Raw genomic sequence first — 57,671 nt, 5'->3', positions numbered from 1 at the left:
CATGTATCAGAAAGGTGACTATGACCTGGCTGGTTTTGCCGTCGGTGTTGTGGAAAAAGATGAAATCATCACCAATGAGCAGGTAGCCGTTGGTGACTGCCTGATCGGTATCGCTTCATCTGGCCCGCACTCCAATGGCTACTCATTGATTCGCAAAGTCCTGGAAGTCAGCGGCGCAAAACTGGATGACCCGTTTGCCGACAGCACCCTGGGCGAAGTCCTGCTGACCCCCACGGAAATCTATGTTAAAGCCATGCAGGCGCTGCAGCAGAAAGTGTCCGTACATGGCATGGCACACATCACTGGCGGTGGCATCCTGGAAAATCTGCCACGCGTCATGCCTGACTACACCGAAGCGCATATCGACACTGATAGCTGGCAGCGTCCGGCCATCTTTGACTGGCTGCAGAAGGAAGGCAATATCGCGTCTCGCGAAATGTTGCGCACCTTCAACTGCGGTATTGGCATGATTGTCTGCGTGCCAGCGGAGCAGGCGGATACCGCTGTAGAGCTGCTGAACACAATGACGCGCGGTGCAACCATCATCGGCAAAATCACAAAGGCCGAGGCAGAAAAACCCGCAGTTATCGCCAGCGGCCAATATGCATGAGCCAGCAGCACAACTCTGAACAGGTCTGCCGCGTCGTTGTCCTGATATCAGGCAATGGCAGCAATCTGCAGGCCTTGATCGATCAGCAATTAGAACACGGTTACCGGATTGCTGGCGTCATCAGCAATCGGGCCGATGCTTACGGCCTGCAGCGCGCAGCCGATGCCGGCCTCGCATCGCATGTTATTGATCACAAACAGTTTGACAGCCGCGAAGCCTTTGACCAGGAGATGATCAGGGTCATCGACGCGATGGACATCAATCTTGTTGTTCTTGCCGGTTTCATGCGAATTCTCAGTTCAGCCTTTGTTCAGCATTATCAAGGCAGACTACTGAATATTCACCCGTCGCTACTGCCAGCCTATAAAGGCACGCAGACGCATCAGCGTGTATTGGAGGCAGGCGATCGGGAACATGGCGTCAGTGTCCATTTTGTAACCGAGGAACTGGATGGCGGACCTGTCGTGCGACAGGCAGTCATCGCGGTCGACGCTCAGGATACCGTCGAGACGCTGAAGCAGCGCATCGCCGAGCAGGAGCACCGTATTTATCCTGAGGTTGTTGGCTGGTATGCAAGTGGACGCCTGACAATGACAGATTCCTGCGCCACACTGGATGGCAACACGCTGCCGCCACAGGGAGTTCGTCAGTAATTCGACCCAATTAGTCTGAGGGAGCTAGATCTATGCGATTCGACGGCCCGGAACAACATCTGTCCCCAGCACATCTCAAGGCTGGCGGCGTCAAATGGTGCTTGCGTTTATCGGCCATCCTGTCAGGCCTGTTGCTGACATCTTCGCTGGCCCTGGCCCAGGCGCCGTTGCCCGCGCCGACACCCTACACCGCCGAATACCGGGCCCGCTCCATGGGTCTTAGCACGGATGCCTACCGGGAGCTCAGACAGCTTGAGAACGGCAATTACAACCTGCGCCACGGGCTGGATCTGTCTGTGCTTGGTGCAACTCTGATCAGCGTTGAAGAAAGCACATTGTTCGAATGGTCAGATCAGGGCGCCGTGCCGCTGGCTTATGGTTACCAGCAGGGCGGCATCCGCGACCGCGACGAAAGCATCAGCTTCGATTGGGCGGCAGGATCTGCCGAACTGCGCCGCGATGAAAATCGCCAGCAGCTGAGTCTGCCGCCCGGCATTCAGGATAATCTTAGCGTGACCGCACAAATGAGTGCCGAGCTGCAGCGCCTGGCTGAAAACGATGGCATCGAATCCGCGCTGGGCACATCATTGCATTTCACCATGATCGACAGCCGTGAGATCGACCAGCACGAATATGCCCTGTTATCTCTGGAAACCATGACAACACCGGTGGGAGATCTGCAGACCCTGAAACTGGAACGGGTGCGTGAACCCGACAGTGATCGAAGCACTGTTCTTTGGCTGGCTGTTGATTATGAGTTTGCCCTGGCCAGGCTGGAGCAGGTTGAGGATGGTACGCGAACTGAGCTGGCCCTGACATCAATTACCATGGATCCCTGAACCCTTGTGGCTGCCCGAAAGGGCGGCCTCAGTCAGGCAGAGTTACCGGGTGTCAGCGTTGCAGGTCATATTTGCGCATTTTTTCGACCAGGGTCGTGCGCCGGATATTCAGTCTGTCTGCTGCACGTGCAACCACCCCGCCACTATCATCAAGTGCCTGCTCTATCAGGCTGCGCTCAAGATTGTTCAGGTACTCTTTCAGGTCCATGCCGTTAAGCGGCAACAGATGCGTATCGGCGCCGTTGATGCTGGGGATCGCCGCAATTTCTTCTGACACCGCCTCCGCAACTGAGATTTTGTGCTCGTCGGACAGCGCCGCTTCCTCAGCCAGCACCTCATCCATCAGTTGACTGTCACGGAACTGGTGAGGCAGATCATGAACGCCAACTACACCATGCGGGTGCAATATCGCCATGCGCTCTACCAGGTTGGCAAGTTCACGCACATTGCCCGGCCAGGCATAGGAAGACAGCACCTTGATGGCAGCCGAATTAAAACGGACCGAGCCTCGCTTGCTGTTCTCCAGGCGCGAGATAAGTTCATTTAACAGATAGGGGATGTCGGCGGAACGTTCGCGCAGCGAGGGCATTTCGATCGGGAATACATTCAGACGATAAAACAGATCCTGGCGGAACGTCCCCTCACTGATCATCGTTTCAAGATTACGATGGGTGGCCGCCAGAATGCGCACGTCAGTCTGCATGGTCTTGGTGCCACCGACACGCTCGAAACACTGCTCCTGGATAACGCGCAACAGCTTGACCTGCATCGGCAAGGGCATATCGCCAATTTCATCAAGGAACAGGGTGCCGCCCTGAGCCAGTTCAAACCGGCCAACCCGTGTCGAAATTGCGCCGGTAAATGCCCCTTTTTCATGACCAAACAATTCACTTTCCAGGAGATCAGGCGGGATGGCACCACAGTTGATCGGCACAAAAGGCTTGCTGGAACGCCGGGAATTGGCATGCAGATTCCTGGCAACAACCTCTTTACCAGTACCCGATTCGCCGGTGATCAGGACCGTGACCTCTGTGTTGGCCACCTGCGACATGATCTGCCGAATTCGTTGCACAGCCGGACTGCTGCCTACCAGGCTGCGGAACATGTTGTAGTCGCGTACGTTGCCTATCTCGCGCAGTCGATTGTAGTGGTCGCCGTAAACCTGAGCCTTGTGGAGGGCGTCCAGCATGGGCTGGTAACTGAGGGGCATGGGTATGGTGGCGACGACCCGGTTTGACACCGATTCGGTCAGATCAGGCATGGTCTGGTCACCCAGCAGCACAATTGGCAAACCTTCATGCCAATCAATCAGCTCCTGAAGCAGTACCTCCATCAGGGTCGGCTTGTAATGCCCGACCAGCACCAGCTTCAGCGCTTCTGGTCTGACCTGCAACTGTTCTACCTGTTGGGTCCAGCCAGCCCGCTGCACGTGAACGGGCTGCTCACCCAGAAACTCCAGCACGATGCCCAGATCGTGGCCGAGTTTCTTGCTATCTTCTATTAACAATATTTGAGTCATGCGTGCACCGGCCCGGCTGCCGCAACCAAGAGCAAAAAGATCAGTACTCTTTGTACTTTGGCAAGGGCCTTGTAGATCATCTCATGTGTGGATTGCTCTCCCAGAGCAATTAGACACTGAGCGATTACTCGACGTCAAACATCATAACGGGTCGATTGGGGGATCAATATGCAGTTTTGCGAACTGGATCAATCTCTTCCCATGTTGTTTTGACATTTCGCATCAGGTCACTGACCTCATCGATGATGGAGATGTCGTTCTTGATGTTGGCTTCCAGCAGACGGCGCTGCATGTAGTCATAGAGTCTATCCATGTTTTCTGCAAACTCCGGCGCCTGGTTGCGGTCCAGACTGCCCTGCAAGCCGCCGATGATATTGATTGCCTTGCCCAGCTGGCCTCCCTTAAGGGCTGCATCATGCCGCTCAATCGCGCCACGGGCCTTGCCAAGCCGTTCCAGTGCACCGTTCATCAACATCAGAATCAGCTGATGGGGGCTGGCCCCCTCAACGGAGCCAACATTGTTGACGCGCTGGTACTGGGCGATTGCGCTATTGGGTGAATACATTATTCCATCCTCGTCGGGTCAGATCAGGTTATTTTTTGCGGTTTGGGGTCACCAAAGCTTCCAGCATTGGCAGCTGAGACTCCAGAAAACTGGCGGTGCTGTTGAAATTCGAGATAATGATTTCGTTGGCCAGGAACGAGGATTGCAGTCGTCGTTCGGTCAGTGCCAGTCGCTCCGCAAGATCAACGCGTTTTTCGGCGATGCGCTCAAGCTCGGCATTCAGCGAATCACTTCGACCTGTCAGCACACCATCACTACCCAACATGGAATCGATCAGTGCTGTCAGTCGACTGGCGACGCCTCTGAAGTAGTCAACCGTGCCGCGGTTGCCAACATCACCATCGGTTATGCGGATACGCAGCCCGGAGGCAGGATCGGCGTCACCGCTGGCTGCTGAGCCACTTTGACCGGCAGCCCCGGCCCCGGCTGCGAAGCCGAATACTGCCGCAGCATTTCCCTCCAGCGACGAGATCGTCACCGAGGAACTGGCACCGCGGCTGCCCGATGTCATTTTGAAGCCGCCGCTATCTGCGTCATAGGCGACGGTGACCGACTTGCCGGCAGCAATCAGCGCGGGATCGTTGTTAATGGCTGTCTGCAGGGTATTGGCCACCGCTGTGCTGCTGGTGTTGGCCAGAACGCCCAGGGTAATCTGCCCGGAGAGTACACCATCGACTCGCAGACGGAATTTGTCGGCAGCGGTGCTGGTGGACAGATCTCCATGGGCAGCATTGAGATAGTAGCCTGCGGTTTCAGGGTTCTCGCCCGTCGATGCGACCAGCACCTGACCCGTGCCGCGAGCCTCGACACCATTGATCAGACCAGCGACGTCGGTGCCGCGGATCGATGTAACCGGTTCACCTCGGCCCTCAAAAAGCCCCAGGCGCGTGGCGCTGGCAAGATTGATATCGCTGAAACTGATTTCATCGCCAGCATTGGCCGTCGAAAATACCAGTCGGGCCGTGTCGTCATCACTGTTGTAAACGTAGTCGACATTGACCGTGATACCATCCCCGGCAAGCGCCGCGTCTATCTGTGACTTAAGTGCAGCGGTCAATTCGTCAGGGGTGTTATAGGTAACGGGTGTGCCAGCGTCACCGGGCAGCGTCAGCACACCAGTGGTGGCACCATTGATTGTCAGGCTGTACTGGGTATCACTGTCTACCAGCAGAGGTGTATTAAAAAGCGAGCTGCTTTGCCCATCCGAGGTGGCCAGAGAGCCAAGCTCCAGCCCCTGGTAAGGCCCCTGCCCCTCTTTGACGAGCCCCAAGGTCGCAGCCGTGGCTGAATCAACCTCGATAATGCGAATAGCCGATTCACTGCCGAAACGGTTTGAGGTCATTTCAAAGCGCGACTGATCACTGTTGTATGTCACGGTTACCGAGTTTGCAGTCTCGATCAGTTCGCTGCTGCTGTTTACCTGCCGTTGAATTTCCTCAGCCAACAGTTCTGCCGTGGCATAAGTACCCTCGGTCAGATCGATACTGACTTCTCGGCTGTTCACAAAAATATTGAAGCTGTTATTGGCATCAGTAATGTCGATATTGCCTGCCGCCAGAGCCGATACGCCTATGCCCTGATAGCGTCCGGCCTCTGCCATGCGCGTAATTTCCAGGCTGTAACTACCCGGCTGGGTCGCACTGCTGGCAGAGACATAGGAGACGTTTTCATCACTCGGAATGCCAGTGGTGGCAAACAGGGCAGTAATCGCCTTCGGATCTGCCTGAAACGCCTCCTGGAAGGCGGAGCGGTCAAACTCCATCATGTAGTCATTGAACTGGTTGGTCGTCACACCGACTTCTGCCAGCGAGCCATAGGTGGAGCCCAGCGAAAAAGAGCGCAGCGCAGAGTTAACCTGGTTCATGATCGTGCGAATACCACGATCACCGGTAAGCACGCTGCCCTGGCCGTTTTCTCCGGCATCCGGGTTAAAGGCGGTCAGCACATCAGTCATGGTTTTCAGCGCGTTGTAGCTATCAACAACGCCCTGCACCTTATCCATCAGGTCTGACGGATCTTTGCTGATGGTCAGGCTTGCGGGACCTGCAGACACGCCTTTCAGATTCAGTGTCACACCGGGGATGACGCCACCCACCAGATTGCTGTTTCGGGTGATGGCCAGACCGTTTACTGTAAATTCGGCATCCTGGGCCAGCTGGGTCTGCTGCATATCCTGGCTGCCCAGATTGTAGTTGAAGGCACCCAGCGATGCAGACCCGGTGGCAGTGATCTCCATACTGTTGTTGGCGCCACCGTCGGTTGAGGTAAACAGCAGGCGAAACCCGGTGCCATCATCAACAATTGTGGCCTGCACACCAATCTTGGCCTTGTTGACGGCATCGCGGATGCCAGCGAGCGTGTTGTTGCTGCTGTTAATCGTGATCGAGCGTGACTGCTTGTCTGGGTTGACCGTAAAGCCCTGATAGGCACTGGCCCCTTCAAACTCGGTTGTACCAAAACGGAATGTCAGACTGCCGACGCCAATGGCCTCGGTGGTAGACTCATAGCTCTGGGTTGCCAGGGTATGTTGCTGAGCCAGCTTTTGAACATTGATACTGTAGTTGCCATCAACGGCAACGCTACTGGCTGTTGCGGTGAGCACTGAGTCATTGCTGCTATTGGCCTGGCTCGCATTAAACGCAGACACACTGTTGAGCTGTTTGACCGAGGTATTGAAGGTCGCCAGCATGCTTCTGACTTCACCAAATGCCGACAGACGGGCTTCCGCAATATCCTGGTCACGATCCAGTCGTGCCGTGGCAGGCGCGCGCTCTGCCTCGACCAGCTGCTCAAGCAGATCGCTGGTAAGCAGTCCAGAACCAATACCCAGAGACTGAATTGTTGCCATATGTATGAAGCCGTTTTGATTGCGGTGCGTTTGTTGATCCTGAGCTCTGCAAAGCAAATTTCACGCCAGCAGCCTCAGGCCCGCCAATACAGGCGATTCAGTACTTATGTCGACCTGCTGCGGAGAATCTTGACCTTTGTAGCGGCAAAACCTTGCCGCCAACTGACAGGTCAATGTGCTGGTCAGGCAGGACAGTCAGGGATTGTGACTGAATCCACATAGGGCTAGAATCTCAGGCTCGACCTAGGAGAAGAAGCTATGTTCAATAGACCCTACACCCTCGCCTGCACTGCGGTTTTGTGTGCTGCACTGCTGCCCTTCGGCGCCCTGGCGCAGGAAGATGATTATGTGGTACCGCGCACCTGGGATGGCGCACCTGATTTGCAGGGTGTCTGGCGAAACGCCACTGTCACACCGCTGACCCGTCCCCGCGAACTGGGCGAACGACGTGCCTATACCCGCGAGGAGGCCTTCCAGCTGGAGCGCGCCGCGCAACTGGAAGTCGAGCAGGACAATGAGCCGCTGGACCCAAATCGCCCGCCACCTCCAGCTGAGGACCTCCCTCCAGTCGGCAACTACGACCTGTTCTGGACGGATCGTGGTATGTTCATGCCGACTATCGACGGCGAATACCGCACCTCCATCATCATTGATCCACCCAATGGTCAATTGCCCGGTTATACCGAGGAATTTCTGGCTGCGCGTGCGGAGGAACGGGCAACTGGTCCCGATCCCTTTGACGGCCCTGAGGGACGCGGTGTCGGCGAGCGCTGCCTGCTGGCATTCGGCTCCAACTCCGGGCCACCCATGCTGCCAGTTATGTACAACAGCCACTACCAGATCGTGCAGTCCCCGGGCTACGTGGTGATTGTTGTGGAGATGGTTCACGATGCGCGCATCATTCCCATACAGGATGAACATGACCCGCATGCTGACGTATTGAACAAGTGGATGGGCGATTCAATCGGTCGCTGGGAAGGTGACACGCTGGTTGTGGAAACCCGTCACTTCAACCCCTGGCAGAGCTTCAGAGGGGCGTCAGAAAACCTGACAGTCACTGAACGCTTCAGACGCGTCGCAGACGGCAAGATCATCTACTCGTTCACTGTGGATGATCCGACCGTGTTCGAGTCCAGCTTCACCGGTGAACTGGCGCTGACTGCGTATGATGACCCGCTGTACGAGTACGCCTGCCACGAAGGCAATTATGCCCTGGCCGGTACACTGGCAGGCGCCCGCCTGGCAGAACAGGAAGAACGCGAGGCTGCGCAGGAGGACTGAGGTCCCCTGCCGCCGCCCCGGCGCACTAATCAGTATCCCGACCGGGATCAAATGAAAATCAAACCTGGGTTTTAAACAGCGAGATGGACTCTTCGGAGTCCAGCTTGCGCGCCAGCTCCAGGGCTTCCTGCGAATCAAACTGACGCAGCACCTGGCGTGACTCACGATCAACCACCGTCACCGAGGGCTCCAGACTTTCTGCATCGATATCAAATATCAAATCGCGCTTTACCGTCTGCACGTACTCATTAAGGCGCGTGACAGCGCGTTCCAATGCCTCATCGTCGGCAAGTGGCTCATCAGCTGCGGATGGGTCTGTCGACCTCGCTGGACGGCTCTGGGAGCGATTTTCGCTGTCTCTTGAAGTATTGTGTTGCTGGCCGGACGGATTCTCCTGTTGACGCTTGTGCTGACCAGAAGATTCTTCGTCGTATTTGTCCTGCAACGGGTTGTGGGAAGGGTTGGCATCAAGGTCGTTGTCCACCGATTCCACGGACTTGACCTTATCCCTGGCCACCAAAGCGGGCTGGAATCGGGTAATACTGATCTCACTCACAGCACATCTCCCAAACTCGCTCCACGTCCTTTACGTTACCCGGGCACAAAAAAGTCCGCCCGGCTTCTACCGTATTATCGGTAGTCACCGGGCGGACTTTAGGGTCTCAGCTTACTTTTTGAGAATTAACCCAGAAGCTGCAGAACCTGCTGGCTGGAAGCGTTAGCCTGGGCCAGCATGGACACACCAGCCTGCTGCAGCGCCTGGTTACGGGCCAGGTTGGCTGCTTCAGCCGCGAAGTCCGCGTCCTGGATACGAGAGTTGGCAGCTGAGAACTTCTCGGAAGTTGCTGACAGGTTCTCGATGGTAGCAGAGAAACGGTTCTGTACCGCACCCAGCTCAGAACGTGCTTTGGTGATTGAACCCAGCGCGTTGTCGATTGTAGCCAGCGCGTCAGTTGCACCCTTCTGAGTAGACAGGTCTACCTCAGTCAGACGCTGACCAGTTTCGGCACCACCGTAAGTGCCAGCTTCAAAGCCAGCAGCTTCCAGAGCAGAATTACCATTCTCGCCAGCGCTGACTGTGAACTGACCGCCAGACTTCAGGGTCACTGTTGAGTAGGTAGTAACGGCTACTGTGTCGGCATCAGTTGTAGCTGTTGCATAGTCAGCAGCACCAACAGCAGAGGCGTTCAAACCAAACATCGCTGCGCTCGGACCTGCACCGGTGTTAGCAGCTGCATCGTTATCAAGAGCCATCACGATGTTGCGGCCATCTTCTGCGGTCAAAGTGAGACCTTGACCGTTGTCCTCAGCGACAACACCAGTTTGTCCGCTGACAGAGTTAATCTGCGACACAGCGTAGGCACGGTTCTCTTCCGCAGTGCCCTGCACTGTCATGGAGATATCGACGCCATTGATGGTCAGAGTACCGGTATCACCGATTGAGCCAGCAGGTGTAGCAGTGGTAGTACCTTCAACTACGTTAGCATTGGCAGTCGCGGTAACACCTGTTGCATCAGAAACTCGGTTGATAGCCTCTGCTTTGGAGATTGCAGAGCCTGTTTTTGCGCTCGAGTCTGCACCATTGTAAGAAGCGGTGTCATAGCTGGCGTAAGCAGCCCCTACGCTGATGCCATTGATTACCAGGTCACCAGAAGCAAGTGACGCGCTGGCTGAGCCAAGTGCGTTTGTCGCGCTAACCTGTTCAGTTGATGTCGCTGACTCACCTGCGGAGTAGTTACCAGCGGTGAAACCAGCGTTAGCAACGTTACTACCACCGATTTCGATGCTGTTAACACCAGACTGTGCGACCAGCGTCACGCCACCCGTGTAAGTACCGGCTGCTGCCAGACCAGTGGTTGCCTCGTCAAGCGTTGTAAAGCTCAATTCGATATTGCGACCATCGGCTGCTGCCAGAGTAACACCCAGGTTGTCGTCGCCAGAGTCGATCGCAGTAACACCTGTCAGGTCTGATTGCGCATTAATTGCTGCAACAACAGATGCACGGCTGGAGGCTGCGTCGTCGCTGGTATCAATAGCAATTGAAGTACCGTTGATGGTAACTGAACCAGAAGTAGCTGACGCCGTCATTGCGGAGCCGGCTGCGATGTTGGTATCAACAACTGCTGTTACACCAGACTCATCAGATACACGGTTGATGGCTGCCGCTTTTGCGATAGCACTGGTATTAGCAGCATCTGTAGACGCTGAGTCGTCAGAGGCACGGGTAGCGCCGACAGAAACACCATTGATAGTCAGTTCACCATTCTGCAGGGCTGAACTGGTCGCTGATGAAGTCACGCCGTTCTGGGCTGCAACACCCAATGAGTCAGCGCTCAGTTTGCCGATAGTAACATTGATGGTTTCACCAGCGTTGGCGCCAACCTGGAAAGAAGAGTTGTAAGAACCGTCCAGCAGTTTTACGCCGTTGAAGTTTGCAGTGTCAGCCACGCGGCCTACTTCTGCGATCAGAGCCTGGGCTTCTGAGTTCAGCAGCTCACGGTCAGCATCAGAGTACGAACCGTTAGCTGACTGTACCGCCAGTTCACGCAGACGCTGCAGAGAGTCGTTCATGGAACCCATGCTCGCTTCTGCTGTTTCTGCCAGAGAGATACCGTCGTTAGCGTTACGGACCGCAACGTTCAGACCGTTGATCTGGGAAGTGAAGCGCGTGGAGATCGCCAGACCAGCGGCGTCGTCTTTTGCGCTGTTGATACGCAGACCTGAAGAAAGACGCTCGAGAGCCTGGTTGGTACCAGCCTGTGAGCTATTCAGGTTTCGCTGCGCGTTAAGTGAAGCAATGTTGGTATTGATGACTTGAGCCATGCTTGTTTACTCCTGAGTTTACACATTAAAACCGGACCGCATATCACCGCGTTCAAACCGCTCACTGCTATGCGTTACCCGGTTTAACGACACGGAAAAACAAAGCTTTAGGCACTTTTCAACAATTTTTTGGGGTTCGTCAGAAATTTTTTTTCTTTAGAATTTTTTTCTGCTATTGTGAACGATATAAATGACATCACAATTCTCCCTCTCCGCACCCGGCTATTCCACCTACTCAAAGTGCAGCATGAACCATGGTCAGCCAGTATCAAATAGATCTTGAAAAACAAAAACTTGCATGGAGAGACATACTTGATATGTCTGGCCGTCTGCTGTCGCTTGCCGAACAGAATAACTGGCAACAACTTGATACATTACACGCACTGAGAGACAAAAAACTCGAACAGTTTTTTAACCAGGCGATTGCTGTCGAACTGGTAGAAATCATTCAACAGGACATCAAAAAAATTCAGGAACAGGATCGCCACATCGTGCAGCTACTGGCATCACAACGTGACGCGCTGGGTAACGAAGCGCGAAATCTCAAACAGATGAAACGGCGCCTGAACGAATATTTATCGGCAGATGACAGAAAACTTTAGCACCCGATCCATTCAGTCAACGAACAGTCGGGTACCAAAGTGAATGAAGTGAAAATACAGCGCGTATGTACGCGGCTTTATAACATGTTGAACAGCGAAAGCCGCGTGATCTTGGTAAAGGTTGCCTGAGCTGCCTCTAGCACAAAGGTCTGTTGTGTCAGCTGACTGATAGCCTCCGCGTAGTCCAGATCGGACAGCTCCGACAACGTTGTACGCACCACCAGTTCAAAATCTGCATTACTGGCTTTTGCCGCGTCAACCTGATTCAGTCGCGAGCCAACTGCAGCACGCGTATTCAGCAGCTTTTCCTGTGCGTTACCAAGATTGCCAATCGTGTTTTCGATTGAGCTGGCCAACTTGGTGCGATCCGCAGCGCTGTCTGAGAATCGTCCCAGGTCAGCCACAAAATCCTCCAGACCTTCCAGCAGACCTTTGCGCGCGGTGGATTCCAGCGTGAAGGTATCACCGACAGCCGGACGCCCTTCAATGTTAACCTGCGCACCTTTAATATTGATACCGCGCCCCGGCACAAACGGCACGTTCTCGCTCAATACCCGTCCGTCCGATATCTGTTTGACGGTGTAATTCATGCCAGGTGGCGCTACTTCATTATTCGGGCGAAATTCGATCGTGACACTTTCCGGATAGAAATTGCTGAACTGTTCCTGATCAGTAATGAACGGTTTGCTGATAGTTGCCGGGGGCTGTGCCTGATTGCCTGCACCTGCACGCGCGACAGCAGATGGCGTTGCGCCAGGCACATCCATAAACACCTTATACCCCGAATCATTGGCAGCGATAGACGTCACCGGGCCCGCCTGAATGAATCTCTGCCCCTGATCGCCGTTGTATTGATAACGGCCATCAGGCCCTTTGACGAATGGCTGGGTCTTGCCCTGGTAACCGGCAAACAGGAACTCGCCATTAGCGTCACGGGCGTTCATTTCCTGCGCCATGGCATCGATGACAGACTGCAATTCCGTAGCAATATAACCACGCTCGTTGGCACTGATGGCGCCATTACCGGCGGTCGCCACCAGTTCCTGAGCTCTCTGTATCAGGTTACTGACGCTGCCCAAGGCAACTTCTTCGCGCTCCAGCCGGCTTTTAAGCGTTGACAGGCTGTTGTTGTATTTATCAAGACCCGCCAGTTCCTGATTGAGCTGGAGTATTCGGGTCGAAGCAATAGGGTCGTCGGCTGGCGTCAAAACACGTTTTTGCGTCGCTATCTGTTCCTGCGTTTTACTCACCGCCTTCTGCACATCCAGCATCGGGTTGAGCGCTCGCGTAAACAACTGACCGGTTGATAATCGATAGCTCATGATTACATTCCTAACAAGGTATCAAAAAGATCACGCGCCAGTGTGATCAGTCGTGCCGAAGCGTTGTAATGTTGCTCCAGCTGAATCAGTCGGGCGGCCTCCTCTTCAAGGTTGACGCCGGATACCGACTGCGAGGCATCCATGGACTGGCGCAGCATGGATTCACTGGCATCCACATTGACGCGAGCCTGACTGGTCAAAATACCCACGCGTTCAGCCAGCTGGCCATAAACGTCCTGATAGTTCTGCGTGCCATTGCCCAGCAAACTGCTGTCCTGAAGCGCCAGCATCTGCGAGCCGTTGCGATTATCTGCGGTACCATCAGTGTTGTAGGCAATCATGAAACGATCGCCAGCCCTGGGTTGCCCGCCCGGACCATTACCACTTGTCATCACCAGTTGAATGCCGGTGTAGTTGGACTTGGCTTCCGGTGCCTGACCAAAGACACCATTGGCCTGGTTCGATGTAATGTCTGTATTGGCAGCAAGCCGGACTTCGACGGTACCGCCAATGGTAACTGACACCGGTGTTCCGGCCGGAGCTACCAGATCAGCAGCCTCGCCCATGCGTACTGAACCACCAGCATCAAGGTTGAAGTCAAAATCTTCACCACTGGTGCCATAGATGCGCAAATTGATGCCATCGCTTTTTGCATAGATGCCCTGAGCCTGCAGGGCTGGATCATTGTTGATGCGATCACGCAGAAAATCTGGCGTGAGCGGATCAGGAATTGCTGAGGGCTGAGCTTGACCCGGTGCTGTCCAGTTCACATCGGTCAGATTGGCACCATTGAAGCTGATCTGCAGTGGATTACCAGGCGCACCTGGTTGGAAATCCGTCAGCTCGATGAAAGTGTGTGCCGAAGCATCCACACCATTTAGACTTGAGAGACGGGCCGCCATGCTGGCTGCGGACTCATTAAGCGCCAGCGCCAGTTGTTGCTCTTTAATAAAACCGGTATCCGGATCAGTGGTCTGGATGCGCAGTGTTTCGCCGGGATATCCATTGTTGGTACTGCCGATCTGCAGTTGTGCCACCGCAGCGCCTTGGGAAACAACCGTGGTACCACCTGGTGTCGACGGCAGCATTACATTATTGGCACCCGGCGTAAACGTCAGGTTGGTTAATGGCGGATCCAGCGGTACCGGGTTGGCGGGATCCGAGTAATCCAGAACATCATAGGTCGTTGCAGACGTGAACCTGACAATCATCGGTGGACTCAGCGCACCACCATCACTGAAGGCAGGTGTGTCGATGGTATCGACCCGTGTTGTGACTACTTCAGCCCCGCCCTGGTTTGCCATCGATGCGCTCGTTTTTACGGGCGATGCAAAAGCGAACTCCTCTGCTCGGGCAATCTGCACGTTAAAAGAGGTAACGGCGCTGCTGACAGGTCGGATCAGGAAGCTGTCGCGCTGCTGGAAGGTTCCACCATCAACTTTGATGCTGAACCCGTCATCCACTTTAAGAACCTGCGGAAACGTCGTACTAAGCATGCCTGACATCATCACCTTGTCATCAGACAGACGTTTCAGCACATACTGCCGACCGGAACCGGGGAAACTCAGCTCGTAATTACTGCTGTTGAGTTTGCTGACGTCATCTATGGTGACGCTGAGTTCACGATCCGCGGGTGGGCGATTATCAGGAGACGCCACAACACGTCCAGCTGCAACAGTCGGGTGATTAATATCGGTAAAAATATTGCCACCGAGACTTCCCTCCAGATCCATACCAAGCTGGTTCTGCTCATTCAGTTTCGCCGCCAGACCGGTCGCCAGCAAGCCTACTGAACCCAGCGCTGGCTGCAGCGCGTCCTCACGAAAACGCAATAACCCACCAACACTGCCTCCGCTCAACAGATAGGTAATGTTCTGGGAATCGACTTTATTAGATATAGCCAGGTCGAACTGAGTCGGATCAGGTTCACCAGGTATTGTTCGCAGCTGAAAACTGTTGGTTCCGGCCACCAGTGGCTGCCCCTGACCTATGTAAATATCGAGACCGCCTCCCTGTCTGGCCGAGGTTGTCACATTGACATAGGAGCCCAGCTCGCGCACCAGCAGGTCCAACTTGTCCAATAGATCATTGGGTGCACCGGATTCAAAAGTGGCATCACCAATTGACTGGTTCAGGGCCGCGATCTGACGTCCAAGGGCGGTAATGTTTTCGGCGGCGCCCTGCAGCTGTTTGTTCACGGCAATCTTCTGCTCTTGAAGTCGCGCGTCAACTGACTTGAAGCCCGCTGACAACTGTTGCGCCTGCGTCAACAATAGCTCACGTCCGAGCATGGAACCGGGCTCATTGACTGACTCATTCAAGGCATCAAAGAATTGATTCACGTAGCTGGACAGATTGGTCTGTTCGGAAGCCAGCAGATTGTTGATCTGGGTCACATTGGTCAGATAGGTTTCTGAGTCGCTCAGGCTGCCAACATCACGCAGCACCTGATCCACCAGATACTTTTGCGAATTACGCACGATCTCATCGACTGAGACACCTGTGCCAATAAAACCGGCAGCCGTACGAATGGCCTGATTCGTCGACTGATTGACCGACTGTCGGCTGTAGCCTTCCGTATTGGCATTAACAATATTTTGACCGGTGACCGACATGGCGGTCTGGTTCAGGCGAATACCGGTAATGGCCGTATTCAGCAGCGTACTCATCGGACATTCACCTCAACTAACGACGAACCACGGTTTGAAGCCACATTGAGCACCGGACTTTGCATGACGCGATTAATTTTGTCAGCGTACAGAGGATCTGTAGCATACCCGGCTTCCTGCAGGTGATGCACAAAGCGTTCTGGCTGGGCAGCATGTTCAACCGCCTGACGATAGCGTGGCTGGTCCTGAAGCAACTGTACGTAGTCGTCAAAACTATCCTGATACGAGTTGTAGGCGCGGAATCCGGCATTCTCCCGCTGCATGACACCGTCTCGGAACTCCAGAGTGCTGACCGACACTGAGTCACCAGACCAGCTGCCACCTGATTTGATACCAAACAGGTTAAAGCTGGGCTTGCCATCAGCGCCAGTTATCATCTTCTGGCCCCAGCCTGTTTCCAGAGCCGCCTGGGCGATCAGCGCACGCGGGTCGGCACCCAGCTGGGCAGCTGCTTTGCGCGCCATCGGCATCAGTGTCTCAACGAAGTGGGCCGGGCTGTCAAATCGGGCCGGCACACTTGGAACCTTGACGGTAGCGGCGCTCACCGCTGGTTTGAGTTCTCGAACAGACATAGCTGTTGGCGCCTGGAACTCACGATTAGTGGCAGCCGCCGCTGGGGGCTCAACAGTGGCGCGGCGGCGCCAGTCGTCATTCATCGGCTGCTCAGTGGTCCTGGCTGCGTCAGGAATATATCGTTCCATCATTTGACGGTGCAGTGCGTCAGCCAGACCAACACCACCGCTGGTTGCCATATGCAGTGCCACCTGCTGGTCCATGTTTTCGCGGTGAAACTTCATTTCGTTACTGTTCATGAAGTTGTCAGAGAACAACGCGTCCTCTCCTGCCCGCATGCCCTTGAGCATCATGCCAAGGAACATGGCCTCAAACTGCTGCGCGACCGCACGCAGGGCCTCGGGAGAATCCTCCCTGCCCACGCGATTGATGGCATTCAGCCCGTTGAGGTTGGTGAAAACCGATGCATCTGACAGGTTCATGGCGGTCATGTCAGGTCCTCAGATCACGACCAGTTCGGCGCGCAGCGAGCCGGATTGTTTCAGGGCTTCCAGAATGGCCGCCAGATCTCCTGGCGCCGCACCCACGGCGTTGATGGCCTGCACGATGTCTGACAGCGTAGTGCCGGCATCAAACAGGAACATGCGGTTGTTTTCCTGCTCAACGGTAATGTCCGACTGGGGTAAAACAACTGTTTCGCCATCACCAAAGGGAGCGGGCTGACTGACGGCAAAACCTTCAGAAATAGTGACGCTCAGGCTACCGTGTGTGATAGCGGCAGGTGACACACGTACATGCTCACCAATCACGATAGTACCTGTACGCGAATTGACAATCACACGCGCCGGCGCGTCGCCCTGATCCACCTGAATATTCTCCAGCTCTGACATGTAGGCCACACGAGACTGACTGTCGGCAGGTGCACGTACCTGAATCGATACAGCGTCGATTGCAGAGGCTGTGCCCTCGCCCATGAAGTCGTTGATCGCCCTGGATACACGTCGCGCCGTGGTGAAATCAGCACGCTTGAGATTAAAGGTGATGTGATCGCCACTGTTGAATGCGGTCTGCACTTCTTTGACCGTCATGGCGCCACCAGGAATTCGTCCAACACTGGGGATATTGATGGAGATGCGTGAACCATCAGCACCCTCGACACCAAGACCACCAACGATCAGATTGCCCTGAGCAGTGGCATACACTTCACCATCCATACCCATCAGGAAGGTGCGCTCCAGCGTGCCACCACGGAGACTGTCGGCATTGGCCAGGGACGAAACAGTGACATCAATCTGCTGACCTGGCTTGGCGAACGGTGGCAGCTCTGCCTGAACGGAAACGACCGCAACATTGCCCAGCTGAAAGTTCTGACCCTGGGGAATCGGAATACCGAACTGATCAAGGTAGGCGCGAAACGATTCGGCAGTGAACGGTGCCTGTGTAGTCTGGTCGCCCGTACCATCAAGGCCAGTCACCAGACCGACACCTACCAGCTGGTTGGACTGCACGCCCTGCAGGTCGGCAATATCCTTGAGCCTGTCGGCCTGCGCCGGCGCTACCAGAACTGTCTGCAGCACAATCACCAGGCTCAGCGCAACATGGCTGACACGAGCCAGAGTATTTTTAGTACGTTTTGTCTGCACAGCTTCCTTCCTGTCTGTAAAAATCTGTGTGAGCAACATGGTCTGTTAAGTCCTGTAGAGTCTGTTTCAGGCGCCGCTTACAGCGGCCACCACTTGCTGACAAAAAACTTGCTCAGAATGCCCGGTTCATTCGCATCGGCCAGTGTGCCTGTGCCACTGTAGGCAATGCGCACATCGGCGATACGGGTTGAGGGCACGCTGTTGTCTGAAGCGATATCTTCTTTGCGAACCAGGCCGCTGATGCGGATGTATTCAGCGCCGCGGTTCAGTTGCAGCCACTTTTCACCACGCACTTCCAGCAAACCATTTGGCAGCACATCAGTCACTGTGACTGTGATATTGCCGAACAGCTGGTTGCTCTGATCGCTGTTTGAAGATCCATCAAACTCAGCACTGCCACCAAGCGATGAGTTAGTGTCTATATTGGTGCCAAACAGGGTCATGTCTGCCACTGTATTGCTGCTGTCACGGCTGAAGGACGTGCCGGCAGATTTACTGGCAGTGGTTGATTCGTTCAGGTTGATAGTCAGTACATCACCCAGTCGGTAGGCGCGGCGCTGATACAGGTTAGTCGCGGTGGCAGCCTGATAAATTGACCCGTTGACAGGTGCCTGCTCACGATGCTCGCCTACCCAGACAGGCGCGTAGCGTGGATCGTCCGGTGCCGGTGGTTGTGGCATTTGAACCACGCAGGCGTTCAGTGCCATCAAAGCGAACAGTGCAACTATCAGACGATGTGTTTTCATAGCGTTTCTCTCAAGCTCTGAACATTAACGGTTTACAGATTCTGCGTGACGAACTGCAGCATCTGATCAGCAGTAGAAATAACCTTTGAGTTCATTTCGTAAGCTCGCTGCGTCGTGATCATGTCGACCAGCTCTTCAACCACTTCCACATTGGAGCTTTCCAGTGAGCCCTGCTCAAGCGTACCCATGCCGTTCTGGCCTGGTGCTGCCTGCTGCGGGTTTCCGCTGGATACAGTCTCTGCATACAGGTTGCCGCCCAGCGCCTGCAGGCCAGCCGGATTAACAAAGTCCACCAGATTCATGTTGCCGATATTTGAAGTGGTAGCCTGCCCCGGCAGTCGCACACTGATCACGCCATCGTCACCAATGGTCAGGCTTTGCGCATCCTGCGGAATGGTGATTCCCGGCGCTACCAGGAAGCCCTGTGACGTCACCAGTTCACCGTTACCATTCATATGAAACTGGCCATCACGGGTGTAGGACGAGCTGCCGTCAGGCATGATCACTTCGAAAAATCCACGCCCATTGATGCCCACGTCCAACGACTCACCAGTAGTCTGCAGGGAACCCTGGCTGAACAGCTTCTGCGTGCCGGCAACCTTGACACCCGTACCGATCTGCAGGCCAGATGGCAGTTCGGTGTTCTGCGTAGAGTTGGCGCCTGGCTGACGCTGGATCTGATACAGCAGGTCTTCAAAAACCACACGATCCTTTTTGAAACCATTGGTCGCAACGTTGGCCAGGTTGTTCGATACAGTGGCCAGGCGGGTGTCTTGGGCACTGAGGCCGGTCTTGGAAACATAAAGTGCTGCGTGCATGTTGTTTACTCCTGAGCTGTCGCCCCTGTGGGCCCGTTGTGCTCGTATCTGTCGCTGACGTTACTGCCGTTTCTTGCCGTGTTTAGATCTTTGTTACTACTCTCGATTACTGCTCTCTATTACTGTATCTGCAAAAGCCGTGCCGAACTTTCAGAGTTCTGCTGAACTGTCTGCATGAACTTCACATTCATCTCGTAGTTGCGGGCCAGGCTGATCATCTCAACCATGGAATCAACCACATTGACGTTGCTGCCTTCCAGGTAGCCTGATGCCAGCTCAACCTGCGCATCTGCAGGTGTTTCGCCGCCATCGACGCGGCGCATCAGGCCGTCAGTGCCCTTGACCAACTCCTGCGGCTGAGGATTTACCAGCTTGATGCGATCGATTGCGGCAAGTACCTGTGCACCCTGTCCCAGCTCACGAACCGAGACCGTACCATCGGCACCAAACTCAACATTCTCGTGCGGCGGCAACACCACGGGACCATTGTTGCCCAGCACCGGCAAACCGCTGCCGGTCAGCAGCTCGCCAAACACACCCAGCTGCAGGTCGCCAGCACGTGTGTAGGCTTCACTGCCGTCTGGCGCCAGCACGGCAATGTAGCCTTCTCCTTTCACTGCCATGTCCAGCGAATTGCCAGTCTGCTGCAGTGGCCCGCGGGTAAAGTCAGTGCCAGGATTTTCAGTCATGCTGTAAACCCGTGACGGCATGCCAGGCCCGTAGACTGCCATGGAGCGCGCCTGCGCCAGATCTGCCTGAAAACCGGTGGTGCTGGCGTTAGCCAGGTTGTTGGCATGAATGGTCTGCGCCTGCATTGCCTGCGAGGCGCCAGTCATACTCAGATAAAGTGCTCTGTCCATGTCAATCTCCGGTTTTCAGGCTTTACTGCCAGTAATTACAGGTTGATGATGGTCTGGGTTGCGTCATCAGTGGCAGAGATGATCTGCGCGGCCGCCTGGTAGTTGCGCTGAGAGATAATCAGCTGTACCAGTTCGGTCGGCAGGTCCACGTTGGAGTCTTCCAACGCGCCTGACTGAATCGCACCCAGACCTGCTGTGCCGGCACCCGATACTGAAGCGGCGCCAGACTCACTGGTTTCAGCAAACTTCGTGCCACCCAGGTTTGCCAGGCCGCTGGCGTTTGCAAAGTTGGCCAGTGCCACTTCACCCAGTACCTGTGACTGACCATTGGAGAATCGCGCAGAGACCAGACCACGTGTGTTGACTTCCAGGCCCGTCAACTGACCTTTGGAGAAACCATCCTGGTTGTTGGACTGAACCGAGAAGTCACCACCGAAAGCTGTCATGGAAGACAGATCGATTCGGAAGTTGGAGTTGGTGGTCTGGTCAGACACGTTGGCGTTTCCTGGGACAGGGCCAGCACCAATACGTCGACCGGAGCTGTCGACCGGATACCAGTTGGTAATCTCGATAAACTGCTGGTTGGGGTCGAAACGACCAGTGTCATCAAAGCGCAGATCAAATCGCGCCAGTACCGGGTCACCAGTCGATGAGTTGGGATCGTAACCGATGTTACGGCCATCAATCTGGAAGTAGACGCTCCACAGGTTGGTGTCACCGGTATCGTCCGGACGTTCTTTGACAAAGTACATGGCCAGCGAGTGCCGGGTACCTACTGAGTCGTAAATCGAAATTGCCGTGGAACGATAGTAGGTTTCCGGGTTGCGCGGATCAAACTGGTTGGATTCGAAGGCGGTGCCGGTCAGCGCGTCTTCGGCAGAAATATCGCCAAAGATGGTGAATGCGTCTGATGGATCAACCGGGTTTCCTTCCAGGTCCTCGTCGGTGGTCCGCAGGGACACGTTCTCGTCCAAGGTGAACTCAACAAAACCACCCATGGTCATGATGTCGCCAGCTGACACGTTAACCACGGTAGGAACACCCACCGGAGAATAAACGCCCGTAGTTGCATCCCGGGTTGAGCCCTCGAAGCTCAACGCACCACTGGGGTTGCCACCCGCGTTGATGCGAATATCCGCACCAGTAGAGTGGGTTACCCTGACACGTGTGCCATCGACCGTTGCATTTAGATTGTTGAGCAGTGCGTTAATTTTGTTGGCCAGATCCTGCAATGGGTTCGTGGCAGTCAGATCAACAACAATGTCCCGGCCATTGATGGCGAAACGCATCTGGTTATCCGCATCCGCGCCGTCCTGCAGGTTGCTGATGTAACCCACGGTGGTACCCACCGCCGCCACGCCTTCAACGCCGGCGAACTGTTGCGCTACCGCGTTGGCCGATGCACCCGCTGCGATGTCGAGCTGCTGGGTTTCACCGCTTGGCGTGCGAACTACCAGGCTGGTGGCAGTGTACGGGTTGAGCTCCGAATTGGGGTCACTGTCCGGTGAAATCATGGCGCCGTTCAAACGCGGCTGGCTGCTGTTGCCACCATTGGAGATATAGGTAGATCCGATCACTGCGGATGGCATGGCCGCCGCATCCAGGTTGATTTCACTTTCAACCAGCGTGGTGGCGCGCGGCTGCAATTCGCCTGTTGTTACGCGCAGGTCAGTCAACGGACCACCACCAGTTGCCTGACCGGATTCTGAAGGTGCAAAACCCTGCAGGCGTTCGCCTGTGTTGGTCACAACGTAACCAAAACGGTCAGTACCGAATGCGCCGGCACGTGTGTAAGCAGTACCTGACTCGCCTGAGAGAATAAAAAAGCCTTCGCCGTTGATGGCCAGGTCAAGGGTGTTTTCGGTGAAGCTGATGTTGCCCTGGTTAAAACTCTGCTGAATACCCTGCAAGGTAACACCACTACCCTGCTGAGTGCCGCCGCCACCCAGTACTGATGCCGCGTATACGTCACCAAAAACCGCCTTGGAACTCTTGAAGCCGTTGGTTCCGGCGTTGGCGATGTTGTTACCGGTGACGTTGATTTCCTGTTGTGCCGCGTTAAGCGCACTCAAACCGATAATAAAGCTCATCTGACACCTCGCTGATTAATTACTTTTCGTTTAGTTGATTTGCAAAATTTCAGACATCGACACAGGGCCGACACCGGCCAGGTTCAATGTCAGTGAACCGGATTTTTCTATCGTGACACTGTTGACGTTGGCACTCAGATAGGTGGGCACCTGCTCTGTTATGCCGTTTCGGCTGACACTTAGTTCAAAGCTGTATTTGCCAGGCGGATAACGCTCGTCATTCGCATCTGTGCCCGTCCAGAAAAACTCCTGACGGCCATCGGTCTGCTCGCCCAGACCGAACTGATCAACAACTTTGCCGCTGGCATCGTAGACACGTAATGTCGCCGACTGAGCGCCGCCATCGAAGTCAGCCAACACACTGATCGCCCCGCTTTCACCCAACTGCGTCGTGTTTGTTTTGACATGCACAGGACGACCCACCAGCGACGTTGCCTGCAGGTGCTGGGCGGACTGGAAAGCAGACGAGAACTGCTCGAAACTCTGTGTCATCTTCTGGGCTTCTTCCAGAGAGGAAAATTGCGCCAGCTGGGAAATAAATTCGCCATTATCCTGGGGGTTGGTAGGATCCTGATTCTCCAGCTGCGCTATCAGCAGTCGCAGAAACTCGTCGCGGCCCATTTCGTTTTTGGTTTTCTTTTCTTCCTGATTACCATAGTCCGACAGGATTTTACTGAGTGCATTGCCGCCTGCGCCGTTGATTTCCATCATCGTCTCCTTATGCCTGACCCAGTGTCATCACTCGCTGCATCATCGTGCGCGCGGCTGACATCACTTCAACGTTAAGCTGGAAGGAGCGCGAGGAGGAGATCATGTTGGTCATCTCCTCAACGATGTCTACATTGGGGTAGTAGACATAGCCGTCTTCGTTGGCCATCGGGTGACCGGGCTCGTGGCGGGCCTGCAGCGGACGGGCGTCTTCGACCACACCCGCGACACGAACACCGACAGCTGCCTGCTGACTGTTCATCGGACCAAACGGGTCCTGCATGGCGGCAGTCATCATCGGTGCAAAAACGGCATGGCGCGCCCGATAGGTCTGGTCGGCACTGCTGGCGGCGCTGTTGGCATTGGCCATGTTGCTGGCCGTTGTGTTCAGTCGCAGCGACTGCGCGCTCATGCCTGAGCCGGCGATATCAAACACCTGCGTCAGATTCATGCTTATTCTCCTTTCAGGGCTTTCTGCAGCCCGGTGAATTTACTGTTCAAAAACTGGAATGAAGCCTGGTGCTCCAGAGCGTTGCGGGCGAATGCCGCATTTTCGACCTGCTCATCAACGGTGTTGCCGTCCAGTGAAGGCTGTGATGGAACGCGGTACATCTGCTCAGCAGAAGCCATGGCGGGCAGCCCACTGATGTGGCGGCTGTGAGTGCGGGTAATGTCTACACTGCGTCCGGCGCCACTGGCTTCGGCCAGAAGTGCGGAAAAATCCATGTCACGCGCTTTGTATCCGGGCGTGTTGGCATTGGCTATGTTATTGGCAAGCAGCGCCGTACGCTGGCTGCGCAAGGTAAGCGCCTGTTCGTGCATGCCGAGGGCATTTGAAAAATTGATGGCCATGGGTCGCTCCACTGATTGCATTTGGCTTTTCTGGAGCTAGTGTGAGCAAATCCCGTGCCAGAGATTATTTTTTAATTATTACAGACACTTAAATCATTATTGCCGAAGTAACGGCAAAACATTGCCCAACAGCTTTGCCGGTTGGCGGCAAGATGTCGGCCAGGAAGAGGAAATCGAGGAGTTGGTGAATTAAATCACTGAGTGACGATCAACTACGGTAAACGCTGGTATTGGTGCTGACACGTTCCATCGTGTAGAGACCGTTCAGAGCACCTGGCAGCGATTCGGAAGCACCGAGCATAAGATAGGAGTTGGGATTCAGCGACCCATGCATACGCCGCAGGATGTCGGCCTTGAAGTCAGCCGCGAAATAGATAAGCACGTTGCGACAGAAAATGATGTCAAAGCGCCCCAGGCCCGCATAGTTATCCTGCAGATTGAGTTGTTTGAAGGAGACGCGCTGTCGAATCGAATCCTTCAATTTGTACCGCCCGCCCGCCAGCTCATCAAAGAACTGCCGCCGACGCGCCTCGCTCAATCCACGACTGACACTCAAACCGTCGTATTCGGCCAGGCGGGCACTGTTCAGCACGGTCATGGAGATATCAGTAGCGATAATTTCGGGCTCGCGCATCAGTGCACCCGGATTCCTTGCCTTGAATTCATCAATGATCATGCTGATTGAATACGGCTCCTGCCCGGACGAGCACGCGGCCGACCAGATGCGCAGACTGGGACGCTTCTCTTCAAGCAGCAGCCGCGGCAGAATGACATCCCGAAGTGTGTCAAATGGGGCGATGTCGCGAAACCAGAAGGTTTCGTTGGTGGTCATCGCATCGATAACCGCCTCTTTGAGATGCGGCACAGTACCCTGATGGATGCGTGACACCAGCGAAGTCAGATTGGCGAAACCATGCTGCTCCATGATGCGGCGCATGCGGTTGGCTACCAGGTACTGTTTGTTTTCGCCCAGCACGATGCCGCAGGCCTGACTGAGAAAGGTCCTGAAAGCCTGGTAGTCGGCATCACTGAACTGTGGTGACTCGTGCGTCATCGTGTGTCAGGCGGCTGGCTGGCGCAGCTCCAGTTGCTTCAGAACTCGCTTGGCAAGCTCATCCGGGTGGAATTTAGCCAGAAAATCGTCGGCGCCTACCTTTTCCACCATGGCCTGGTTAAACACACCACTGAGTGATGTATGCAACATGACATGCAGTTTGCCCATGTCCGGATGGTTCTTGATTGAGGCCGTCAGCGTGTAGCCATCCATCTCCGGCATCTCGATATCGGAAATAACCAGGATGTACTTATCAATGGGATTGATCCCCTCGTTGATCAGACCACGCAGATGATTAAGCGCCTGCTTGCCATCATTGAGTACTACCGTCTGCAGACCCAGCGCTTCGCAGCATTTGCGGATCTGCGCGCGGGCAACGCTGGAATCATCAACAATAAGCACCGTATTCAGTTCGGTTCCGCGTTTGCCACTGTCAATCAGGGCATCGCTAAGACCCACGGTGGCAGGCGATACTTCGGCCAGGATGCGCTCTACGTCTAGAATCTCGACCAGCTTGCCTTCCACCTCGGTAACCGCTGTCAGGTAGTGCGCTCGACCGGAACCCTTGGGGGGTGAACAGATGGCCTCCCAGTTAAGGTTGACGATACGGTCGACTCCCTGCACCAGAAATCCCTGCACGGAATTGTTGTATTCAGTGATGATAATGAAGCACTTGTCCACATCCTGCAGCGGACGTCCACCGGTAGCCGCATTAAGATCCATGATGGAAATGGTGCGGCCACGCACGTAAGCAACGCCGCGCACCACATGACTGCTGTGCGGCAGCACGCTCAGCGGTGGGCAAGGCAGCACCTCTTTGACTTTGAATACGTTGATGCCGTAGACCTGTCTGCCGTTGAGTCGGAACATCAACAGCTCCAGACGGTTCTGGCCAACCAGCTGGGTTCGTTGGTTAACACTGTCCAATACGCCTGCCATCTCAGTCTCCTGCGGTGTAGATTCGCTAATGTAGCGGGCCTGAGCCCTGTCTTTTCTTTATATCGACAGGATGTCGAGTTTCATAAGTGCAAAAATTGATACACGCCATGAAGCTGCTGACAATGCCTGTGGCCTGGTTAAACCACACACAGGCTGGTTGCCCTGCTCTTCCCGGCAATGCTTAGCGGCATGTTTTTTGCTTTCTTTACTCCAGAAAGCAATATCAGACCAATTACGGCCCTTTTCAGGCCGTCGATGACAAAAAGCGTCAGGGTTTTGACAGTATGAAGCTTGTTAGCACTAATTTTTTCTCGCATACTGCCGCTATTTACGCAGTGGCGCGGCACTTATTTGCCGCCTTGATGCTGCTTTGGGTGCCAGTTTCAGCTTTGGCGCAGACATCATCGGGGGCACAGCAGCTGCTGGACGCTGCCTATCAGGCATTACAGTCAAACTGGTCGGATCAGGGCGATCGTGTAGAAATCGAAATGGCGTCCATTGATCCCAGGCTGCAGATTCCAGTGTGTCAGGTACCTCTGGAGAGTAGTCTCAACTCGCTGGGTTCCGGAAACACCGGGGGTCGGGTGACCGTCAGGGTCAGTTGTAGTGACAACGCCCCATGGACGCGCCATGTGGCGGCGCAGGTAAAGGTTTATAGAGAAATCGCTGTAAGCTCGAGAGCTCTGGAACGCGGTGTGCGCATCAACCCGCCGGACGTCGTGCTGGAAGAGCGGGATGTCAGCCAGATTCGCGGCCAGATACTCGAATCGACTGAGTCTGTAGTTGGACAGGTATTGCGACGTTCATTGCGCCCGGGCGATGCCTTGACGCTGGACATATTAGAGGCCCCGACGCTGGTCAGGCGCGGCGACACCGTAGTCCTCACGGCAAGCCGGGGTAGCGTCAGCATTCGTCATACTGGCACGGCGATGCAGGATGGTCAGCAGGGGCGGCAGATACCCGTCCGCAATGACCGCTCGGGACGTGTCGTACAGGCCATCGTGATCGCTGAGGGCGAGGCAGAGGTGGTTTTTTGACGCAACACGACAAAAACACATCAAAAACACTAAAGTTAGACATTTATCGGCCGTTACATTGGTCAGGAAGGTAATACTCTTTTTGAGAAGCTCGTTAAACGCTGTCTCCTGACAGCATCTGACAGCTAATTACAGGTATTTGATTATGGCTATTTCATCGATCGGCAATTCTTCATCTGCTCCGGACAGTCGCTCAACTGTCAAGCAGACTGACGGTCAGGCAGCCACTGGCGCCAACACCAGCCACAGCCGTACCGACTCTCAGGGCGAAGCTCAAAGCCAGACAGTGGATGCTGTTTCGATCAGCAGCCGTGCCGCTGACCTGCAGGCGCTGGAAAGCAGCGTTCGTGCACTGCCAGATACTGACGCGGCGCGTGTCAGTGAATTGCGTGACAAGATTCAGTCCGGTAACTATTCAGTTGACAGCCTCCGGCTTGCTGACAAGATTCTGGCATTCGAGAAAAACCTGTAAACGGGCTGCATGAGCGACAACGAACTGCAGCACCTGCTGCAAGATGACCGCGAGAAACTGGATGCCTTGTACGAAGTACTTCAGGCGGAGCGCAGTTGTCTGGAAAAGCGGGACCTTGATCAACTCAACAGCCTGCTGCAGAAAAAACAAACGCTGCTGGGTGCCATCGAAAACAACGATTTCCGACGCCGGCAACTTCTACAGAAGGCTGGCCTGCCTGCCAGCCAGACCAGCCTGTCCCAGCTTAAAGCACTGCTCAAACAGAACAGTTCTCACGCGGTTGACCTGCTTGATGCAATTGAGCACCGGCTGCAACAATGCCGCGAGTTGAGTGAAACGAACAAAATAATCGTGCACCGCAGCAAGCTTAATACCCAGCGTGCACTGGCGATTCTTCATGGTTCCCAACCGCTGGAGAATGTTTACAATAGCCATGGCACCACCGGTTCAAGCACCATCAAACGCGATCTTGGCAATGCCTGAATAACAACGGACATACCATGACAGGCAGTGAACGATACTACACTTCGGCGGGCGATATTTTTAGTGTGCTCAGGACATTGCAGGCTGACCGCTCTCCCATCAATATCCAGTTCCAGTCACTGACGACTCCGTTCAGCACTATCGTGCTGCACGTCAATCTGCGCGAAAAAGTATTTCACCTCGATGAATTTTCACTGCCGGTTGCACACAAGCGGGCAATTGAGGGTGACCCATTTGCAATCTACGCTTCCATCAATGGCATCCGTGTTCACGCCAAGGACCTGGTGGTTAAACGGGTTGGCCTCGATCGCGACGGTGAATTCTACGAAGTCGCATTTCCGGAACGATTGCTTTATCTGCAGCGACGTGATGCATTCCGTGCCTGGGTCCCGACAACGATGTCAACAGACGTCGTTTTGACTCGTAAAAATGAACTTCCCAAGGTCAAAGGGCGGTTACAGAACATGTCGGCCACCGGATTCCGGGTTGTCGTGGAAGGAAGGCTCAAGCCAGACTTTGAAATGCTGGAGTCGATGCAGGCGAAAATGGAATTGGCTCTGGTTGAACATACCCTTGATTGCCCCGTCGAGGCGGTTTACTCACAATTCGCGCAGGAAACCAATCAGACTATCTGTGGATTCCAGTTCGGGAATCTGGGCCGCCAGGATCAGGTCAGCATTAACCGCTTTGTCACCCAGCTGCAACGCAACAGTATCGTCGATTAGCTTTCAGCCAGCAGCGCCTCCAACCTCGGCAGATCCTCAGGACGATCGACATCCCAGCGCGGTTCCAGCTCGGCCCAGGATATCCCTGCCGACTTCAATCGCTGCCGGGTCTGCTCCATAACCTGACCGCTTCCCCATGTGATTTCTGAAAATAGTGCACTCAGCGTCTCACTCGCAAGCGGTGCCGCCAAGCCGATAAGGACATAACCTCCGTCCTCGGCGGGTCCCAGCACAACCGGCACACCCTGTCTCAGGCAGTCCAGTGCCCGCCTGATATATGGCAGGTCAACCGACGGACAATCCGAACCCACGATCACCACTGCTTCCATGTGCGCCAGCGTGTGCTGCGCAGCTTGTGCCATTCTCTCGCCCAGACTCGCGCCGGATTGATAAAAAACAAATCCCGCAGCTCCCAGCCCCTCAAAGAACGCCTCTTGCCCCGGTTCAGACGCCCACAATTGTGCCGGCAGCAGGGTTTGATGGCCCAGCTCCCGCCAGGCCCGTGCTATCAGCTGCTGATGCAGACGCAGCGCCCCTTCTTCCCCCAGTAATGGCTGCAGGCGTGTTTTAACCTGGCCCTGGCGTGGCGTCTTGGCAAATAACAATAACCTGGCGCGATCACATTCGTGACGGCGCATCTGGCCGTAATATCGCTGATGCAGTCTTGCGGGCGAGACACCCAATACGTACATCAGGCGCAGCCACCACATCAATCCGATGGTTTTCCAGAACCCATGCCGGTCCCATCGGCGCCCTGAGCTGATGGCTCTGGCCTTGATATTCAAGGGCCTGCCAAATCGGCGCAGCCGCTTGCTCAGGGCGATGTCTTCCATCAAGGGCAGATCAGGCATGCCTCCGACACGTTCTAACAGCTCGAGCCTGACAAAGATGGCCTGGTCGCCCGTTGCCACTGATGTCAGCCGCGACCGCCAGTTCATCAGCCATGCAACCATCGGCAAGCCCCTGCTCTGACCATCGAGATGCACGTCAAACCGGCCCCAAAGCCGGCCACTGCTCTGCAGCCCTGAGGTAATCAGCTGCGCTGCCGCTTCCGGCAAAATTGTATCGATATGGAGGAATAACAGGATGTCGTGGCTGGCTAATTCGATGCCTGCTGCCATTTGTCGGGCACGACCTGGCGGTGTAGCGACAATTATATGATCAGCAACATCGCCCGCGACTTGCAAGGAGTCGTCATGACTGCCACCATCGGCAATTATCAACTCATGACCCGCCTGTTTCAGCCGATACAAAGCAGGAAGCTGGCGACGTATAGCCAGTGACTCGTTGAATACCGGAATGATGATACTGATCGCAGACACGCCGCGCAGATTACTCTGCCACGCAGCGGCTGTAAATGCTGATTTCCGCTGGGTGATTCAGCCTGTGTTCAGGACCGGATGCTGATAATCGGTGTTGTAAAGAAAATCAGCAAAAAAGTGTGTAACAGGGCTATGCGAAGGCAATATAAAGGCGGATAATACCGCGCCATTATCGGTCGCCGGCCACAAGCCAGCCACACCGAAATAAATTGGCTTTGCAGCCGTTCTCTTCATGAAAGACAACGTGTAGTAGCGATGAATCTGGAAAATTTTTATATCGTAGCGACTGACCCCGAAGAACCCGCACTTCAGGTCAACATCTCCGGCCCCTATCTGACCCGCAGAGCGGCCCAAGCCGACCTGGAAGCGGCTATTGATGAAGCCAGCGAGCTCGATCCCAGCGCCCGACAGTACCAGTACCGCATTTGCAAACTGGCCTGTCAGAAACCTGGCGTCATACAGCACATGGCCTGCCACGCAGCCGCCCGCTAGCTCGGGATTTACACCCTGCGGAATTCAGACTACTCTGAGCGTTTTTCCTCCAGATTAAACTTTGCGATACGTCTGCCGACGTAATTTTTATAGTATCGTGTGAGTTTTGTTTCTGGATTATCCGGAGCCTGTTTTGCTCAGTCTGTTTTCCATCCCAGCCGATCAGCGGTCACAACTATTGATGGGTCACCATCAATTCGGCCTGATGCTGCTGTCCCTGGTAGTTGCAATACTGGCTTCGGGCTTCGCATTGCAACTCGCCAGCATGAGTCGTAACGCACCCAGTCCAGCCAGTGCGCGCATCGCCCTGCTGTCAGGTGCAGTCACACTCGCCTTCGGCATCTGGGCAATGCATTTCATCGGTATGCTGTCATTCCAGCTGCCAATATCCGTCAGCTACGATCCATTCCTGACGCTCGCCTCCGTCTTACCCGCTTTGCTTGCCTCAGCCATCGCGCTGTCCATCCTTTCCGCTTCACGACAGACGCTGCCCACCATCCTGCTCGGCGGCCTGCTGGTCGGGGCGGGGATTGGCGCAATGCACTACGTCGGCATGTTCGCGATGCGGATGGAGGCAGACCTTCGCTACGATCCACTTCTGTTCGGTGTATCAATCATTGTAGCGGTGGTGATGGCCATGCTGGCACTGTGGCTGCATTACGGCCTGCGCCGACTCTTGAATCTCGCGACCAGCACATCACTGATCCTGGGCGGCATTGGCATGGGCTTTGCCATTACCAGTATGCACTACACCGGAATGCTGGCCGCCCGTTTTGTTGGCCATGAGCAACTGACACTGGGCGTGACGGCAGACAATACACCGCTGGCACTCGGCATTGGCTTTGCCGTGCTGGCACTGACCGTAGTTGTAGCCGCCACGAATGGTGCCCTTCGTTATCGCGACCTATTGAATCAGGTACAGGACAGCGAGGCCCGACTGCTGGCTGATATTGATGAGCGCAAGATACTCGAACAGCATCTGCGCAGCGCACGCGATCAGGCCGAGCGAGCTGCAGAGGCTAAAAGCACCTTTCTTGCCAACATGAGTCACGAGATCCGCACCCCGATGAATGCCATCATCGGCTTCAGCGAATTGCTGCTGGATACGCCCCTGGACGAGCAGCAGTATCGCCATGCCAGAACCGTGCATCGCTCAGCACGCTCGCTATTGCGTCTGCTCAACGACATCCTGGACACCGCTAAACTTGAACGCGGCGCCATTGAGCTGGAAGCTCAGGCATTTTCTTTAAGACAGCTGTGTGAGGACACGGCCGAGGTACTTGCTCTACAGGCAGAACATAAGGGCATCACACTGGAGCTGCAGTACCAGGCGTCCAGCGACGTTTACCTGGGCGACCCGCTGCGTGTCCGACAGGTGCTGCTGAACCTGCTGAGCAATGCAGTCAAATTCACTGAGCAAGGCGGCGTAGTCCTGCTTGTGAGTAGCACGGAAAAAGAAGTGACGCTTTGTGTCATGGATACGGGCATAGGCATTGCTTCAGATCGACTGGAGGCAATATTCGATCCGTTTGCGCAAGCCGATGCGACCATGAGCCGCCGCTTTGGTGGTACCGGCCTCGGCACTACAATCGCTCTGCAACTGGCGCGATTGATGGGCGGCGACATTATGGCCGAGAGCACCCCAGGCACCGGCTCAACGTTCACAATCAAACTACCTCTGCCGAGGGCCAGCCTGCCCGAGGCTGAAGCGCGTAGCTTAGATCGCCAAAGTCAATCATTGCGAGTGCTGGCCGTTGACGACGTTCCTGAGAATCTGGAACTGCTGAAAATTACATTGCGCAATGCCGGGCACGAAGTGGTAACTGCCAGTAATGGCGCAGAGGCTGTTGAAGCGTATAAACAGATTAAATTCGACCTGGTATTGATGGACGTACAGATGCCAGTGATGGACGGTCTGCAGGCCACAAAAGCCATTCGGGAACATGAAAGTGAAACGGGTCAACAGCCCACTGCTGTTATCGCCCTCACCGCCAGCGTCATGGACCGCGATCGCCAGGCAGCCCGCAACGCAGGCATGAACGGGTTCGCTTCCAAACCGCTGGATCGTGCGCAATTGAACGATGAAATCGAAAAAGTAATGGGACTCGGAACTGACGCTGGCCTTAACAACAATCTGCAAGGTCGATCAGCTGAAAAGTTAAACAACGATGTCATTCAGGCCAGCAACAAACCTGAGACGCGTCACTTCAACAGAGAAGCTGCGTGGCAGCGCTGGGGCTCCAATGAAGCACTGGGCAAAGCCTTGCAATCGTTTGTCAGCAACCACCAGTCAGTGAGTAAAATGCTACGGCACCTGCTCCAGCACCGCGATCAAAAAAAGCTCTCGATGCTGCTGCACAAGCTCAAAGGAAGCGCGGGCAATCTTGGACTGGAGACCTTGTCCGCTCTGTGTCACAAGCTGGAATTCTCAGCAGCGCAGTCGGCTCCTGAAGGCGATCAGCAAAAGATCATGGACCAGATTGCAGACGAGCTGGAAAAAGTTGCAACAACGGCGCAGAGCGAAGCCACTACATCACCTGAGGCCGCTGAGAAACCCAAACCAGCCGCTCTGGTTGAAGACTCCCAGAAATCGGGGCCGGACACTGCTACACATCTTGAAGCAATCAGCACGCTTCTCGACGATCTACGTAGGGGCGAGTTGAATGAAAGCAGCGTGCAGCAAGTCACAAAGGGATTAAATGCGTCGCTGCAACGTCAGTTAACTACTGCCCTGGACAACTTTGATTTCGACACAGCCGTTGAAATCCTGAATACCGAAATGAATCAGCACGGTACTGCATCATGACTATCTCTGCCGATCGACCGACTCTGCTTCTGGTTGACGATGAACCCGTCAACTTACAGGTCCTTAGACAGGTTCTGCAGCAGGATTATCGATTACTGTTTGCCCGCGACGGCAGAAAGGCGCTGGAGCTGGCTGAAAGCGAACAGCCTGAGCTTATTCTGCTGGATGTGATGATGCCCGGACTGACCGGTTTCGATACCTGTCGGCAATTGAAGGCCAATTCGCAGACCAAACGAATTCCCGTCATTTTTGTCACCGCGTTGAACGACGAAGCCGACGAAACACAAGGCTTTGACTGTGGCGCTGTGGACTACATCACAAAACCCATCAGCGCGGCTATTGTCCGGGCGCGTGTAAAGACTCATTTATCACTGGTACACACCAATGAACTGCGCGAGACACGCCTGCAGATCGTGCAGCGACTGGGCCTGGCAGCCGAGTACAAAGACAACGAAACCGGCCTGCACGTCATCCGCATGAGCCACTTCTCCCGAGTGCTGGCCAGAGCGGCTGGCTTCTCTGAGGCGGCACAGGAAGAGCTGCTGCACGCTGCCCCCATGCATGACATCGGCAAAATCGGCATACCTGACGCTATTCTGGCCAAACCAGGCAAACTGGACGCAACCGAGTGGGACGTCATGAAACAGCACCCCGTTATTGGCGCCCACATTATTGGCGAACAATCCACCGGTCTGCTGCACACAGCGCGTCAGATCGCCCTTTATCATCATGAAAAATGGGACGGATCAGGATATCCACACGGCCTGAAAGGCGAAGAAATACCCGTCGAAGCTCGTATCGTTGCGATTGCGGATGTGTTCGACGCACTCGTCAGCGCCCGCCCCTACAAACCAGCCTGGCCAGTGGAAAAAGCCGTCGCGCTGATTCGCGAAGAAGCTGGACGGCACTTCGACCCCGAGCTGGTCGAGCTGTTCCTGCAGCAGCTACCGGAACTCCTGGAGATAAAAGAGCGCTGGGCCGAACCGGAAACACCTGAGCCAGCCGCCGCCTCCTCCATGTAGGCCAACGCGCCCGAACTCCATGTTATACTTCGCCCGCTATCGAATATCCGCCGACCAAACCGAACTCGCCCCGGTGGCACAGCTGGATAGCGCGGCCCCCTCCTAAGGGGCAGGTCGCAGGTTCGAATCCTGCCCGGGGCACCAAATAAAAACGGGTCATCCATTTGGATGGCCCGTTTTTGTTTGTGCTCTGGGTAGCAGACGAGAACCTGCCGGTTCGACAAAATTGTCTGGAACAATTTTGGACGCAATCGTATGCGCCCGGAAGGTGAGGCCCAGGGATGGGCCGAATCACAAAATTGTCTGGAACAATTTTGGACGCAATCGTATGCGCCCGGAGGGTGAGGCCCAGGGATGGGCCGAATCACAAAATTGTCAGGAACAATTTTGGACGGCTGCAAGCCGCCCGAAGGGCGAGCACCAAGGATGGTGCGAGTCAATCCTGCCTTGGCAATAAACTCATTTACAGCCTGCTTAAGTCCCCTCTCCGCCCGAATAAACCAAATCAGTCTTGGCAGCCATAATATAATCATTCCGGCGCAAGCCACCAGCAGTGTGCGTCCACCAGGACACAGTCACCCTGCCCCACTCTATCAGCAGCGAAGGATGATGGTTTTCTTTCTCTGAGATATCTTTTACGTAGTTAGCGAACTGAATCGCCTCTACAAAATTCCCGAATCGGTAGGTTTTGACGAGCTTTCGGACGCCTGACTCAGGCTCCCTGCTCCAGCCGGACAGGTCACCGAATAGTTTATCCTCTTCAGTCAGGTCCATCTCTTCCGTCTGGCGTTCACAGGGCTCGCACTTCTGGCGGCCAAGATCACTATCCTTATCATTACCAGTCATCATGTCTACTACCCCTATTGGGCTTGCGATTCATTTACTGACAATACCTAAGGGCTATGCTGCCCAACGCCAAGGGGCGCCGGGCAGCAGTGTTGAAGCTTATGAATTATTGATCGTAGCGATGTTCTCGGCCACAAACAAATGATCTTCGAACATTTCCTCAGTCATCGTGCCGCTGATGACAACTTCATCGCCAACATCGAGCTGAAGATAACCCACATTATCCAGAGCGTCATAACCCAGCTCGTCAACTTCGACGATCATCAAACGACCGTCAGAGTTCAGGACAATTTCCTCCTCCAGAGGCTCAACCGCAGTGATGGTGCCCTGAATGGTCGCGTCACCATCCATGATCGGGTCTACGACAGTAACAATGGGGTCAAAGAAGGCAAATGACTCCTCATCAACTGGGCTGGCGTAAAAATAGGAGTTTATAGACTCAACGTAAACGCTACTTGCCTCGATTGTGGTCATCTCAAAGAAATCGTCATCAATCAGGCCATTGACCACTACTTTGTCGCCTTCCATCAACTTGTACCCATCTGCATCACGATCACCATCATCCATTTCTACTGTGACAGAAGCGCGCCCATAGTCCAGCAGAAATGAGTCTGCAGTGATTGACTCGACCGTGCCACTCAGGCTGATCCAGGTGTCGTCTGGCTGCAGATAAGGGGATTGTGATTGGGCTGCAGCTGCAGCAGAAAACATAAGGGCACTAACAGCACTCATTAGCTTAAAATTTTTCATGACAACCTCCTATCGTCTATAAACGATTATTGGAACTAATGGTTTGTCAATAAAAATCCTTACAAGAAATATTCTCATTGTCAAATCTTCGAAAAATTCTGTTACAACTCGAATGTGCCCAGCTGCCCTCCCGCTTCTTCCTGGAACAAAACGATGAATTACTGGTCTAAAGTCTAGCGAAACGTAGGCAAATGCAGATCCCAGCGTAGCGCTGCTATACGAAGCACAACTACCAGCGCCCCCCCGACCAGAAACGCGATCTGCTGCGACACACCAATCGCCTGCAAAATCAGATACAGACTTACGCCAGCAATGGCAGCTGATGCATAAATCTCACGCTGCAGAATTAATGGTATGCGCGCTGTTACCACGTCACGCAGAACACCGCCGGCCACTCCGGTCATAGTGCCCATCAACACAACGATCAAGGCTGGCACCGCCGCTGATTCTGCAAGCCTGGCGCCCGACATTGCAAACAGCGCCAGTCCAAAAGCGTCAGCAACACGCAGACTCATTACCGGCGGCGGACGAAATCTTACATAGGCAACGGTCAGCAATGCCGAAAAAATGATGACCAGCAGATAACTGATATCCGCGATCCAGAAGATAGGGTGCCGATCAAGCAGGACGTCCCGCAGGGTGCCGCCACCCACCGCCGTCATGGCGGCGACAACGATGACACCCAGAATGTCCAGCGCGCGATCGCGGGCCGCCAGTACACCGCTGACAGCAAATACGGCAATTCCAACAAGGTCCAGTATGTAGAATAACACCTGACTACTCGCGACTCATGACCCGCGCCGTTTCAGAAGCGCGCAACACCAGCTCCTGAACCGAATCGGCGCCATCCATCACCGCCCACCCCACCGTGTAGTCAATGGTGTGTTCCTGTGCGCTGACTCGATGATGCATGGCTACCCGGGCCAGCAGGCGATGATGGTCAGGTGGTGATACATCCACCATCAGTACCACAAAATCATCGTCACCATAGCGGGCAATCAGATCAGACTTGCGGAATGTCTCCTTGAGGACACGACGAAAATCCAGCAACGCGCGATCGCCAGCCGCCGGACCATGATCTTCATTGAATTTCTTGAAGTTCACCAGGTCAAACAAAAACAGACTCGCATGTGTGCCGGCATCCTGAGCCAGCGCCAGCACATCGCGTGCCCGAATATTAAAACCGCGTCGATTCAGCAGACCGGTCAGCGTGTCACTGTGTGCCACATAATCCGACGTCAGTTCATTCTCAAGCATCTGCGCCAAACGTTCCAGTTTCCACTTGCCGCCGTCGCTGAGTGTGCGTGGTTTTCGATCAATCAGACACAGTGTACCCAGCCGGACACCGCTGCCGGCATGGATTGGACTGCCCGCATAAAAACGTATATGGGGCTCTCCCGTTACCAGCGCCGTGCTCCGAAAACGTTCGTCTGCTGTGGCATCGGGAACCATCATCACCTCATCGTCGCTGATGGCGTGCGAGCAAAACGATACACTGCGGGGTGTTTCACGTGTTTCCAGCCCGTGTGACGACTTGAACCACTGCCGCTCGCTGTCTACCAGGCTGAACAAGGCTATCGGCACATCAAACAAGCGCGCAGCCAGAGCAGTCACTCTGTCTATTCTTTCATCTTCCTCGGTGTCCAGTAACTTTAGCGACCGCAGAACCTGCAAACGATAGGCTTCATCTTCATTGCGCCCTGCCCGCAGCCAGTCCAGTACCGCATCCCCGGGCATGGGCCTGGCGATATGAAAACCCTGCGCCAGGTCACAACCCATATTGCGCAGGTACTCAAGTGTTGCCGCCGTCTCAATTCCTTCTGCCGACGTGTACAGCCCCAGCCCATGTCCCAGTTCGATAATGGCCTTGATGACAGTTCGTGACTCTTTGGAACTGGCAGCTGTCATCACAAAGGACTTGTCAATTTTTATTTCAGAGAACGGCAAGCGAGCCAATTGGACCATTGAAGAATAGCCCGTGCCAAAGTCATCAATCGACAGGTGAAAACCCTTCATGCGTAACCGGGTAAGCACATCCAGAGAGCTTACCGGATCGTCCATGGCGCAGGTTTCGGTCAGTTCCAGAATTATTCGCTCGGGTGCAATACCCAGACTCTGGCAATAATCGTCCATTTGTTCAAACAACTTCAGATTACCCAGGGAACTGGCAGAAATATTGAGAGACAGCGTAACGTTCTTCAGGCGTCGGCGCAGGTAATCATTGTCAGCCGTTTTTTCCAGCGTGCCAGGCAGTGCAGCCAGCCAGCTGAGCGCCTGCTGCATGACCGTCTCGGTCAGTTCATCAATAAGACCATGTTGCTCAGCCAGTGGAATAAACTCATTTGGACCTACTGTTCCACGATCTGGGTGCTGCCAGCGCGCCAGTGCTTCAAATCCCGCCAGCGTGCTGTTGCGGCAATTCACCTTGGGCTGATAAACCACGGTAATCTGGCCCTGGGAAATGGCCTGACGCAGTTCGTCCACGTCGACCTGATTCTCCTGAGCACCCTGATCGCTCACGGTTTCATTATTCTCATACCAGCCATGGCGTTTTGGAGCCTTCAGGAAAGACTTAAGACTGGCGGCAGAGAACGGTTTGGGAAGCACACCCGCGATATGCAAGCCATGCTCTGAGGCAGACCGGGCTGCGGCCTCCAGCACTCGCCCGCCTACACCACTGGTGATCACTATATCCGCATCGCAGCCCATACGCGCGAGTTCGACCATGACCTGAACGCCGTCCATATCTGGCATCACAAGATCCAGAGCAATATAGTCAGGCGCCCAATCCTGCACCATCTCGAAGAACTCACCGGGACTGTCCGTGCTTCGGGTCTCGACCCCTGCTGAGCTGGCGATGGTCACGATGGTTTTCGCAGTCAGCGGATCGTCGTCGAGAATCAGTAATCGGATACTTTTAGTCACAACTGCTAATCCTCTGAGCTAGTTAGCCCTGCGAGCTTTTGCGCCAGATCGGCGCGCCGCCAGGGCTTGCTCAAAAATAATGTTCCTGCAGGCAGGTGTCCCGGGGACCCAGACTCCTGATCGAACGCATCCTCAGTATAACCAGAGGTAAACATCACGGGCAGATCTGCTTGAATCATGGTTGCCTCTCTTGCCAGCTGGGGACCGTTCATCCCATCAGACATTCTGACATCAGTGAAAAGCAGATCTACGGGTTTATTTGCGGTCACTCGCTGCCTCAACACGTCCAGCGCCTGTTCACCATGATTGGCCGACAAAACCTGATAACCAAGTTCGCGAAACTGACGCTCGGCGTACTGCAGGACCAGCTCGTCATCCTCAACAACCAGCACGACCGGTTTACGTTCCGCTACTTTAGGTGAGTTACAACTTTGTAGCCTTTTCTGCTGTTGGTCAAGACCAATTGCATCAATATCTGCTACCGGTAACAGCAAGTGAATCACGGTACCCACCCCGGGGCTGGACTGAATGTCCAGATATCCCCCGGATTGCTTTACAAATCCGTAGACCATACTCAGCCCCAAACCTGAACCCTCGCCATTTCGCTTGGTTGTAAAAAATGGATCGAGCGCATGGCGCCTTACATCCTCTGTCATACCCTGACCATCATCCTCAACCGCTATTGCCACCCAATTCTCTGCATCAAGTTCTTTTTTTACCAAAGTCATTGATTCCGCACTGGCAGAGCTGGCAACGATCCTGATACACCCATTGTCAGCTATCGCGTCGCGGGCATTCAGACATAAGTTGAGCAGAGCATGTTCAAGCTGGCCGGGATCTATCATTACCGCTGGTATTTTATCCTTAATGACCAGCTCTAACTTGACGCGAGCGGGGATCACTCGCCGGACCAGTGGTTGAATACTGTTGATCAGATCCACCACATCCGTGGCCTGAGGCTCCAGGGATTGACGGCGCGCGAATGCCAGCAATCGCTGCACCAGAGCTTCAGCTTTCTCACTGGCCTGACGAATCATGTCACTCATATCGGCCAGTTCCGGATTATCTTTGAGCGCTTCAGTCAGCAGCTCGTTATTACCCTGAATCACGGTCAGCAGATTGTTGAAATCATGCGCCATACCGCCGGTCAGTTCACCCACTGTCTGCAGGCGCTGCGCGTGACCCAACTGTTCGGCCATTTCATTGCGCTCTGTCACATCGCTCATACCGCCAACAAGGCGCAATGCCTGACCACTCTGATCCCGCACAACGCGTGCGTGCTCCTCAATCTCCGCAATGCTGCCGTCCTGACGTATGAACCGATAGTTCATCATCAATTCTTCCGTATCACCGCGAATGGCACCCCACAGTGTGTCGAGTATTCTGTCACGGTCTTCAGGATGCACGTGCGAGGTCCACACAGTGGGATCGCTCATCATGTCTTCACGTTCATAACCGAACAGCGTATTGACACCCTGATTCCACCAGATGACGTTATTGACAATATCCCAGTCGGAGATGGCATCAACAGTTGTACTGGCGACATGTTCAAAACGTTCGGCAAGCCGGTAGAGATCATCTATATCGATGGCCGAACCACACCACTTGATGATCCGTCCGTCCGCATCTTTCACTGGCGTACCCTGCACCAATAACCATCGCCACTTACCGTCGTGTCGCTGTACGCGAACCTCCAGTTCATACTCCTTGCCCTCTGCAATGACTTCCGGCCACTTTGCGATGACAAGGGGTTTATCGTCGGGATGAACGCTGCCAAGCCAGCCAGCGTGGTTGATCAGATCTTCTCGCTGGCGACCGGTGGAGCGTGCAAAGGCCCGATTCACAAAATCGATGCCACCTTCTGCGGTAGCAGTCCATATGGTCTGCGGAATGGCATCGGCAAACAGTTGAAACTGTGAGCTGTACTGAAATGGTGAGAGTGGGTTGTCCGGAGATGGCGTCAACTTTTTCAGGTTGCGATATTCCCTGCGCCACTGATGTTTTTCCATACGACTGCGCCGCAGACGAATTATGACGTATGATGTCAGCGCTGTCAGGGCTACTAGCTCGGTGATGGACATCAGACGATTGGTCAGCCAGTAGCGCATCGGCAGGCCTTCTGGCGACAACCAGATACCCAGCACAGTCAGTGCGATCGACAGACCGGCCAGCGTCCACATGAATCTGAGGCTACCAGTAAAAGCAGCCAGTAGCACGCCAATCAGATACAGATCACCGTGCGCAAATCCCAACGGTGTCTGGGAGTCCAGCCCAAATACCGCAATCAGACTTAGCACGCTGGCAATCTGCAACGGCCGTATTTTGATCAATTTCTAACACCTGCCTTCCCGGCACGTGCTTCTGCTGCACGTAATCGGATACCAGACTATCTGTCCAGCATCCTAACACGTGTCGTGCAAGTGACTGTAGCCCTAGAGTGGCAGCGCCAGATAGCGGTTGAAGCCTGATCCGCCCTGCGATCCAGCGTCATAGACAAAGCCGTAGACAGCCTGCTCACTGCCTTGACGATGCACCGAACCACGCAGCCAGCCAGCGTCGACTCCCTCAACTATAGGCTCTGGCGCACTCCACTCCCCAGGCTGTGATGATCGCGTGTGGTAGATGTCCCGGCTTGTCTCATCGATAAAAATCAGATGCAGGGTGCCTTCATGTTGTATCACATCAGCACCGACCTGGTCGGAATCAACTGCGCCGCTGACAACAGCCCGCTCAGTCACGCGAACGGCAGGACCCAGATCTTGTAATGCTGACAGACGTCGTTCGTACAACAGCCCAGAACTCTCGCGATAAACGATAACAACGTCACCATCAGGCATCGCGACCAGCGGCAGGATGGCACCAACGTCCCGCTCACGCGTGCCGATCTGATCTGAAAGCCGCTGCGGCACCGATAGTTGCCCCTGGCTATCCAGTACGCGGACAAAAGCCCGCCCATCGGTAGACGTATATCCCAGGACCACTGAATCGCTGGCAGTAGTCAGCAAGACCGCACCCGAGAACACAGGCATACCGACAGCGTCGGGATTGACGGGGTTGGCTGGCTGCCATTCTCCTGTCGACGAGCGCACCTGCCAGTAGAGCCCAGTGGCGCTTCCGTACACCGCCACCAGGCTGCCGTCACTGCGGGCGACAACATCTGCGACCTGCGTCGGTGGCTCAGACGGCTGAGCAATGGTTTCGGTGGTCACTACCCAGGCGTCAGGCTGAGCCAGGCCATCGCTCATCTCAAAGGCATGATGAACAACTTCATCACTGGTCTGATGAATAATGTGGATGGTGTTGCCGACCTGCACGGAACCAACACCCTCCAGATCGCCCAACGACGGCCGTGAGTCGCCGTCCACTTCGAACCAGCTGCGACCGTCATCGACCGACTTGACCATCATGAAGCGATTGTCTGTTTCGGATGGTTCCATAATGAAATATAGGTGCCCCGTTGCAGACTGGTATGGTCCAAGACGTGCCGGGGTCTCTACAAAGGTACCGCCTAAATGACCGGCCCTGGAGCGAAGTATGACCGGCGCGGGCTGCCTGCCTCCCAGCACCTGCCCCATGCCGTCCACAAGTCTGAACTCAAAACGCTCTTCATCCTCTGCAAAGCTGGGTCCGTCGGAAAAGCGACGAATGACCAGTGGCCACTCCCATTCCAGCGCGTCACCTGTTGTACGCCAGACCGGCGTCACGGCAGTTGCACTCAATGCAATTGCTTCATCCCATTGAAGCTCAGGCTCGCCCAACAAGCGCTCAGTCTCCTCACCAGCCTGATAGGCAGTCGCTGACAGGGTAGAGACCATGGGTGTGGCAAACGCCGGGTAGGGAAACTCAGCCATGCCAACTGGCAACCACTGACCATTGCCTCTTCGATACTGGAGTCTCAACTCGTGACCATGATCCGGAGCTGTTTTTGCGACTGTCTGTACTCGCAGACGAAAAGGATAATCGTAAAAAAGCTCAGCCGGTTGATTCTCTGCCGCAGCCCAGCCTGTAGCGCTGTTGAGAGGTGTATCAAAATCAATTCGGTAACGGGAGGCCAGAACACGCAGCTCAGCAGATGGCTCGTCTACTGTCGATTGGGAAGATGAGTACTGACAACTGTTTATGCCAATCGCGCACACCAGAGCAAGAACCATATGAGCCAGCTGTCGGGGCAGTTTTCTGACTTCTCCGTGAGCTCGACGAACTGGCTTCAATGTCGCAGCTGTCCTTTTGATCATAATCACCACAAATGCTCCTGCCCCAAAAATATGGCTGGCAATGCTAGCAAAGACCACATGACGAATTCGTGACGGAGGCAGACTCATCAACTCAATGTGTTACATTACAGAATTATTCGACATGCAGTAGATTTATTATGTTGAAACAGACAGGACGTTTCACTGGCGCCAGCCGTCACCAGGCTCGCCTGATCTATGTTGTGCTGACATTGATGACTCTCTACTTCGGCGTGATCGGGACGCTCAACGTAGTGGTCTTCCAGGACTATCTTGTCGCCGCTCTCGACTACGCTGGCGCGGTCGCAGTGACAGCTGTGCTTGTGTATTTTCACCGCAGTACACAACTCGCAGTGGCTTCCTGGCTGGTTGTCGGGGTATTGATTGCCGTGCTGCTCAGCTTCGTACATATGGCCGATGGACGAGCCTATTCGCTGATGTGGGTGACACTGCTGCCGCCTGTCACCTTTTTTCTTCTTGGTCGTCATGCCGGTGCGTGGATATGCGGATTGATATTCACGTATGTCTGCACCTTTGTGTATCTGCGATTGCCTTACTGGCCGCCTGCCGAAGTGACTATTGGCAGCCTTCTGAACATTATCGAGGTATTGACCGCGCACTGGTTCCTGTTTCGCCTGTATGAGAGATCACGCGCTGAAGCCTTCGCGGAGCTCGAGCACCTATCCACGACCGACCCGCTGACCGGCCTCTTGAACAGAAGCCGACTGGACTCTGTGCTGCAAGAGGAAATCAATCGACATCAACGCAGCGGACAGCCTCTGTCGGTAGTGCTTTGTGATCTTGATCATTTTAAACGCATCAACGACAACTACGGACACCTGACAGGTGATCAGGTGCTTATCGAAACAGCTGCCCTAATCCGCGAAAGCATGCGAAAAACTGACCACAGTGGTCGTTGGGGTGGCGAAGAATTTCTCTTGATCTGCCCGGACACCAGCACTGACGCCACGCACACGATCATAGACAAGCTGCGCAGGGCTACGGCAGGCGCTTCCCTGCCACACGCTTTGCAGATCAGTCTCAGCTTTGGGATCGCGACCTGGCGTGCATCCGAATCCAGCGACCAGTTGCTGAAGCGCGCAGACGACGCACTCTATGAAGCAAAGCGCAGCGGGCGCGACCGTATAGTTCTTGCCCCGCAATGAAAAAGGCCCGTCGCAACGGGCCTTTTTTTACTTCACACACCTGGCTGTGTCACTTACACCGATTAGAACTGCAGCAGTGCACGTGCATACAGGCGACGACCGCGACCATCGAACACACCGGCATCATAATTGATGGCACCTGACTCTCGATATGGCAGTGGTGCATTGAAGGCATCGAGCATACCAACAGTGAAGATGGTGGTTCCCAGGTTCTGGTTGGCCCACTCGTGGGTGTAGTTGTACTGCAGATCAACACTGCTGTAGCTACCAATCGTACGGCGCATGACAGCACGAACCTGATCATTGGCAGTAGCAAAGGTGTTGTCGTAAGCCAGGTCCTCATAAGATCCGATAAACCGGGTGATGATCGACACACCATGGTTGGCGCTGTTGTTCATCCAGCTAAGAGCCACATTTCCTTTGTGGTCTGGCAGCGAACGAACCAGGTTGCCGTCGCCAGTTGTACCTGCAGCGTCAAATACACCTGTCTCCAACAGACCCAGTTCCAGACCGGGCACATCTTTCAGTGTGTACTGATTGACAAAGGTGTAGTCCATACCCACGCGGAAACGACCCCAGTCATTGGTCCAGGAGTAGCTGGCCTTGAAGTCAACACCGTCAGAGATGATGGTGCCGGCATTGATGGTCGACAGTTGCGTTGTTGTCAGCGCGCCTGTGGACACACCGAATGTACGCACGACGCCCTCAATCTGGTACGCGGCCGGGTTAACTACGCAGTCCAGACGCGAGCCGGCCTTGACGTCGGTAAAGCCCGTCTGACCACCCGGATTGCCCTGGGTGTTCGGGTCTGTACCCCACTGGGCAGCCAGCGCCACAGGATCACAAGGTGTCAGCTGTTCCAGGTTAGCCCAGGGACCAGTGCGGCCGGAGGGGATGGTTCCGTTAAGTACATAGTTCTTCGGATCGGCTGCGGCCTGCTTGAACAACTCCAGCTCGTCAGCAATCGCCGAGATACCCGGTTGTGGCAGTACCTTGTCGGTCAACTCGAAACGCCAGAAGTCGGTGGTTACACTGAGTCCTTCCAGCGCACCGCCTGGCGTCCAGATAAAGCCGGCACTGAAGGTGTCCGCGTACTCATTACCAACATCCGGAGCAGGGCCACCCAGGGTGTAGGTAAAGTTGGGCAGCGCATGTTCATTGCTGACCGGCAACAGGCCCGCCCGCACCGCCTGGTTACGCAGCGGGTCACGGAAGGTATTGCTTGAAGACTCCAGACCCTCTTCCACGATTCCCACGTTAGGGGCACGGAAAGACTGGGAGAACGAGCCTCTCAGCAACAGGGAGTCCAGTGGTCGCCAGCTGGCTGCAATTTTTGGCGTGATTTCGCTGCCGATATTGCCGCCGTAGTCTTCATATCGAAGCGCGATCTGAGTTTCGACATTTTCGATCACAGGCAGCGACAGTTCGGCAAACACAGCAGAAACGTTTCTGTCGTTACTGTAGTTGAAGATACATTCCGAACACTCAAAGTTGTTACTTACATAATGCGTGGTATTGGGCTGGCCGTTTCGGCCCCACTCAAGAATCGCGTTTGCCAAGCCTGGCTGGTTCATCAGCGGCGCATTCGACTTGTTGTTCTGCATACGGTACTGACCACCCACCGCGAACTGGGACATACCGCCGCTCATCTGCACCAGGTCACCGGTCAGCACGGCGTCAATCACACCCAGTTTATTGCGTTTGTCGGCACGCTTGATGGTCGGGTTCATCCAATCCATCAACTCATCACTGTTGGCCAGTGCTGGGTTGGTCATGGAGGTCAGGAAGGGGTTGTAGAACATACAACCATCTTTGCCCTGGTTATTACTGGTCAGAGCCAGCGAGAGACTTTCACGCGTGGTGAAGACGAAGCCCGGGAAAAATGTCTGCGTGTAGCCTTTATAATAGGCCTGGTTACTGACATTCCACATGGTCGGTATAGCGCCGCCGAAGGGGCCTGGCTCATCACGGAAGTTGAAAGTGGATATACCATTCGGCGTACAGTTGGGGCCGCCCAGGCCATTCACAGCCAACTCGGCACGATCACGCTGGAAAGTCTGATACTCCTGTTCGAAGCTGGTGCCGCTCCAGGAATAGCTGACGTCGTAGTTGAAGCGCCGGTCGTTCATGGCATAAAACTCGCCTTTCACACCAGCCTGCACACCCAGCGTATGGGTCTCAGTGATGTTGGAATTGCCGCCCATACGTGGCGTGTTGCCGCGTTGCACGCTGGCGTAGAACGGCACATTCAGACCGCCATTGGCCAGGGCATTGGGTGCATTCGGGATGCTGGTCGGACGGGTCAGGCCAGCTTTCCCTGCATAGTAGCCAAGCTCTGCCGTCATACCGATGGCATATCCACCAAACGCCGGATTGCCGGCATGAGAGCCTGGGGCCGCCAGAAAGACTGTCGGACCACGCGACCCATTAGCACCTGAGTCAGAACGCTCAATGGTGGTATCGGAATACTGGAAGAATGAATAGAACTCTGCTTTGTCACTGAACACGTGGTTAAAGGCACCGGCAATGCTGTCACGCTCGGAACCAACCTGCAGGAACTCCCAGTCGTCAGTGAACTCGCGGCAGGTGCCACTGTTTGAGCCGCGACGATCCGTTCGCGTACCGGTAAAGAAGGGAGTGCCATCAGCAGAAGTCAGGTCATCGCACAGGGGGTCGGTAAGCACAGTATTGGAGCTGCCGCCCTCGGCGATGTTGCGCTGGGTGATTGCCTGGTTCAGGTAAGCGGTATTGATGCGCGAACCAAATGCAGGGTTGGCCATGGTGGCACTGATGTTGCCAGCCATTGAACCGACCACACCTGTGTATTCGACGTGCTCATTGTAGAAACGTCCATATTTTACTGGCACTGGATCACGTCGGAAGACTTCGCCTGAAATCACAAAGTGGGTATCGCCGCTATCACTGGCCCAACCCCAGATCGCACTACCCGTGCGGTCCTGACGATTGGTGGCGCTGTCCAGAGCTTGCACATCACCGTAAATCTCCAGGCCTTCGAACTCGGTTCGCATGATGACGTTGACCACACCTGCTACGGCATCCGAACCGTAGAGTGCCGAGCCACCATCAGTCAGAACCTCTACCCGCTCAACCATGACCAGCGGGATCGTATTGATATCGACGAACTCGCCACCGCTGCGGGTAACGGTAGCTGCGGATACCTGGCGCTTGCCGTTGACCAGTGTCAGTGTTGAGTTTTCACCCAGGTTGCGCAGGTTGACGTTGGCGGTACCGGACAGTGCCTGACCCTCGCCCGCGCCTTCGTTGGTAAATGAACCTGAGTTAATCTCCAGATTCTTGATGACATCCCAGACCTGGGCCGCGCCCTGGGCTTCGATGGAGGTACGATCTACAGTGGTGACGGGGGAAGGCGCATCGAGTGGGCTGCCACGCAGGTAGGAGCCGGTGACAATAACTTCTTCTACTTCGACTTCGCTATTCTGGCTGTTCTGGGTCTGAGCCATGACAGGCAGGCAGGTAGCCCCCGACACGACACCGATCATTAAAGCCAGGGACTTCTTACGGAAACCAGGCGATTTTGCCATGGAATATCTCCCTGTGATTCTTATTTTGGGAGGCGTGACTGCTGCTTAACGCCGCTTTAGCTCTAGCAATTCGGCACTACTACTGCACCATAACGGCGCCGGAAAATAGAGAGAATTACGTCAAACTGCGATCGATTGTAGCTAGCAGTTACAAGAAATAGAAGAGATTTATAGCATCGACGTTAAAAATTCATGAGTTCTATAAAAAGTCTTTGCACGTCACGACCTTAGGATACTAAGCAACTGTTTTAAAAGATTAAAATAGTCGACCTGGCTGTGGTTGAGATCGATAGCTTTACAGGCGAGACCGGTGCATGGGTGTCACATATCGATTTACCGGGTTTTGGGCTATGATGCGCGTTTCGAAAATAGAGCCCGAGAACCATCGATCATGAAGCGAAGTCTCATTTCATCTGCGCTGGCCGCCAGCCTGGTCGCTTTAACAGCGTTGCAAACTGCCAGCGCACAATTGTTCCCACGCGGTAATGGTCTGGCACTGGCCGACGTTGACCGCTTTGACATGTATGTCCAGATTCTGGACTGGGTTGATATCGAGCAGGACCAAACAACTTTCCGTCTGTCGACACTGAAAGAGTTTGAGGAGCAGCTTGCTGAGGCGGGCATTCGTCGCCAGGCAGCCAGCCGCGACTATCTGGTCTGCGCCCTGCAGGCCCGCCAGCAGGACAACGAGGTGACCTACTCGACCTCACTGGAATACTGGCAACTGGAGTCAACGGGCCCCCACAGGCTGATCTGGCAACAGAGTCGACTGGCCGACAGCCCGGCGCGACGATTCGATGCAGAGCGCGTGGCGGCAGACTGTGCCGGTGTGCTCATCGCTGAATGGCAGCGCTGGAACAACACCTGACGCACAGATGACTCTGCCTATTGACCCGCCCGGGCCTGCTCGGGCGAGTACCCCAGCACTTTCTCGCGATAGGCGCGCCGCCCGTAGTACCAGCGGGTCAGATCATCCAGGATCAGATAAAGACACGGGATCAGGAACAGTGTCAGCATGGTGCCGAAAGCAATACCGAATGCCAGCGACAGTGTCATGGGCTTGACCAGCTGAGCCTGCATACTGGTTTCAAACATGATGGGCAACAGACCAAAGAAGGTCGTCAGTGTCGTCAGCAGGATGGCACGGAAGCGACTGGTTCCAGCATCCAGCACAGCCTGAATGATTGATTGACCATCACGCCGTCCCCGGTTCACGAAGTCCACCATGATAAGACTGTCGTTGACAATCACACCCGCCAGCGCAACCAGACCAAACAGTGACATCATGCTGACCGTCACGTTAAACACCAGGTGTCCAATCACCGCACCGATGACACCAAACGGAATCACTGACATAACGATCAGGGGCTGCACATAAGAGCGCAATGGAATCGCCAGTAGCGCAAAAATCAGGAACATTGCCGCCATGAAGAACAAAGCTATACGCTGAATCAACTCAGCCTGTTCCTCACTGGCACCACCCAGCCCAAAGTTGACCTGCGGATAGGTGCGCAACAACTCAGGGATGTAATTACTCATGACATCGCGAATGATGGTCCCGGACTGGGCGACCTCAGGATCGACATCAGCGGTAACTGTCACTGTGCGTTCGCGGTCGATTCGTGTAATGGTGGCAAAACCCTGTCCCACATCCACTTCCGCCACTTCACTGAATGGCACCTCCGTGCCGTCCTGAGTACGAATCCGCATGTTCTCCAGATTCGCGATTGATGTACGCTCCGCTTCCGGGTAGCGCACCATGACTTTCAGCTCGTCACGGCCACGTAGCAGGCGCTGAGCCTCCTCGCCGTAAAACGCCTGCCGCACCTGCGTACCCATGGTATTGGCGCTCAGCCCGAGCTGCTCCGCACCGGGTTTGATCTGCAGTTTAATTTCATTGCCGCCGCGGCTATAGGAATTGTTGACGTCAAACACACCGGCGTATTCAGATAGTTTTTGCTGAAGTGCATTGGCTGCCAGCTCCAGCTGTTCATAGTCGGTGCCGGTCAGCCGCAGATTGATGGGGGTACCACCACCAGCACTGGTACTGGAGAAGAACCGAATCTCCTGAGCGCCAGGTATCTCACCTACCCGCTCACGCCAGCGCTGCTCAATTTCCATCGGCGACACAGAGCGTTCTTCCGCCTTTGTCAGTTCAACCAGCAGTGAGCCGCCGAGATCGCCGCTGGTAAACACAGCGACGTGATCCACTGGCCGCTCGCCATCAAACTCGTCGTTGAGCCCAAGTATGCCGCTTTCCATTCGCGTCAGTGCGTCATTACGCGCCTGGAACGAGGCACCCTCATTCATGGTCAGCTCTGCCTGAATGAAGTCACTGGGGATATTGGGGAAAAACTCAAACCGCACAACACCGCCAGCAATCATTCCGCCGCTGATGATCAGCAGGCCAAGAAAACCAGCCACCGCTACATAGCGAGCTGCAAGCACTTTCTCCAAAGCCGGACGGTAGACATTACTGATGAACCGGGACAGGCCGGCTGCCACCCACTCCTGATATCGCTCCAGCCAGCTGCGTTTACTCTTCGGTTTGCGACCGATCTTTGAATGCGCAAGGTGGGCCGGCAGAATCAGCTTGGATTCAATCAGTGAAAACAGCAGGCACAGGATCACTACCATGCCAATCGCTTCAAAAAATGGAGCGACCTGCCCCCCAACCAGCAGCATGGGCGCGAATGCTGCGATGGTCGTCAGAACACCAAAAGTGGCAGGAACAGCCACCCGCTTGACCCCTGCCACTACATTGTCCAGAGAGTGTCCGTTCTCCGACACCTCGGAATGCACACTCTCGGCGGTAATGATGGCATCGTCAACAACGATACCCAGTACCAGTATCAGCCCGAACAGACTGATCATGTTGATATCGACCGGGAAAGGCCCGAGCGGCATCAACCAGATGGCGCCAAAAAACGCCACTGGAATACCCACCATTACCCACAAGGCTATGTTCAGGCGCAGGAAGGTAGTCAGTACCAGAAACACCAGTACGGCACCCATCACCAGATTGCCCAGCATCATATTGAGCTGGCCTTTCAGGTAAAAGGCATTGCTACCCCAGGTATCGATGTTGACGCCGGGTGGGAAGGTCCCTTCGTTGCGTTCAATGTACTCCATCACCGCGCGCTCTACTTCGAGTACGCTCTGCTCGGGCGTGACCATGACCTGAATGTTCAGGGCACGCTCACCATCGAAGCGCGAAAAGTTTTCTGTCTCAACAAAGCCGTCCGTCACAGTGGCAATATCGCGCACCAGCAGGCGGCTGCCGTCCGGGTTGGTCCGCAGCACGATCTCGCCGAACTCCCGTCCGGTATATGCCTGCTGCTGGGTACGCAACTGAATGCGTCCGTTTTCGGTGCGAATGGCGCCGCCCGGCACATCGATTGACCCGGCGCGAACTGCCGAAGCGACCTGCGCCAGCGTCAGACCATATTCCCGCAGCGTATGTTCAGAGACCTCGATTGCTATTTCATAGTCGCGATCACCCTGTATCTGTGCCTGACTGACCTCTGGCAAAAGCAGGACATCGTCGCGAATCGATTGTGTCAGCGTTTTCAACGCGCGATCGCCCAGGTCGCCGGATACGGAAATCTGAAGCACTGGCTGCACCATTTCAATTTCGCGGACGAATGGGCGTTCGACACCATTGGGGAAAGTCGAGATTCGATCAATGCGGCTTTTAACTTCGTTCAGCAGCTCGGTCACGTCGTAACCACTGGCGACCTCAATCGAGACATTACCCGATCCTTCCCGGGCCGTGGAGCGCAGTCGATTTACGCCGCTGAGATCCTGGATTGCCTCTTCAATGGGAATGACAATGGCCAGCTCCACTTCCTCTGGCGCTGCGCCCGGATAGGCCATTGATGCATTGATGGTGCGGGTTTCAAATTCGGGAAACACCTGAATCTTGATAAAAAATACCGATGCGACACCGGCACACAGAATAAACAGCATCAGCAGATTGGCAGCTACGCTGTTGGCGCAGAACCAGGCAATCATCCCCTTGTGTTCAGTTTCAGGGATTGATTTCATGATGCAACCTGAACTGGATTGACACGCATACCATCAACAGGGACACGCACCGGCGACACAATGACCTGGTCACCCTGCTGAATGCCCTCTTCCACATACAACCAGTTAGTATCGGCATGAATGATCGTGACCGGGCGCAGACGCAAACGCTGCTCCTGATCCATGACCATCACCTGGTTGTCATTGGTCATCGCAGCAGGCGGCACCCGGTAGACTCCGGAGAGTACACGTCCCTGCAGGCTTGCACTGACAAAGGTACCTGCCAGCAGCGGAGTACCCGTGCCACCCGATGAAAGACGATAAGGATCCTGCATACGGGCAACGGCATAGTACATTCGGCTGCTGCTGTCGACGACAGCTTCAGTCCGCACGATGCTCGCACGCCACTTCTGCTTTTCGCCGGCAACCTCAGCACGCAGTTCGACGGGAACGCTCTGCCCAATCAGTGACTGGCCAGGCATCGGCAAATCCAGCCATGCCAGGTCATTTGCACTGAGTGGCAGGCGGATTTCTGCGTAGTCGGTGGCAAATACCTCGGCCACCTGAGAACCCGCGCCGAGGTACTGGCCTACGTCCACCAGCTTTTCCCGCACCAACGCATCATAGGGCGCGCGAATCCGTGTCCGCTCCAGTTGTCGCTGTGCCCGTGCCAGTTCGGATTCCGCCAGCAGCACACGTGCCTGAGCTTCTTTCAGAAATGGCGTACGCAGCGCGAGCAATGGCGCGTTTTCACGCGGGCGGCCCGACAGGTCCCACTCACGCGCCGCCTGATCAGCCTGGGCCTGTTCCTGGGTCAGCTGCGCTTCAGCCGAGAGCAGATTCGCCTCCGCCTGAGAAACGGTTACCTGATAGTCAGCATCATCCAGTGTAACCAGCACTTCTCCCTGGCGCACATAGCCACCTGATACAAGTTTTTCGGACACCGATCGCACCATGCCGGAAACTTCTGCGACCAGGGTGGTTTCGGTACGGGGTATGACCGTACCCTGCGACTGGATGACAATGGGCAGGTCACTGCGCGCGACCGTCATGGTCTGCACCGGCACAACCCGCTCTTCAGCAGCAACACTCTCTGGTTGAGGACGCAAGGACACCAGCGCTATTGCCAGCGCAATAGCTCCCACCACGATGACTGGCGGTAAAAGGCGTCGCAGCCACAACGATTGATTGGAAACGGCAGGTTCATTCATAGAGCAAGGTCCTGAAAACTGAATAGCTAATAGAAGTGAATTCGGCGAACTTGCGAGTAGCGATGCGATTGGAATTGTTATTGCGCGATGTCACACCCTTATACCGCGAATTCTGCAGGGGTGACTATTACCCATAAGTATTGATGCTACACACTACAACCACTGTTTATTCGTATACCAGTGCCAAAAGTCCTGTAGTCGATGAACAACCTTTTTTGCGCGCCAGATTGTAAACTTCTCGCGATTACTGCTGTTTACTACCGCCAAAGGCCTGAACAAGTGACTGACTCAGGTCGCTGACAACCAGGGTCATCACGGCAAAGTCCTGATCAAACTGTTGGGCAGCGTCCTCGGCATCAGCCTCTCGGGCTTTTTCGAGCACCATATCCTCAAACCGGACCCGACTGAGGGTCAGATCCGCCGATACATGACAACTCACCGCCTCGTTCCACACTACACCCAGCTTTTTAACCTGTTTGCCTGCCTCAAGATGCACAGTTACTTCCTCTGCGGTCAGGTCCTGTGACTTGCAACGTATGACATTGCCATCTTCAAGTGGGTTGATAAGCTCGCAGTCCTGGTCAATCTGAAAACCGTCTGAGCCATGGCCGTCCCGCAGCCAGCCGGTCATGACTGCCATTGGTGAATCGTTAACATCCAGCAGACGTACCGGAAACGAACCCAGGGCATCACGCAGCGAGGAAATCAGTTCCTCTGCCTGGGCAGCACTGCTGGTGTTGACGACTAACAGACGCTGCTTCAGATCAATATAGGCATGCAGCACACGGTGCCGGCTGAAAGCTCGCGGCAACAGATCCGCCACCACATCATCCTTGATCTGCAACTTTTCCTTGCGGTAGACCTTGCGATCATCTCGCGTTTCAATCTCCTGGACGCGGTTATCGGCTTCCTCATTAACGACAGCGGCAGGCAGTATCTTCTCCTGTTTGCGAAGACAGACCAGCACGTAGTTACCGAGTTCATGAGTCAGCACAGTCGACCGATCATCATCACGGTTGGGAGCGACCGGGTTTACCCAGCCAGCGGCGCTGCGCTCACCGGCACTGCAGGGGCGAAAGGCATGCTGCGCGACGGCTTCTGCCAGCGCATCTGTCGTCAGTGTCAAGTCATCAGCCAGTGCATAAAGACGAATATTTTTAAACCACATGAAACCCAGTCCTGCTTTCTTGCCAGATTAATCGAGGCTGGCATTGTACTGGAAAGTGATTGGAATCACACAAATGAATTGCCATGGAAATTAGCGTCACGCATTTGTTGACAGGAAAAATTACAGGCATAAAATGCGCAGCATCAACAGATCCAGTCATGGTAATAACTTTCATGAACACCACACGCAATCAATATAGCGCTCACCTGCAGGAAGTCCTGCTGCTGGCTGCTGCGTGCTGGTTCAGTAAATCCCAGATTTCCAACCGCATTCATGCTCGTCGTGCACAGCGCAATCTGCTGTCCATGCCACTGGCGTGTGTGCGCACGATGAAGATTAGCCGGGAGGTCCGCCCGACGACGTAGTTCTGATAACACTTCAGACCAACGGTCAACAGAAAGGCCCCTGAGTTAAGTCGATTCAGGGGCCTTTTTTTTGGCCATAAAAATAATGAACGGTAGTTCAGGATAAGAAGAGATTGATGATGGAAAATCAATTACGAAGAAATATCAAGGTCGTGTATGCACTGGCATTCTTTCACATGTTCATGCTGATTGTGCCGGTGCTGGTGCCATTGTTCCAGAGTCGTGGATTGACACTGGCAGAGGTATTTTACCTTCAGGCAATCTACGCTGCATTCATTGTGGTGCTGGAAGCGCCATCGGGGTATCTTGCCGACCTTCTGGGTCGCCGACTGGTATTGATCATTGGTGCTGCTGCGCATGCACTGGGATACATCTGGCTGAATTTTGCCACTGACTTCTGGGGCCTGTTGTACTTTGAAATACTGATGGCGGTTGCAGTCAGTATGATATCAGGCGCCGATCTGGCCCTGTTGTACGACAGTGAAAAGGCGCTGGCTGCAGAAGACAATGATCACATATACAGCGTTGCCCATCTGGGGTTCATGAAGTCTACGGCCGAAGCTCTGGGTGCGCTGCTGGGCGGCGCCCTGGCCATGGTGTCGTTCGATGTGATGATTCTGGCTCAGTCACTGACAGCCTGGGTTTGTCTGTGGATGGCACTCACCATTACGGAACCACCTGTCACTGAAGAAGATGGCAACGGAAAACGTGTCGTCAGTCTGGCGGATATCTGGCGACACCTGGCCAAAGGTGATCCGATATTAAAAATGGTCTTCTTCGCCCTGCCCGTATACAACCTGGCTACGGTACTGGTCGCCTGGCTGGTGCAGCCCTTCTGGGACAGCATGGGCCTGTCACTGGCAGTGTTCGGGATGCTCTGGTTTGCACAGAGCATGACGGTGGCCATCGCCAGCAAACTGGGTTACGAGCTGGAAAGGCGAGCCGGACCGGTTGCAGCGCTTTGCACGCTGGGGGTCTTGCCGATCATCGGAATATTTGGCATGGCCTGGCTGAGTGGCTGGGTCGGAATTCTGTTCGGCTTTGTCCTGTTTTTATCCAGAGGCCTGAGCCAGGTTATCCTGGTAAATGCCCTGAATCGTCGAATCCCGGGCAGATTCCGCGCAACAGTCAATTCACTGAACAGCCTGATATTCCGGTTTGGATTTATCGTGGCCGGACCGTTGATGGGACTGTTGGCGCAGGATCACGGTGTCGCTGTTGCGCTGAATGCTGTCGGCGTCATGCTGGTAGTCAGCTTTTTTGCAGTGATGCTGCCGTTGATACTTGCCGTACGTAAGCTATTGCTTGCCACGGCGGTACAGTCGGCGCAGGTCAAACCAGGTGCGGATGCGACACCCTGATGCCATGCCCCCTGTGAGAGTCAGCCCCCTGCAGGGGGCTGATCTCTACACTGAAGCCCTGACGCTTTTTGGCAAGGTGTTTATTGTTTGAGGCATACTCCGCCAGCAACTCTGCTGTTACACCTGGCACCTCTTCATTCGTCAGATCAAGCACACCAATGGAAAGATTGAGTAGCGGATGAGTGCGCCAGTTTCCGTCGCGATCAGGCGCCTCAAACCCGTTTGCTGTCAGGTGTTCACTGCGATACAGACGTCGACACAATTGCTGAAACTGAATGTTCAGTGTGTCCAGTCTTTCTTGCCAGTCGTCGCTTCGTAACACCAGCATAAAGTCGTCGCCACCAATATGACCCACAAAGTCGCAATCGGGGTCACATATAGACTTAAGTATCTGAGCAAGGCCCAGCAGGATTTCATCTCCTTTGCCGTAACCATAGATATCATTAAAGGGCTTGAATGAGTCGATGTCGATGTAGCACAGTCGCGCCGCCAGCTTTCCTTTTAGCAATCGATCCAGACACTCATGAATGGACACGTTACCCGGCAGCAAAGTCAGGGGATTGGCGGATTGCGCCTGCCTCACCTGAAGTTCGGTAATCTGTCGAAGAACATCAATCACACGGCCAAGTCCGGCATATTGACCTGCATCGGTGATGATAAAATCTTCTTCCAGGCGTTGCCGGGCACGGCTGGTCAAAAGCCTACTGACGCGCTGCAGACTCTGCTGGACATCTACTATCAGGGAATCTGACGCAAGCATCTGGGCAATGGGTTTTCTACCATGCAATTCCATCGCGTAGGGCTTGAGCATCACCTGACTCAGCGCGTGACAGTGAACAGACCCCAATGGCACGTTATTGTCATCCAGCACCGCCAGACTGTTAAGACTGGGCTGACGCTGAAAGCGCTGCAAGACATCGACCACTCTCTCACGATGATGCACACCCGCAACAGGAATCACCAGGCTATGAAGCCCGCCAGCCTGCCCGTCGCTACGCTCCACAGCATCAAGCTGCTGACCAAGCGCTTCGTGTGTCAATTGAGGGCAGTGCGAGGGACGTTCGAACCAGTAGCCCTGCATCCACTCCACGCCCATCTCCGACAGCGTATTAAATTCCTCAGAATGCTCCACACCCTCGGCAATGATGTGGGATCGCGAGGCTTTTGCCATGCTCAGGATTGAACCAACGAATTCACGCTTGACGGTGTCCTTATGAATGCCGTTGATAAAGTGTCTGTCGATTTTGACGTACTCTGGTTTCAGCTCAGTCCACAGCCTCAGTCCCGAATAGCCTGCCCCTAAATCATCAATGGCAATGGCAAAACCCATGCTGCGATAGTGATGCAATGCGTTCTGCAGCAAACCCACATTATCGATTGGCGCATGTTCGGTCAATTCGATAACCAGACGGTTGGCGGTCATGCCCGCCTGTTTGACCAGCTCCAGCGTTCGACCGGACGGGTGCTGCTGTTCCAGCAGACTCTCCGGTGAGACATTGATAAACAACAATCCCTCAAACTGATGCTGCGCGAATGCAAAAATCGCTTTGGCACGGCACAGCATCTCAAGTTCGGTCAACAGCCCAAAGTATCTGGCCGTCGAGAAAAGTGTCAATGGTGAGTGTAATGGACTGTTGGACGGCCCACGACTCAGAGCCTCATACCCAACGATCTTCTTTTCCAGCCCCGACACAATAGGTTGGAACATGACACTGATATCGGCTTCGCGAAGCACCTGCTGCAGA

General features: G+C 54.7%; 46 protein-coding genes and 1 tRNA gene (2 of these 47 cut by a window edge). 17 read left to right on the top strand and 30 right to left on the bottom strand.

Annotated elements, in window-relative coordinates; translation table 11 throughout:
* The 3 genes in view from purM to QGM61_RS13770 are tightly spaced (at most 32 nt apart) and all read left to right on the top strand, a layout consistent with a single transcriptional unit that may run on beyond the window.
* Positions 1–610, top strand: the 3' portion of a protein-coding gene (purM, locus tag QGM61_RS13780; protein WP_281133302.1) for a phosphoribosylformylglycinamidine cyclo-ligase. It extends 464 nt beyond the left edge of the window; the window shows 610 of its 1,074 coding nt (coding positions 465–1,074); its start codon lies off the left edge, out of view; its stop codon occupies positions 608–610.
* Positions 607–1,263 carry a phosphoribosylglycinamide formyltransferase gene (gene purN, locus QGM61_RS13775; protein WP_281133301.1) on the top strand — a complete coding sequence of 219 codons (657 nt, stop codon included), beginning with the start codon at positions 607–609 and terminating at the stop codon, positions 1,261–1,263. Before purM ends, purN begins: the two co-directional genes overlap by 4 nt.
* Before the next feature lie 32 nt (positions 1,264–1,295).
* Positions 1,296–2,102: a DUF3108 domain-containing protein gene (locus QGM61_RS13770; RefSeq protein ID WP_281133300.1), complete on the top strand. Its 807-nt coding sequence runs from the start codon at positions 1,296–1,298 to the stop codon at positions 2,100–2,102.
* 52 nt (positions 2,103–2,154) lie between these two features.
* On the opposite strand, the gene QGM61_RS13765 is transcribed toward QGM61_RS13770, so the two are convergent.
* The 3 genes from QGM61_RS13765 to fliD all read right to left on the bottom strand — a co-directional run bounded on the left by QGM61_RS13765 (position 2,155) and on the right by fliD (position 7,034).
* Positions 2,155–3,621 carry a sigma-54 dependent transcriptional regulator gene (locus tag QGM61_RS13765; protein ID WP_281133299.1) on the bottom strand — a complete coding sequence of 489 codons (1,467 nt, stop codon included), beginning with the start codon at positions 3,619–3,621 and terminating at the stop codon, positions 2,155–2,157.
* Positions 3,622–3,784: 163 nt separating this feature from the next.
* Positions 3,785–4,186: a flagellar export chaperone FliS gene (gene fliS, locus QGM61_RS13760; RefSeq protein WP_237134497.1), complete on the bottom strand. Its 402-nt coding sequence runs from the start codon at positions 4,184–4,186 to the stop codon at positions 3,785–3,787.
* Between the two features lie 28 nt (positions 4,187–4,214).
* Positions 4,215–7,034: a flagellar filament capping protein FliD gene (gene fliD, locus QGM61_RS13755; RefSeq protein ID WP_281133298.1), complete on the bottom strand. Its 2,820-nt coding sequence runs from the start codon at positions 7,032–7,034 to the stop codon at positions 4,215–4,217.
* A 258-nt stretch (positions 7,035–7,292) separates the two neighbouring features.
* Here fliD and QGM61_RS13750 point away from each other — a divergent pair, with 258 nt between their 5' ends.
* Entirely contained in the window at positions 7,293–8,315 is a 1,023-nt protein-coding gene (locus tag QGM61_RS13750) for a hypothetical protein (protein ID WP_281133297.1), read from the top strand.
* A 58-nt stretch (positions 8,316–8,373) separates the two neighbouring features.
* Here the strand turns inward: QGM61_RS13750 and QGM61_RS13745 are convergent, their stop codons facing one another.
* Together QGM61_RS13745 and QGM61_RS13740 are read right to left on the bottom strand one after the other, a co-directional pair.
* Complete coding sequence (locus QGM61_RS13745; RefSeq protein WP_281133296.1) at positions 8,374–8,871, bottom strand: flagellar protein FlaG; 498 nt, start codon at positions 8,869–8,871, stop codon at positions 8,374–8,376.
* A gap of 125 nt (positions 8,872–8,996) precedes the next feature.
* On the bottom strand, positions 8,997–11,138 hold the full coding sequence (locus QGM61_RS13740) for a flagellin (protein WP_281133295.1): 2,142 nt from the start codon (positions 11,136–11,138) through the stop codon (positions 8,997–8,999).
* Positions 11,139–11,392: 254 nt separating this feature from the next.
* Between QGM61_RS13740 and QGM61_RS13735 the strand changes: the two genes are divergently transcribed.
* Positions 11,393–11,740, top strand: a complete 348-nt coding sequence (locus QGM61_RS13735) for a flagellar protein FliT (protein WP_281133294.1) — start codon at positions 11,393–11,395, stop codon at positions 11,738–11,740.
* A 77-nt stretch (positions 11,741–11,817) separates the two neighbouring features.
* On the opposite strand, the gene flgL is transcribed toward QGM61_RS13735, so the two are convergent.
* The 13 genes from flgL to QGM61_RS13670 form a co-directional block, all read right to left on the bottom strand.
* Complete coding sequence (gene flgL / locus QGM61_RS13730; protein ID WP_281133293.1) at positions 11,818–13,062, bottom strand: flagellar hook-associated protein FlgL; 1,245 nt, start codon at positions 13,060–13,062, stop codon at positions 11,818–11,820.
* Between the two features lie 2 nt (positions 13,063–13,064).
* Positions 13,065–15,731 carry a flagellar hook-associated protein FlgK gene (gene flgK / locus QGM61_RS13725; protein ID WP_281133292.1) on the bottom strand — a complete coding sequence of 889 codons (2,667 nt, stop codon included), beginning with the start codon at positions 15,729–15,731 and terminating at the stop codon, positions 13,065–13,067.
* The gene (gene flgJ, locus QGM61_RS13720; RefSeq protein ID WP_281133291.1) at positions 15,728–16,735 is read right to left on the bottom strand and encodes a flagellar assembly peptidoglycan hydrolase FlgJ; all 1,008 of its coding nucleotides are present in this window, start codon (positions 16,733–16,735) and stop codon (positions 15,728–15,730) included. Before flgJ ends, flgK begins: the two co-directional genes overlap by 4 nt.
* A 9-nt stretch (positions 16,736–16,744) precedes the next feature.
* Positions 16,745–17,836: a flagellar basal body P-ring protein FlgI gene (locus tag QGM61_RS13715; protein ID WP_281133318.1), complete on the bottom strand. Its 1,092-nt coding sequence runs from the start codon at positions 17,834–17,836 to the stop codon at positions 16,745–16,747.
* Between the two features lie 128 nt (positions 17,837–17,964).
* A complete protein-coding gene (flgH, locus tag QGM61_RS13710) occupies positions 17,965–18,633 on the bottom strand; it encodes a flagellar basal body L-ring protein FlgH (RefSeq protein ID WP_281133290.1) in 669 nt (222 codons plus the stop codon).
* 32 nt (positions 18,634–18,665) lie between these two features.
* Complete coding sequence (flgG, locus tag QGM61_RS13705; protein WP_237134507.1) at positions 18,666–19,451, bottom strand: flagellar basal-body rod protein FlgG; 786 nt, start codon at positions 19,449–19,451, stop codon at positions 18,666–18,668.
* A 119-nt stretch (positions 19,452–19,570) separates the two neighbouring features.
* Entirely contained in the window at positions 19,571–20,311 is a 741-nt protein-coding gene (gene flgF, locus QGM61_RS13700) for a flagellar basal-body rod protein FlgF (RefSeq protein ID WP_281133289.1), read from the bottom strand.
* A 35-nt stretch (positions 20,312–20,346) separates the two neighbouring features.
* Positions 20,347–22,401 (bottom strand): flagellar hook-basal body complex protein, encoded by a 2,055-nt coding sequence (locus tag QGM61_RS13695; RefSeq protein WP_281133288.1) that lies wholly within the window; start codon positions 22,399–22,401, stop codon positions 20,347–20,349.
* A gap of 30 nt (positions 22,402–22,431) precedes the next feature.
* Positions 22,432–23,112: a flagellar hook assembly protein FlgD gene (locus QGM61_RS13690; RefSeq protein WP_281133287.1), complete on the bottom strand. Its 681-nt coding sequence runs from the start codon at positions 23,110–23,112 to the stop codon at positions 22,432–22,434.
* Between the two features lie 7 nt (positions 23,113–23,119).
* The gene (flgC, locus tag QGM61_RS13685; protein ID WP_237134511.1) at positions 23,120–23,560 is read right to left on the bottom strand and encodes a flagellar basal body rod protein FlgC; all 441 of its coding nucleotides are present in this window, start codon (positions 23,558–23,560) and stop codon (positions 23,120–23,122) included.
* Between the two features lie 2 nt (positions 23,561–23,562).
* Complete coding sequence (gene flgB / locus QGM61_RS13680) at positions 23,563–23,961, bottom strand: flagellar basal body rod protein FlgB (RefSeq protein WP_237134512.1); 399 nt, start codon at positions 23,959–23,961, stop codon at positions 23,563–23,565.
* Between the two features lie 208 nt (positions 23,962–24,169).
* On the bottom strand, positions 24,170–25,015 hold the full coding sequence (locus QGM61_RS13675) for a CheR family methyltransferase (RefSeq protein ID WP_281133286.1): 846 nt from the start codon (positions 25,013–25,015) through the stop codon (positions 24,170–24,172).
* Between the two features lie 6 nt (positions 25,016–25,021).
* Entirely contained in the window at positions 25,022–25,954 is a 933-nt protein-coding gene (locus QGM61_RS13670; protein ID WP_237134514.1) for a chemotaxis protein CheV, read from the bottom strand.
* A gap of 284 nt (positions 25,955–26,238) precedes the next feature.
* On the opposite strand from QGM61_RS13670, the gene flgA reads away from it, so the two are divergent.
* The 4 genes from flgA (at position 26,239) to QGM61_RS13650 (ending at position 28,671) form a co-directional block, all read left to right on the top strand.
* Positions 26,239–26,991 carry a flagellar basal body P-ring formation chaperone FlgA gene (gene flgA / locus QGM61_RS13665; RefSeq protein WP_281133285.1) on the top strand — a complete coding sequence of 251 codons (753 nt, stop codon included), beginning with the start codon at positions 26,239–26,241 and terminating at the stop codon, positions 26,989–26,991.
* Positions 26,992–27,136: 145 nt separating this feature from the next.
* Positions 27,137–27,463: a flagellar biosynthesis anti-sigma factor FlgM gene (gene flgM, locus QGM61_RS13660; protein ID WP_281133284.1), complete on the top strand. Its 327-nt coding sequence runs from the start codon at positions 27,137–27,139 to the stop codon at positions 27,461–27,463.
* Between the two features lie 9 nt (positions 27,464–27,472).
* Positions 27,473–27,946 (top strand): flagella synthesis protein FlgN, encoded by a 474-nt coding sequence (locus QGM61_RS13655; RefSeq protein ID WP_237134517.1) that lies wholly within the window; start codon positions 27,473–27,475, stop codon positions 27,944–27,946.
* Positions 27,947–27,963: 17 nt separating this feature from the next.
* The gene (locus QGM61_RS13650) at positions 27,964–28,671 is read left to right on the top strand and encodes a flagellar brake protein (protein ID WP_281133283.1); all 708 of its coding nucleotides are present in this window, start codon (positions 27,964–27,966) and stop codon (positions 28,669–28,671) included.
* Here QGM61_RS13650 and QGM61_RS15290 read toward each other — a convergent pair.
* On the bottom strand, positions 28,668–29,993 hold the full coding sequence (locus tag QGM61_RS15290) for a TIGR04283 family arsenosugar biosynthesis glycosyltransferase (protein ID WP_317622193.1): 1,326 nt from the start codon (positions 29,991–29,993) through the stop codon (positions 28,668–28,670). The two genes, QGM61_RS13650 and QGM61_RS15290, sit on opposite strands and share 4 nt — an antisense overlap.
* Positions 29,994–30,248: 255 nt before the next feature.
* Between QGM61_RS15290 and QGM61_RS13635 the strand changes: the two genes are divergently transcribed.
* The 4 genes from QGM61_RS13635 to QGM61_RS13620 all read left to right on the top strand — a co-directional run bounded on the left by QGM61_RS13635 (position 30,249) and on the right by QGM61_RS13620 (position 34,457).
* Positions 30,249–30,485: a hypothetical protein gene (locus QGM61_RS13635; protein WP_237134519.1), complete on the top strand. Its 237-nt coding sequence runs from the start codon at positions 30,249–30,251 to the stop codon at positions 30,483–30,485.
* Between the two features lie 133 nt (positions 30,486–30,618).
* Entirely contained in the window at positions 30,619–33,291 is a 2,673-nt protein-coding gene (locus QGM61_RS13630) for an MHYT domain-containing protein (protein ID WP_281133282.1), read from the top strand.
* The gene (locus tag QGM61_RS13625; protein ID WP_237134521.1) at positions 33,288–34,313 is read left to right on the top strand and encodes an HD domain-containing phosphohydrolase; all 1,026 of its coding nucleotides are present in this window, start codon (positions 33,288–33,290) and stop codon (positions 34,311–34,313) included. The genes QGM61_RS13630 and QGM61_RS13625 overlap by 4 nt, the downstream gene beginning before the upstream one ends.
* Before the next feature lie 67 nt (positions 34,314–34,380).
* Positions 34,381–34,457: transfer RNA gene (locus QGM61_RS13620), tRNA-Arg, on the top strand.
* 330 nt (positions 34,458–34,787) lie between these two features.
* Here QGM61_RS13620 and QGM61_RS13615 read toward each other — a convergent pair.
* From QGM61_RS13615 to QGM61_RS13590, 6 genes are all read right to left on the bottom strand, one after another.
* Positions 34,788–35,162, bottom strand: coding sequence for a 4a-hydroxytetrahydrobiopterin dehydratase (locus QGM61_RS13615; RefSeq protein WP_237134522.1), 375 nt, complete (start codon positions 35,160–35,162; stop codon positions 34,788–34,790).
* A 96-nt stretch (positions 35,163–35,258) separates the two neighbouring features.
* Positions 35,259–35,909, bottom strand: a complete 651-nt coding sequence (locus QGM61_RS13610) for a hypothetical protein (RefSeq protein ID WP_281133281.1) — start codon at positions 35,907–35,909, stop codon at positions 35,259–35,261.
* 173 nt (positions 35,910–36,082) lie between these two features.
* Positions 36,083–36,682 carry a trimeric intracellular cation channel family protein gene (locus tag QGM61_RS13605; RefSeq protein WP_281133280.1) on the bottom strand — a complete coding sequence of 200 codons (600 nt, stop codon included), beginning with the start codon at positions 36,680–36,682 and terminating at the stop codon, positions 36,083–36,085.
* A gap of 4 nt (positions 36,683–36,686) precedes the next feature.
* Entirely contained in the window at positions 36,687–38,834 is a 2,148-nt protein-coding gene (locus tag QGM61_RS13600) for an EAL domain-containing protein (protein ID WP_281133279.1), read from the bottom strand.
* Positions 38,835–38,839: 5 nt separating this feature from the next.
* Complete coding sequence (locus QGM61_RS13595; protein ID WP_281133278.1) at positions 38,840–41,164, bottom strand: PAS domain-containing sensor histidine kinase; 2,325 nt, start codon at positions 41,162–41,164, stop codon at positions 38,840–38,842.
* A gap of 102 nt (positions 41,165–41,266) precedes the next feature.
* Positions 41,267–43,069 carry an exo-alpha-sialidase gene (locus tag QGM61_RS13590; RefSeq protein WP_281133277.1) on the bottom strand — a complete coding sequence of 601 codons (1,803 nt, stop codon included), beginning with the start codon at positions 43,067–43,069 and terminating at the stop codon, positions 41,267–41,269.
* Between the two features lie 137 nt (positions 43,070–43,206).
* On the opposite strand from QGM61_RS13590, the gene QGM61_RS13585 reads away from it, so the two are divergent.
* The gene (locus QGM61_RS13585; RefSeq protein ID WP_281133276.1) at positions 43,207–44,232 is read left to right on the top strand and encodes a GGDEF domain-containing protein; all 1,026 of its coding nucleotides are present in this window, start codon (positions 43,207–43,209) and stop codon (positions 44,230–44,232) included.
* Between the two features lie 62 nt (positions 44,233–44,294).
* On the opposite strand, the gene QGM61_RS13580 is transcribed toward QGM61_RS13585, so the two are convergent.
* A complete protein-coding gene (locus QGM61_RS13580; RefSeq protein ID WP_281133275.1) occupies positions 44,295–47,795 on the bottom strand; it encodes a TonB-dependent receptor domain-containing protein in 3,501 nt (1,166 codons plus the stop codon).
* A gap of 391 nt (positions 47,796–48,186) precedes the next feature.
* Between QGM61_RS13580 and QGM61_RS13575 the strand changes: the two genes are divergently transcribed.
* Positions 48,187–48,663: a hypothetical protein gene (locus QGM61_RS13575; protein WP_281133274.1), complete on the top strand. Its 477-nt coding sequence runs from the start codon at positions 48,187–48,189 to the stop codon at positions 48,661–48,663.
* Between the two features lie 17 nt (positions 48,664–48,680).
* Here the strand turns inward: QGM61_RS13575 and QGM61_RS13570 are convergent, their stop codons facing one another.
* The 3 genes from QGM61_RS13570 to QGM61_RS13560 form a co-directional block, all read right to left on the bottom strand.
* On the bottom strand, positions 48,681–51,842 hold the full coding sequence (locus tag QGM61_RS13570; protein WP_281133273.1) for an efflux RND transporter permease subunit: 3,162 nt from the start codon (positions 51,840–51,842) through the stop codon (positions 48,681–48,683).
* Positions 51,839–53,032, bottom strand: coding sequence for an efflux RND transporter periplasmic adaptor subunit (locus QGM61_RS13565; protein ID WP_281133272.1), 1,194 nt, complete (start codon positions 53,030–53,032; stop codon positions 51,839–51,841). Before QGM61_RS13565 ends, QGM61_RS13570 begins: the two co-directional genes overlap by 4 nt.
* A 244-nt stretch (positions 53,033–53,276) precedes the next feature.
* Positions 53,277–54,200, bottom strand: a complete 924-nt coding sequence (locus tag QGM61_RS13560) for a recombination-associated protein RdgC (RefSeq protein ID WP_281133271.1) — start codon at positions 54,198–54,200, stop codon at positions 53,277–53,279.
* A gap of 173 nt (positions 54,201–54,373) precedes the next feature.
* On the opposite strand from QGM61_RS13560, the gene QGM61_RS13555 reads away from it, so the two are divergent.
* Positions 54,374–54,565: a hypothetical protein gene (locus tag QGM61_RS13555; RefSeq protein ID WP_281133270.1), complete on the top strand. Its 192-nt coding sequence runs from the start codon at positions 54,374–54,376 to the stop codon at positions 54,563–54,565.
* A 116-nt stretch (positions 54,566–54,681) separates the two neighbouring features.
* A complete protein-coding gene (locus QGM61_RS13550) occupies positions 54,682–55,926 on the top strand; it encodes an MFS transporter (protein ID WP_237134534.1) in 1,245 nt (414 codons plus the stop codon).
* Here QGM61_RS13550 and QGM61_RS13545 read toward each other — a convergent pair.
* Positions 55,898–57,671, bottom strand: partial view of a bifunctional diguanylate cyclase/phosphodiesterase gene (locus tag QGM61_RS13545; protein WP_237134535.1) — the 3' portion only. 26 nt of this gene lie beyond the right edge of the window; the window shows 1,774 of its 1,800 coding nt (coding positions 27–1,800); its start codon lies off the right edge, out of view — the gene reads right to left on this strand; it ends in the stop codon at positions 55,898–55,900. The two genes, QGM61_RS13550 and QGM61_RS13545, sit on opposite strands and share 29 nt — an antisense overlap.

This window comes from Pseudohongiella sp. SYSU M77423, from assembly GCF_029911965.1.
Lineage (GTDB): Bacteria > Pseudomonadota > Gammaproteobacteria > Pseudomonadales > Pseudohongiellaceae > Pseudohongiella.
This window is presented reverse-complemented; position numbering and strand designations above follow the sequence as displayed.

Coding starts and splice junctions, on each gene's coding strand:
- QGM61_RS13750 (WP_281133297.1), top strand. CDS start 7,293: ATGTTCAATAGACCCTACACCCTCGCCTGCACTGCGGTTTTGTGTGCT.
- QGM61_RS13740 (WP_281133295.1), bottom strand. CDS start 11,138: ATGGCTCAAGTCATCAATACCAACATTGCTTCACTTAACGCGCAGCGA.
- QGM61_RS13555 (WP_281133270.1), top strand. CDS start 54,374: ATGAACACCACACGCAATCAATATAGCGCTCACCTGCAGGAAGTCCTG.
- QGM61_RS13655 (WP_237134517.1), top strand. CDS start 27,473: ATGAGCGACAACGAACTGCAGCACCTGCTGCAAGATGACCGCGAGAAA.
- QGM61_RS13650 (WP_281133283.1), top strand. CDS start 27,964: ATGACAGGCAGTGAACGATACTACACTTCGGCGGGCGATATTTTTAGT.
- QGM61_RS13670 (WP_237134514.1), bottom strand. CDS start 25,954: ATGGCAGGCGTATTGGACAGTGTTAACCAACGAACCCAGCTGGTTGGC.
- purN (WP_281133301.1), top strand. CDS start 607: ATGAGCCAGCAGCACAACTCTGAACAGGTCTGCCGCGTCGTTGTCCTG.
- QGM61_RS13675 (WP_281133286.1), bottom strand. CDS start 25,015: ATGACGCACGAGTCACCACAGTTCAGTGATGCCGACTACCAGGCTTTC.
- flgA (WP_281133285.1), top strand. CDS start 26,239: ATGAAGCTTGTTAGCACTAATTTTTTCTCGCATACTGCCGCTATTTAC.
- flgB (WP_237134512.1), bottom strand. CDS start 23,961: ATGGCCATCAATTTTTCAAATGCCCTCGGCATGCACGAACAGGCGCTT.
- flgL (WP_281133293.1), bottom strand. CDS start 13,062: ATGAGCTATCGATTATCAACCGGTCAGTTGTTTACGCGAGCGCTCAAC.
- fliD (WP_281133298.1), bottom strand. CDS start 7,034: ATGGCAACAATTCAGTCTCTGGGTATTGGTTCTGGACTGCTTACCAGC.
- flgH (WP_281133290.1), bottom strand. CDS start 18,633: ATGAAAACACATCGTCTGATAGTTGCACTGTTCGCTTTGATGGCACTG.
- QGM61_RS13570 (WP_281133273.1), bottom strand. CDS start 51,842: ATGAAATCAATCCCTGAAACTGAACACAAGGGGATGATTGCCTGGTTC.
- QGM61_RS13610 (WP_281133281.1), bottom strand. CDS start 35,909: ATGAAAAATTTTAAGCTAATGAGTGCTGTTAGTGCCCTTATGTTTTCT.
- QGM61_RS13695 (WP_281133288.1), bottom strand. CDS start 22,401: ATGAGCTTTATTATCGGTTTGAGTGCGCTTAACGCGGCACAACAGGAA.
- flgK (WP_281133292.1), bottom strand. CDS start 15,731: ATGAGTACGCTGCTGAATACGGCCATTACCGGTATTCGCCTGAACCAG.
- QGM61_RS13690 (WP_281133287.1), bottom strand. CDS start 23,112: ATGATGGAAATCAACGGCGCAGGCGGCAATGCACTCAGTAAAATCCTG.
- flgC (WP_237134511.1), bottom strand. CDS start 23,560: ATGAATCTGACGCAGGTGTTTGATATCGCCGGCTCAGGCATGAGCGCG.
- QGM61_RS13625 (WP_237134521.1), top strand. CDS start 33,288: ATGACTATCTCTGCCGATCGACCGACTCTGCTTCTGGTTGACGATGAA.
- QGM61_RS13560 (WP_281133271.1), bottom strand. CDS start 54,200: ATGTGGTTTAAAAATATTCGTCTTTATGCACTGGCTGATGACTTGACA.
- QGM61_RS13565 (WP_281133272.1), bottom strand. CDS start 53,032: ATGAATGAACCTGCCGTTTCCAATCAATCGTTGTGGCTGCGACGCCTT.
- flgF (WP_281133289.1), bottom strand. CDS start 20,311: ATGGACAGAGCACTTTATCTGAGTATGACTGGCGCCTCGCAGGCAATG.
- QGM61_RS13765 (WP_281133299.1), bottom strand. CDS start 3,621: ATGACTCAAATATTGTTAATAGAAGATAGCAAGAAACTCGGCCACGAT.
- QGM61_RS13575 (WP_281133274.1), top strand. CDS start 48,187: ATGAAGCGAAGTCTCATTTCATCTGCGCTGGCCGCCAGCCTGGTCGCT.
- QGM61_RS13635 (WP_237134519.1), top strand. CDS start 30,249: ATGAATCTGGAAAATTTTTATATCGTAGCGACTGACCCCGAAGAACCC.
- flgJ (WP_281133291.1), bottom strand. CDS start 16,735: ATGACCGCCATGAACCTGTCAGATGCATCGGTTTTCACCAACCTCAAC.
- QGM61_RS13735 (WP_281133294.1), top strand. CDS start 11,393: ATGGTCAGCCAGTATCAAATAGATCTTGAAAAACAAAAACTTGCATGG.
- QGM61_RS13590 (WP_281133277.1), bottom strand. CDS start 43,069: ATGATCAAAAGGACAGCTGCGACATTGAAGCCAGTTCGTCGAGCTCAC.
- fliS (WP_237134497.1), bottom strand. CDS start 4,186: ATGTATTCACCCAATAGCGCAATCGCCCAGTACCAGCGCGTCAACAAT.
- flgM (WP_281133284.1), top strand. CDS start 27,137: ATGGCTATTTCATCGATCGGCAATTCTTCATCTGCTCCGGACAGTCGC.
- QGM61_RS13580 (WP_281133275.1), bottom strand. CDS start 47,795: ATGGCAAAATCGCCTGGTTTCCGTAAGAAGTCCCTGGCTTTAATGATC.
- flgG (WP_237134507.1), bottom strand. CDS start 19,451: ATGCACGCAGCACTTTATGTTTCCAAGACCGGCCTCAGTGCCCAAGAC.
- QGM61_RS13550 (WP_237134534.1), top strand. CDS start 54,682: ATGATGGAAAATCAATTACGAAGAAATATCAAGGTCGTGTATGCACTG.
- QGM61_RS13770 (WP_281133300.1), top strand. CDS start 1,296: ATGCGATTCGACGGCCCGGAACAACATCTGTCCCCAGCACATCTCAAG.
- QGM61_RS13615 (WP_237134522.1), bottom strand. CDS start 35,162: ATGATGACTGGTAATGATAAGGATAGTGATCTTGGCCGCCAGAAGTGC.
- QGM61_RS13585 (WP_281133276.1), top strand. CDS start 43,207: ATGTTGAAACAGACAGGACGTTTCACTGGCGCCAGCCGTCACCAGGCT.